The sequence below is a fragment of the Roseomonas indoligenes genome, from assembly GCF_017813365.1.
GTDB classification, from domain to species: Bacteria; Pseudomonadota; Alphaproteobacteria; order Acetobacterales; family Acetobacteraceae; genus Roseomonas; species Roseomonas indoligenes.
In genome coordinates this window covers 382,449-438,641 of record NZ_JAGIZA010000004.1, presented here as the reverse complement: position 1 = coordinate 438,641, position 56,193 = coordinate 382,449, and the positions used below count along the sequence as shown (strand labels likewise).

General features: G+C 70.0%; 52 protein-coding genes (2 of these 52 running past the window's edge). 32 read left to right on the top strand and 20 right to left on the bottom strand.

Annotation, left to right across the window (positions count from 1 at the left end; all coding sequences use genetic code 11):
* Positions 1–921: the 3' portion of an amidohydrolase gene (locus tag J5Y10_RS09535; RefSeq protein WP_209372951.1), read on the top strand. The gene continues 231 nt to the left of window position 1, outside the view; the window shows 921 of its 1,152 coding nt (coding positions 232–1,152); the start codon falls outside the window, past its left edge; the stop codon is at positions 919–921.
* A gap of 12 nt (positions 922–933) precedes the next feature.
* Positions 934–3,561: a bifunctional acetate--CoA ligase family protein/GNAT family N-acetyltransferase gene (locus J5Y10_RS09530; protein ID WP_209372949.1), complete on the top strand. Its 2,628-nt coding sequence runs from the start codon at positions 934–936 to the stop codon at positions 3,559–3,561.
* 33 nt (positions 3,562–3,594) lie between these two features.
* On the opposite strand, the gene J5Y10_RS09525 is transcribed toward J5Y10_RS09530, so the two are convergent.
* From J5Y10_RS09525 to J5Y10_RS09515, 3 genes are all read right to left on the bottom strand, one after another.
* Positions 3,595–4,473, bottom strand: a complete 879-nt coding sequence (locus tag J5Y10_RS09525; RefSeq protein ID WP_209373036.1) for a helix-turn-helix domain-containing protein — start codon at positions 4,471–4,473, stop codon at positions 3,595–3,597.
* 137 nt (positions 4,474–4,610) lie between these two features.
* Complete coding sequence (locus tag J5Y10_RS09520; RefSeq protein ID WP_432761253.1) at positions 4,611–5,621, bottom strand: 2-hydroxy-3-oxopropionate reductase; 1,011 nt, start codon at positions 5,619–5,621, stop codon at positions 4,611–4,613.
* Positions 5,518–5,745: a hypothetical protein gene (locus tag J5Y10_RS09515; protein WP_209372945.1), complete on the bottom strand. Its 228-nt coding sequence runs from the start codon at positions 5,743–5,745 to the stop codon at positions 5,518–5,520. The genes J5Y10_RS09520 and J5Y10_RS09515 overlap by 104 nt, the downstream gene beginning before the upstream one ends.
* Positions 5,746–5,933: 188 nt before the next feature.
* On the opposite strand from J5Y10_RS09515, the gene J5Y10_RS09510 reads away from it, so the two are divergent.
* The 5 genes from J5Y10_RS09510 to J5Y10_RS09490 all read left to right on the top strand — a co-directional run bounded on the left by J5Y10_RS09510 (position 5,934) and on the right by J5Y10_RS09490 (position 11,023).
* Positions 5,934–7,004, top strand: a complete 1,071-nt coding sequence (locus tag J5Y10_RS09510) for an AI-2E family transporter (protein WP_209372944.1) — start codon at positions 5,934–5,936, stop codon at positions 7,002–7,004.
* A gap of 125 nt (positions 7,005–7,129) precedes the next feature.
* Positions 7,130–8,104 (top strand): ABC transporter permease, encoded by a 975-nt coding sequence (locus tag J5Y10_RS09505; protein WP_209372942.1) that lies wholly within the window; start codon positions 7,130–7,132, stop codon positions 8,102–8,104.
* 3 nt (positions 8,105–8,107) lie between these two features.
* Positions 8,108–9,019 carry an ABC transporter permease gene (locus J5Y10_RS09500; RefSeq protein WP_209372940.1) on the top strand — a complete coding sequence of 304 codons (912 nt, stop codon included), beginning with the start codon at positions 8,108–8,110 and terminating at the stop codon, positions 9,017–9,019.
* Positions 9,016–10,008 carry an ABC transporter ATP-binding protein gene (locus J5Y10_RS09495; protein WP_209372938.1) on the top strand — a complete coding sequence of 331 codons (993 nt, stop codon included), beginning with the start codon at positions 9,016–9,018 and terminating at the stop codon, positions 10,006–10,008. Before J5Y10_RS09500 ends, J5Y10_RS09495 begins: the two co-directional genes overlap by 4 nt.
* Complete coding sequence (locus tag J5Y10_RS09490; protein ID WP_209372936.1) at positions 10,001–11,023, top strand: ABC transporter ATP-binding protein; 1,023 nt, start codon at positions 10,001–10,003, stop codon at positions 11,021–11,023. The genes J5Y10_RS09495 and J5Y10_RS09490 overlap by 8 nt, the downstream gene beginning before the upstream one ends.
* A gap of 24 nt (positions 11,024–11,047) precedes the next feature.
* Here the strand turns inward: J5Y10_RS09490 and J5Y10_RS09485 are convergent, their stop codons facing one another.
* From J5Y10_RS09485 to ggt, 3 genes are all read right to left on the bottom strand, one after another.
* Positions 11,048–12,088 (bottom strand): hypothetical protein, encoded by a 1,041-nt coding sequence (locus J5Y10_RS09485; protein WP_209372934.1) that lies wholly within the window; start codon positions 12,086–12,088, stop codon positions 11,048–11,050.
* Positions 12,089–12,166: 78 nt separating this feature from the next.
* Positions 12,167–12,643 (bottom strand): CreA family protein, encoded by a 477-nt coding sequence (locus J5Y10_RS09480; RefSeq protein WP_209372932.1) that lies wholly within the window; start codon positions 12,641–12,643, stop codon positions 12,167–12,169.
* 53 nt (positions 12,644–12,696) lie between these two features.
* A complete protein-coding gene (gene ggt / locus J5Y10_RS09475; protein ID WP_209372931.1) occupies positions 12,697–14,379 on the bottom strand; it encodes a gamma-glutamyltransferase in 1,683 nt (560 codons plus the stop codon).
* A gap of 36 nt (positions 14,380–14,415) precedes the next feature.
* On the opposite strand from ggt, the gene J5Y10_RS09470 reads away from it, so the two are divergent.
* A complete protein-coding gene (locus J5Y10_RS09470; RefSeq protein ID WP_209372930.1) occupies positions 14,416–14,793 on the top strand; it encodes a YraN family protein in 378 nt (125 codons plus the stop codon).
* Positions 14,794–14,809: 16 nt separating this feature from the next.
* Here the strand turns inward: J5Y10_RS09470 and mepA are convergent, their stop codons facing one another.
* The 5 genes from mepA to J5Y10_RS09445 all read right to left on the bottom strand — a co-directional run bounded on the left by mepA (position 14,810) and on the right by J5Y10_RS09445 (position 20,158).
* Positions 14,810–15,640, bottom strand: coding sequence for a penicillin-insensitive murein endopeptidase (gene mepA / locus J5Y10_RS09465; protein ID WP_209372929.1), 831 nt, complete (start codon positions 15,638–15,640; stop codon positions 14,810–14,812).
* A gap of 45 nt (positions 15,641–15,685) precedes the next feature.
* Positions 15,686–15,964, bottom strand: a complete 279-nt coding sequence (locus tag J5Y10_RS09460) for a hypothetical protein (RefSeq protein ID WP_209372928.1) — start codon at positions 15,962–15,964, stop codon at positions 15,686–15,688.
* Positions 15,965–15,971: 7 nt separating this feature from the next.
* Entirely contained in the window at positions 15,972–17,342 is a 1,371-nt protein-coding gene (locus J5Y10_RS09455; RefSeq protein WP_209372927.1) for an HlyD family type I secretion periplasmic adaptor subunit, read from the bottom strand.
* Positions 17,339–19,135, bottom strand: a complete 1,797-nt coding sequence (locus J5Y10_RS09450) for a type I secretion system permease/ATPase (RefSeq protein WP_209372925.1) — start codon at positions 19,133–19,135, stop codon at positions 17,339–17,341. The genes J5Y10_RS09455 and J5Y10_RS09450 overlap by 4 nt, the downstream gene beginning before the upstream one ends.
* A gap of 576 nt (positions 19,136–19,711) precedes the next feature.
* On the bottom strand, positions 19,712–20,158 hold the full coding sequence (locus J5Y10_RS09445) for a GtrA family protein (RefSeq protein ID WP_209372923.1): 447 nt from the start codon (positions 20,156–20,158) through the stop codon (positions 19,712–19,714).
* Positions 20,159–20,306: 148 nt separating this feature from the next.
* On the opposite strand from J5Y10_RS09445, the gene J5Y10_RS09440 reads away from it, so the two are divergent.
* The 13 genes from J5Y10_RS09440 to J5Y10_RS09380 all read left to right on the top strand — a co-directional run bounded on the left by J5Y10_RS09440 (position 20,307) and on the right by J5Y10_RS09380 (position 35,104).
* Entirely contained in the window at positions 20,307–21,941 is a 1,635-nt protein-coding gene (locus J5Y10_RS09440; protein ID WP_209372921.1) for an ABC transporter substrate-binding protein, read from the top strand.
* A 66-nt stretch (positions 21,942–22,007) separates the two neighbouring features.
* Positions 22,008–23,594, top strand: coding sequence for an ABC transporter substrate-binding protein (locus J5Y10_RS09435; protein WP_209372919.1), 1,587 nt, complete (start codon positions 22,008–22,010; stop codon positions 23,592–23,594).
* Positions 23,595–23,752: 158 nt separating this feature from the next.
* Complete coding sequence (locus tag J5Y10_RS09430; RefSeq protein WP_209372917.1) at positions 23,753–25,354, top strand: ABC transporter substrate-binding protein; 1,602 nt, start codon at positions 23,753–23,755, stop codon at positions 25,352–25,354.
* A gap of 9 nt (positions 25,355–25,363) precedes the next feature.
* A complete protein-coding gene (locus tag J5Y10_RS09425; protein WP_209372915.1) occupies positions 25,364–26,305 on the top strand; it encodes an ABC transporter permease in 942 nt (313 codons plus the stop codon).
* 8 nt (positions 26,306–26,313) lie between these two features.
* The gene (locus J5Y10_RS09420; protein ID WP_209372913.1) at positions 26,314–27,213 is read left to right on the top strand and encodes an ABC transporter permease; all 900 of its coding nucleotides are present in this window, start codon (positions 26,314–26,316) and stop codon (positions 27,211–27,213) included.
* A 2-nt stretch (positions 27,214–27,215) separates the two neighbouring features.
* Positions 27,216–28,214: an ABC transporter ATP-binding protein gene (locus J5Y10_RS09415; protein ID WP_209372911.1), complete on the top strand. Its 999-nt coding sequence runs from the start codon at positions 27,216–27,218 to the stop codon at positions 28,212–28,214.
* On the top strand, positions 28,211–29,290 hold the full coding sequence (locus J5Y10_RS09410; protein WP_209372910.1) for an ABC transporter ATP-binding protein: 1,080 nt from the start codon (positions 28,211–28,213) through the stop codon (positions 29,288–29,290). The genes J5Y10_RS09415 and J5Y10_RS09410 overlap by 4 nt, the downstream gene beginning before the upstream one ends.
* Positions 29,291–29,383: 93 nt before the next feature.
* Positions 29,384–29,887 carry a (2Fe-2S)-binding protein gene (locus tag J5Y10_RS09405; protein WP_209372909.1) on the top strand — a complete coding sequence of 168 codons (504 nt, stop codon included), beginning with the start codon at positions 29,384–29,386 and terminating at the stop codon, positions 29,885–29,887.
* A 6-nt stretch (positions 29,888–29,893) separates the two neighbouring features.
* Positions 29,894–30,688 carry an FAD binding domain-containing protein gene (locus tag J5Y10_RS09400; protein WP_209372908.1) on the top strand — a complete coding sequence of 265 codons (795 nt, stop codon included), beginning with the start codon at positions 29,894–29,896 and terminating at the stop codon, positions 30,686–30,688.
* 40 nt (positions 30,689–30,728) lie between these two features.
* The gene (locus J5Y10_RS09395; protein WP_342452884.1) at positions 30,729–31,973 is read left to right on the top strand and encodes an NAD(P)/FAD-dependent oxidoreductase; all 1,245 of its coding nucleotides are present in this window, start codon (positions 30,729–30,731) and stop codon (positions 31,971–31,973) included.
* Between the two features lie 82 nt (positions 31,974–32,055).
* On the top strand, positions 32,056–32,841 hold the full coding sequence (locus J5Y10_RS09390; protein ID WP_342452883.1) for a cold-shock protein: 786 nt from the start codon (positions 32,056–32,058) through the stop codon (positions 32,839–32,841).
* Positions 32,842–33,017: 176 nt separating this feature from the next.
* Positions 33,018–33,854 (top strand): flagellin, encoded by an 837-nt coding sequence (locus tag J5Y10_RS09385; RefSeq protein WP_245214461.1) that lies wholly within the window; start codon positions 33,018–33,020, stop codon positions 33,852–33,854.
* Between the two features lie 62 nt (positions 33,855–33,916).
* Positions 33,917–35,104 (top strand): acetyl-CoA acetyltransferase, encoded by a 1,188-nt coding sequence (locus tag J5Y10_RS09380; RefSeq protein WP_209372906.1) that lies wholly within the window; start codon positions 33,917–33,919, stop codon positions 35,102–35,104.
* 5 nt (positions 35,105–35,109) lie between these two features.
* Here J5Y10_RS09380 and J5Y10_RS09375 read toward each other — a convergent pair whose 3' ends face one another.
* Positions 35,110–35,364, bottom strand: coding sequence for a DUF2171 domain-containing protein (locus tag J5Y10_RS09375; protein WP_209372904.1), 255 nt, complete (start codon positions 35,362–35,364; stop codon positions 35,110–35,112).
* A 62-nt stretch (positions 35,365–35,426) separates the two neighbouring features.
* Between J5Y10_RS09375 and J5Y10_RS09370 the strand changes: the two genes are divergently transcribed.
* A complete protein-coding gene (locus J5Y10_RS09370) occupies positions 35,427–36,560 on the top strand; it encodes an acetoin utilization protein AcuC (protein ID WP_209372902.1) in 1,134 nt (377 codons plus the stop codon).
* Between the two features lie 64 nt (positions 36,561–36,624).
* Here the strand turns inward: J5Y10_RS09370 and J5Y10_RS09365 are convergent, their stop codons facing one another.
* On the bottom strand, positions 36,625–37,770 hold the full coding sequence (locus J5Y10_RS09365; RefSeq protein ID WP_209372900.1) for a bifunctional 2-C-methyl-D-erythritol 4-phosphate cytidylyltransferase/2-C-methyl-D-erythritol 2,4-cyclodiphosphate synthase: 1,146 nt from the start codon (positions 37,768–37,770) through the stop codon (positions 36,625–36,627).
* Between the two features lie 138 nt (positions 37,771–37,908).
* Here J5Y10_RS09365 and dusB point away from each other — a divergent pair, with 138 nt between their 5' ends.
* The 10 genes from dusB to J5Y10_RS09315 all read left to right on the top strand — a co-directional run bounded on the left by dusB (position 37,909) and on the right by J5Y10_RS09315 (position 49,593).
* The gene (gene dusB / locus J5Y10_RS09360) at positions 37,909–39,024 is read left to right on the top strand and encodes a tRNA dihydrouridine synthase DusB (protein WP_209372898.1); all 1,116 of its coding nucleotides are present in this window, start codon (positions 37,909–37,911) and stop codon (positions 39,022–39,024) included.
* Between the two features lie 11 nt (positions 39,025–39,035).
* A complete protein-coding gene (locus J5Y10_RS09355) occupies positions 39,036–40,175 on the top strand; it encodes a two-component system sensor histidine kinase NtrB (RefSeq protein WP_209372896.1) in 1,140 nt (379 codons plus the stop codon).
* A 25-nt stretch (positions 40,176–40,200) separates the two neighbouring features.
* A complete protein-coding gene (gene ntrC, locus J5Y10_RS09350) occupies positions 40,201–41,646 on the top strand; it encodes a nitrogen regulation protein NR(I) (RefSeq protein WP_209372894.1) in 1,446 nt (481 codons plus the stop codon).
* A 79-nt stretch (positions 41,647–41,725) separates the two neighbouring features.
* The gene (locus J5Y10_RS09345; RefSeq protein WP_209373032.1) at positions 41,726–43,933 is read left to right on the top strand and encodes a sensor histidine kinase NtrY-like; all 2,208 of its coding nucleotides are present in this window, start codon (positions 41,726–41,728) and stop codon (positions 43,931–43,933) included.
* The gene (gene ntrX / locus J5Y10_RS09340) at positions 43,923–45,320 is read left to right on the top strand and encodes a nitrogen assimilation response regulator NtrX (protein WP_209372892.1); all 1,398 of its coding nucleotides are present in this window, start codon (positions 43,923–43,925) and stop codon (positions 45,318–45,320) included. Before J5Y10_RS09345 ends, ntrX begins: the two co-directional genes overlap by 11 nt.
* 68 nt (positions 45,321–45,388) lie before the next feature.
* Complete coding sequence (locus J5Y10_RS09335) at positions 45,389–46,264, top strand: D-amino-acid transaminase (RefSeq protein ID WP_209372890.1); 876 nt, start codon at positions 45,389–45,391, stop codon at positions 46,262–46,264.
* Positions 46,261–46,923, top strand: coding sequence for an HAD family hydrolase (locus tag J5Y10_RS09330; protein ID WP_209372889.1), 663 nt, complete (start codon positions 46,261–46,263; stop codon positions 46,921–46,923). Before J5Y10_RS09335 ends, J5Y10_RS09330 begins: the two co-directional genes overlap by 4 nt.
* 147 nt (positions 46,924–47,070) lie before the next feature.
* Positions 47,071–47,421 carry an RNA chaperone Hfq gene (gene hfq, locus J5Y10_RS09325; protein ID WP_209372888.1) on the top strand — a complete coding sequence of 117 codons (351 nt, stop codon included), beginning with the start codon at positions 47,071–47,073 and terminating at the stop codon, positions 47,419–47,421.
* Positions 47,402–48,760: a GTPase HflX gene (gene hflX / locus J5Y10_RS09320; protein ID WP_209373031.1), complete on the top strand. Its 1,359-nt coding sequence runs from the start codon at positions 47,402–47,404 to the stop codon at positions 48,758–48,760. Before hfq ends, hflX begins: the two co-directional genes overlap by 20 nt.
* Positions 48,757–49,593, top strand: a complete 837-nt coding sequence (locus J5Y10_RS09315; RefSeq protein WP_209372887.1) for an inositol monophosphatase family protein — start codon at positions 48,757–48,759, stop codon at positions 49,591–49,593. Before hflX ends, J5Y10_RS09315 begins: the two co-directional genes overlap by 4 nt.
* Here J5Y10_RS09315 and mazG read toward each other — a convergent pair.
* The 7 genes in view from mazG to J5Y10_RS09280 are tightly spaced (at most 54 nt apart) and all read right to left on the bottom strand, a layout consistent with a single transcriptional unit that may run on beyond the window.
* Positions 49,590–50,381, bottom strand: coding sequence for a nucleoside triphosphate pyrophosphohydrolase (mazG, locus tag J5Y10_RS09310; RefSeq protein WP_342452881.1), 792 nt, complete (start codon positions 50,379–50,381; stop codon positions 49,590–49,592). The two genes, J5Y10_RS09315 and mazG, sit on opposite strands and share 4 nt — an antisense overlap.
* 54 nt (positions 50,382–50,435) lie before the next feature.
* Positions 50,436–51,221, bottom strand: coding sequence for an MBL fold metallo-hydrolase (locus tag J5Y10_RS09305; protein WP_209372886.1), 786 nt, complete (start codon positions 51,219–51,221; stop codon positions 50,436–50,438).
* 13 nt (positions 51,222–51,234) lie between these two features.
* Entirely contained in the window at positions 51,235–52,008 is a 774-nt protein-coding gene (locus J5Y10_RS09300) for a TatD family hydrolase (protein WP_209372885.1), read from the bottom strand.
* Complete coding sequence (gene metG / locus J5Y10_RS09295) at positions 52,009–53,562, bottom strand: methionine--tRNA ligase (RefSeq protein WP_209372884.1); 1,554 nt, start codon at positions 53,560–53,562, stop codon at positions 52,009–52,011.
* A 45-nt stretch (positions 53,563–53,607) separates the two neighbouring features.
* Positions 53,608–54,624 (bottom strand): DNA polymerase III subunit delta', encoded by a 1,017-nt coding sequence (locus tag J5Y10_RS09290; RefSeq protein ID WP_209372883.1) that lies wholly within the window; start codon positions 54,622–54,624, stop codon positions 53,608–53,610.
* Positions 54,621–55,265, bottom strand: coding sequence for a dTMP kinase (tmk, locus tag J5Y10_RS09285; protein ID WP_342452880.1), 645 nt, complete (start codon positions 55,263–55,265; stop codon positions 54,621–54,623). Before tmk ends, J5Y10_RS09290 begins: the two co-directional genes overlap by 4 nt.
* On the bottom strand, positions 55,255–56,193 hold the 3' portion of the coding sequence (locus J5Y10_RS09280; protein WP_209372882.1) for a D-alanyl-D-alanine carboxypeptidase family protein. Its footprint extends 270 nt past the window's final position; the window shows 939 of its 1,209 coding nt (coding positions 271–1,209); its start codon lies off the right edge, out of view — the gene reads right to left on this strand; the stop codon is at positions 55,255–55,257. Before J5Y10_RS09280 ends, tmk begins: the two co-directional genes overlap by 11 nt.

Sequence of the window (56,193 nt, the reverse complement as noted above, 5' to 3'; positions counted from 1 at the left end):
ATCCAGGAGGCGAGCACGAGCCTGGCCTACCGCAGCACCAAGCCCGGCGTGATGCATGCCTGCGGGCATGACGGGCACACCACCGCGCTCCTCGGCGCCGCGGCGCTGCTGCTGGGCGACGAGAGCTGGTCCGGCACCGTCCGCCTCGTCTTCCAGCCCGCGGAGGAGGGCGGCGGCGGCGCCCGCGCCATGATCGAGGACGGGCTGTTCAGCCGGTTCCCGATGGATCGCATCTTCGGCTGGCACAACTGGCCCGGCCTTCCCGTGGGCACGATCGCCGTGCATGAGGGGCCGGTGATGGCGGCCGGCCGCCGCTTCCTCATCGACATCGAGGGGCACGCCGGCCACGCCGCGCTTCCGCACCTGACCCACGATCCCATCGTGGCCGCCGGTCACGCCGTGGTCGCCTGTCAGTCCATCGTCTCCCGCAACCTCGACCCGCTCGACTCGGCCGTGGTGTCGCTGACCACCATCCAGGGCGGCGAGGCCTGGAACCAGATCGCGGCGAAGGTCACCATCCGCGGTTCCATGCGGTTCCTGCGTCCGGAGACAGGTCGGATGATCGAGGAGGGCCTGCACCGGATCGCCCGCGGCCTGACCGAGACCTTCCAGGTCAAGGCGACAGCCGAGGTTCTCTCAGGGGTGAACGCCACCATCAATCATCGGGCCGAGCGCGACCTAGCGGCCGAGGCGGCTTCCGCCGTCACCTCCGTCCGCCGCGACCTGCCGGCCGCCATGACGGGCGAGGATTTCTCCGAATTCCTGGGCGAGGTGCCCGGCGCCTTCGTCTGGATTGGCAATGGCCCGACCGATGGCGGGCGGGAGCTGCACCACCCGAACTACGACTTCGACGACCGCGTGCTGCCCGTGGCCAGCGGCTTCCTCGCCGAGGCCGCGAAGCGTGCCCTGATGGCCGGATAGGCCGCCCCCGCGGTGGCGCTGCCGGTCACCTTCTCCGGCCGGAGCCTGGCGCCGGGCTTTCAGGACACGCATCTCTTCGCACCGCGCCGGGTGGCGCTGCTGGCGGACCCGGCGATCCCCGCCTCCGCCGTGCTGGCACGGAACCTCGCGGCCGGCGGCTTCCGGGGCGCGCTGCACGCGGTGGGCGCCGCCTGGCCGGGATTGGAACACGCGCCGGACCTCGCCGCGCTCCCCGAGGCGCCACACCTCGCCGTCCTCTCCCTCGCGCCCGAGGCAATCGGCCCGGCCATGGACGCGCTGGCGGCCCGGGGCTGCTTCGCCGCCGTGGTGCCGGGCCCCGCCCCGGGGCTGGCCGCGCACTGCGCCCGCACGGGGGTGCGCGCCATGGGAGAGCACTCGTTCGGGATCTGCGTCCCGCCGCTGGGGCTGAACGCCTCCCTCTCCCATATGGCCCCGCGGCCCGGGCGTCTGGCTCTGCTTTGCCAGTCCCCCGCCCTGGCGCGGGCCGTGATCGACTGGGCGGAGGGCGAGGCGGTGGGCTTCTCCCTCATCGCGGGGATCGGCACCAACGCCGATTACGGCTTCGCCGGCGGACTGGACTGGCTGGCGCGGGACGCCGCCACGGGGGCGGTGCTGCTAGACCTGCGCCGCATCAAGAACCGCCGGATGTTCATCTCCGCCGCTCGCGCGACGGCTCGCACCCGCCCGGTGGTAGCGCAGCGCCCCGGCCATGCCGGGCGCGACGTGGCGGATGCCGTGATGGGTGCCGCCCTGCGCCGCGCCGGGGTGCTGCGGGTGCAGGGGCTGGAGGACCTTCTCTCCGCCGCCGAGACGCTGGGGCGGGTGAAGCCGTCCCTACGCCCCGGCGCGGAGGGCGCGCGGGGCGACCGCATCGCCGTGGTGTCCAACGGGCTCGGCCCCGGGCAGATGGCCGCGGATGCGGTGCTGCGCGGCGGTGGGCGGCTCGCGGTCATCCCGGCCGAGGCCCGAACCCTGCTGGACCTGGCTCTGCCGGAAAATTGGTCCGGCGATAACCCGCTGGCCCTTCCAGCCGGGCAGGGGCACCGGCTGGCCGAGGCAGCTTCCCTGCTTTCGGCACTCTCCGAGGTGGACTCCGTGGTGGCCATTCACGCCCCCGCGCCGGACGAGGACCCGAACATCGCCGCCGCGGCGCTGGCCGCCGCCGCGGCTGCCACCGGGAAGGGCGGCCGCGCCGCGCCGGTGCTGGCGGCCTGGCTCGGGCAGGCGAGCGCCGGCGCCCAGCGACGGGCCTTGGCGGAGCGCGGCGTCGCAGTCTTCACGACGCCAGAGGCCGCCGTTCAGGGCGCCCTCCATCTCGCCCAGCATCGAAGGAACCGGGCCGCCGCCGCCGAACTGCCGCCCGCCGAGGTGCTGGAGGTAACGCCCGACCGCGCCCGTGTCGCCGCGATCTTCGCCCTTGCGCGCACAGAAGATCGGTTGCGGCTGGACGAGGCCGAATCGCTCGCCGTCTTCGCCGCCTATGGGCTCCCAGCCATCCCGCACCGCGCCGTGCCCACGTTGGAGGCGGCCGTGGAGGCGGCGACCCAACTCGGCTGGCCCGTGGTGCTGAAGGTGCTGAGCGATTCGCTACCCGCGAAGACGGAGGTCGGCGGCGTCGCACTCGACTTGCGCGACGCCGGCGCCCTGCGCGCCGCAGCGGCCGCGATGAAGTCCGCGCTGGCCGCCTTCCACCCCGGCCTGCGCCCGCGCGGATGGATGGTGCAGCGGCAGGCGGCGCCGGGGAGGGAGCTGCGCCTGCGGCTGGGCGACGACCCGATGTTCGGACCCTGGATCGGCTTCGGTCGCGGCGGCACCGCCGCCTCCATTGAGGCTGACGAGTCGCACGACCTTCCGCCAGTGAACCGCGCCCTGGCCCTGGCGATGATCGGCCGCACCCGGGTCTCCCGCCTGCTCGACGGGTGGCGAGACCACCCGCCCGTCTCTCGCGAAGGGCTGGCGGAGGCGCTGGTCGGACTGTCCCAGCTGGTGGTGGATTTCCCGGAGGTGGCGGGGGCGGTCATCAACCCTCTCCGCGCCTGGCCCGACGGGATGGCGGTGCTGGATGCAGGCATCACCCTGCACCCGCCGGGGGAGGCCGGCTTCCTGGCGATCCCGCCCTATCCCGCATCCCTGGCACAGCCGTTCACAGCGAAGGACGGGCGGAGTGTCCTGGTCAGGCCTATCCGGCCGGAGGACGCGGAGGCGGTAGGCGCCTTCGTGCGCCGCGTGCCTGCCGAGGATGTGCGCTACCGTTTCTTCAACCCGTTGCGGGAGCTACCCCCGGCGCAGCTCGTTCGCCTGACGCAGATCGATTACGACCGGGAGATGGCCTTCGCCGCGGTCGCCGGCGACTCCATCGCCGGCACGGCCCGGCTGGTTCTGGACGGGCAGGGGGGCGGTGAATTCGCGCTGCTCATCGACGCGGCCTGGAAGCGCGGCGGCCTGGCCAGGCATATGATGGGGCGGCTGGTGGATTGGGCACGCGCGCGTGGGCTGCGCCGCATCCACGGCCAGGTGCTGGCGGAGAATGCTGGGATGCTGCGCTTCGTGCAGGCCATCGGCTTCGCGACTCGGCGGACCGATGACCACGAGATCCTGGAGGCTTGGCTGGAACTCTGAGCCTTGCGGCCCAGCGCACCAGCCCCCCCGCGATCAGTGCATCCGGGTCTCCGCGAGGAGAAGCCGGACGCGTCCCGCGGCCTCAGCGCCCTTCCGCGCCTCGCGCCAGGCATTCTCCGCCACCCGCTGGTGGATCGTCACCGCCTCGTCCGCCGCCGTGATGGTGCCCACGCCGAGCGCGGCCATGGGCGGGCTGTCCGGCAGGAAGGGGTTGGCGCAGAGATGCGCCCTCTCCCGCGCGCGCAGGACGATGAAGCTGCCGGTCGGCTCGGATTCGGTCAGCAGGCCGATCTGCAGCCCCATCGGCACGCTCTCCATCAGGGCGGCGATGTTCTCCACCTCCGCCCGGGCAGCCATCCGTGCCCGGTGCCGACCGGCCTCGGAAAGGCGGAGCGCCGGCGCGACCCCGTCCATCAGGAAGCCTCGAAGCGCGCGTTCCGTCACCATGGCGATGATGGATGGGCGGCGCGTCTGGTAGAGCCGCTTGCGGGCCGAGAGCAGGCCGAGGGCCTGCTCCGCGGCGGCGTGGAAGGCCACCCGCTCCGCGCTCTCATCCGCGGCCTCCGCCATCGCCTCGGCGAGGGCAGCGTCATAGCCCTCACTCGTGACGAGAGTGCAGAGGGCGCCTCCGAGCTGGAGGATCTGCTCCGCATCCTCCTCCACTTGGCGGAGTCGCTCCTGTAGCGCGAGGGGCCGGGAGAAGTACTCGACCCCGATCCCGAGCAGAGAGAGGGGCGAGATCTTGAGCAACTCGGCCAGCCGCCGGATCGTGTCCAGCTTGATGACCTCGCCCTTCTCGTACCGGTAGAGGGCGGCGCGCGAGACGCCGAGTCGCGCCGCAATCTCCTCGGCGCGAAGGCCTGATTCCAGCCGATAGGCGCGCAACTGCTGCCCGATGTCGGCGAAGCGCATGGCTCGTCCCTCGATCACGGTAGCGCTTCCCTCCTGGCTCGGTCCGGTAGAGCGTATCTCATCCGGTTGGACTCATCGTTCAAAATGCGCTCCGGCCGGAGATGGTGCAATATTGATCGCCCGGCCGGTGCAACTTCTCATCCCAGCGCGTGTGACGCCATGATTTCAAGCGCTTTAACCAGAGCGGAATGGTCCTGTTGCCCGCCGCCCGCCGCCGAGACCGTGGAGAAGAGCTGCTGGGCCGAAGCAGTGTGCGGCAGCGCGACTCCGAGTTCCCGCGCCGACTGCAACGCGAGGTTGAGGTCTTTCTGGTGCAATGCAATGCGGAAGCCCGGGTCGAAGGTGCGCTTGATCATTCGCTCCGCATGGACCTCAAGGATGCGGGACGAGGCGAATCCGCCCATCAGCGCCTCCCGAACCCTGGCCGGATCGGCGCCGGCCTTGCAGGCGAAGACCAGGGCCTCGGCCACCGCCTCGATGTTGAGGGCCACAATGATCTGGTTGGCCACCTTCGTGACCTGCCCGGCGCCGTTCTTCTCGCCCACCAGGGTGATGTTCTTGCCCATGGCCTGGAACAGCGGCAGCGCCCGGTCGAAAGCCGCCTGCGGGCCGCCGACCATGATCGTCAGGGCCGCATTGCGGGCGCCGACCTCGCCGCCGGAAACCGGGGCGTCCAGGTAGTCGCAGCCGCGCTCATTCACCCGGGCCGCGAAGTCCACCGTCGCCGTCGGGCTGATGGAGGACATGTCGATCACCAGTGTGCCCGGCTTCAGCGCCGCGGCCACCCCACCCTCGCCGAAGAGCACCGCCTCCACGTCGGGCGTGTCCGGCACGATCAAGATCACCACCTCTGCAGCCGCCGCCACCTCGGCGGGGCAGGGGAGGACGGTCGCGGCCCCGCGGATCTCGTCGGTGAGGCTCGCCCGCTCCGGCACGAGGAGTTCGTGCCCCGCCTTCGCCAGGTTCAGCGCCATGGGACGGCCCATGATGCCCAGGCCGATGAAACCGATCTTCATGCGCATGACTTCCTTTTCTCTGGTCGGTTCAGGCGCGGTACGGGGCGAACCAGCCCAGCCCTTCCGCGGTGGTTTCGACGGGCCGGTACTTGCAGCCGATCCAGTCGCCGTAGCCCATCGTGTCGATCCAATCGAACACGTAGGCCAGGTCCACCTCGCCCGTGCCGGGCTGGTGCCAGTCGCTCGCGGGGGCGAAGCGGCCGGGGAACGGCGCTTCGGTGCACAGGAGCGGGATGTTGGCGGCAAAGTGGGGCATGGCGGCGGTCCCTGGCGGCGCCTCTCCTTGCCGGAGGCCCATTCGCACCCACCCTACATCGATTCGGCATCCCCCTGAACCCGCCGCGGCCACCTTCAGGGCGTGGACTGCCGGCATCCGTACCCCGCGGGCGTTGGACCGGTGGGCGCAGGCAGGCGAAGATACACGGCGCACCCGCGGGAGACCCCATGACCGACGACAAGCAGTTCCTTATCCGCCTGATCGGCGTCGTCGCCCTGGCGGCGCTGCTGGCGGGCTGCTTCTTCGTCCTGCGGCCTTTCCTGTCCTCCCTGCTCTGGGCGGCGATCCTCGCCTTCACCACCTGGCCGCTCTACCGGCTGCTCACGGACCGCGTCGGGCTCGGCTCCTCCTGGGCGGCGGCGGTGATGGTCGTCGTGATGATGCTGGTGATCGGCCTGCCGCTCGCCATCGCCGCGCCGACGAACCGCGCCGAGATCGACGGCCTGCGCCACGCCGTGGAGAACTTCACCACGGATGGTCTGCCGGCGCTGGTGGACTGGATCGGCCGCCTGCCGCTGGTGGGAGCGTTCCTGAAGGAGCGGCTGGACGCCGTGGACCTCGGCGTGGGCAACCTGCTGAACGTGTTGCGCCCTTATCTCGGCAATGTCGCGCAGACCGCCTTCGGCCTGGTCCTCTCCATCGTCTCCGGGGTGGCGGAGCTTCTGATCGCCATCCTCCTCTCCTTCTTCTTTTTCCGCGACGGCCCGCGGATGGCCCAGGCGCTGGACCGGATGTCGGAGCGCGTGGCCGGCGGCCGGGGGCGGCGGCTGGTGGCGCTGACCGGGGCGGTAACGCAGGGCGTGATCTACGGGCTGCTCGGCACGGCGGTGGTGCAGGGGGCGATGACGGCCTTCGGCCTCTGGCTCTCCGGCGTGCCGCAGCCGGCGCTGCTGGGCGTGCTGGCCGGGCTGATCTCCATCCTGCCGATCGGCGCGCCGGTGGTCTGGATCCCCGCCACCATCTGGCTGCTGGCCAGCGGCAGCACGGGCTGGGGCATCTTCATGGGCCTCTACGGCGCCTTCGGGATCTCCTCCGTGGACAACTTTATCCGGCCCTGGCTGATCTCCCGCGGGGCGGACCTGCCACTGCTGCTCACCATGCTCGGGGCGCTCGGCGGGGCGGTGGCCTTCGGCCTGCTCGGGCTATTCCTCGGGCCGGTGCTGCTGGCCATTGTCTTCACCATCATCAAGGACTGGACGCAGGAAGGCGGCGGCCGCAGCGGACCGATGGTGATGTGAGGCAGGCAGACCAGCTGGTGCAGGGTTTGCTAGTCTCCACCGGCGAAGTTCCGGAGTGGGGATGATGGACAAAGCTACGCCGCGCCGGGTGGACGACCCGGCGCCTCTCCGCTAGGCGGAACGGCGTGCCCGCCTTCATCCTGTCACGCATCCTCCAGGCGATCCCGGTCATGCTGGCCGTGGCCCTCATCGCCTTCGCCCTCTTCGCCTTCGTGGGCGATCCCATCGCGACCATGCTCGGCCAGGAATTCACCCCGGCGCAGCGGGACGCGCTGGTCGCCGCGCTCGGGCTCGACCAGCCCGTGCCCGTCCAGTTCCTGCGCTTCGTCGGCCGGGCGCTGCACGGGGAGTTCGGCCTGTCCTACCGCCTCTCCCGCCCCGTTTCGGACCTGATCCTGGAGCGGGCGCCGGCGACGCTGGAACTGGCCCTTTGCGCCTCCGTCCTGGCGCTGGCGATCGGGATGCCGATGGGGGTCTATACCGGCCTCTACCCGCGCTCCCCGCTCAGCCGCTTCTTCCTGACCTTCAGCCTCGTCGGGGTTTCCTTGCCGACCTTCCTGATCGGCAGCCTGCTCATCCTCGTCTTCGCGGTCTGGCTGGGCTGGCTTCCCAGCTTCGGGCGGGGCGACACGGTCCAGCTGGGCTGGTGGAGCACGGGCTTCCTGACGGCCTCCGGCTGGAAGGCACTGGTCCTACCCTCCATCACCCTTGGCCTGTTCCAGCTGACCCTCATCATGCGGCTCGTGCGGTCCGAGATGATGGAGGTGCTGCGCTCGGATTACGTGAAGTTCGCCAGGGCCCGCGGCATCCGGGACCGGGCCATCAATTTCGGCCACGCGCTGCGGAACACGCTGGTTCCCGTGATCACCATCGTCGGCCTCCAGCTCGGCTCCATCATTGCCTTCTCCATCGTGACGGAGACGGTGTTCCAGTGGCCGGGCATGGGCCTCCTCTTCATCCAGTCCGTCTCCTCGGCCGACATCCCCGTCATGGCGGCCTACCTTCTCCTCATCTCGGCGGTCTTCGTGACGATCAACCTCGTGGTGGACCTTCTCTACTACGCCGTGGACCCGCGGCTTCGCGCCGGTCGGGGGCACTGAGCCATGGGCGCCGTGTCCCGCTTCCTCGAAAGCGACCTCTTCTGGTCCTTCCGCCGCACGCCTACCGCCGTCCTCTCGGCAATCGTGGCCTTCGTCATCGTGGTCGGCGCGGTCTTCGCCCCCTGGCTGGCCCCCTACAATCCCTTCGACCTTGCCAGCCTCGACCTGATGGACGCCTTCAATCCACCGGCCTTCATGCCGGAGGGGACGGCGGCGCACCTCATCGGCACGGATGACCAGGGACGCGACGTGCTCTCCGCGATCATGTATGGGGCCCGCGTCTCGCTCCTCGTCGGCGTCTCGGCCACGGCCTTCGCCCTGATCCTCGGCGTGCTGGTCGGGCTGCTGGCGGGCTATGCGGGCGGCGCCGTGGATGCCGTGCTGATGCGGATCGCCGACGTGCAGCTCACCTTCCCCAATATCCTCATCGCCCTCCTCGTGGATGGCGTGGCCCGTGCCGTCCTGCCGCGGGAGGTGCATGACGAGATCGCCATCTACGTCGTTATCGTCGCCATCGGCATCTCGGACTGGCCGCGCTTCGCCCGGACCGTGCGCGGCTCCGCCCTCGTGGAGCGGAACAAGGAATACGTGCTGGCGGCCCGCGTCATCGGTATCTCGCCCGCGCGGATCATGCTGACCCACGTGCTGCCCAACGTGCTGGGACCGCTGCTGGTGCTCGCCACGCTGAACCTCGGTCTCGCCATCGTGTCGGAGGCGACGCTCTCCTTCCTCGGCGTCGGCGTACCGCCCACCCAGCCCTCGCTCGGCACCCTGATCCGCATCGGCAACGACTTCCTCTTCAGCGGCGAATGGTGGATCACGGTCTTCCCCGGCGTGGCGCTGGTGGCCATGGTCCTTTCCGTGAACCTGCTGGGCGATTGGCTGCGCGACGCGCTGAACCCGAGGCTGCGATGACCGAGCCCCTCCTTCAGGTCCGGGACCTCGTCGTCGAGTTCCCCACCCGGCGCGGCACGTTGCGCGCGCTGGACAAGGTCTCCCTCGACATCGCCCCCGGCGAGGTGCTGGGCGTGGTTGGGGAGTCGGGTGCCGGCAAGTCCATGACGGGCGCCGCCATCATCGGCCTGCTGGAGCCCCCTGGCCGGATCGCCGGCGGCTCCATCAGCCTGCGCGGCCAGCGGATCGACAACCTGCCCGCGCGGGAGATGCGGAAGATCCGGGGCAAGCGGATCGGTGCCATCTTCCAGGACCCGCTGACCACGCTGAACCCGCTCTACACCGTCGGCCGCCAGCTGGCGGAGACGATGCAGACCCACCTTGCCATCGATGCCGCCGAGGCCCGCCGTCGGGCCGTCGGCTGGCTGGAGGCGGTGGGCATCCCCGCCGCGGCGGAGCGCGTGGACGCCTATCCCCACCAGTTCTCGGGAGGCATGCGCCAGCGCGTGGTGATCGCCCTGGCCCTCTGCGCGGAGCCGGAGATGGTGGTCGCGGACGAGCCTACCACGGCGCTGGACGTCTCAATCCAGGCCCAGGTCATCGCCCTGCTGAAGCGCCTGACGCGGGAGAAGGGCACCTCCGTCATGCTCATCACCCACGACATGGGCGTGATCGCGGAGACGGCGGACCGCGTGGCCGTGATGTATGCCGGCCGCGTCGCGGAGATCGGCCCGGTGCGCTCCGTGGTGAAGGCCGCAGCCCATCCCTATTCCGCAGGCCTCATGGCCTCCATCCCACCGCTCTCCCACAAGGTGGACGTGCTGGCGCAGATCGACGGGGCCATGCCGCGCCTGAACGCCATTCCCCAGGGCTGCGCCTACAACCCGCGCTGCCCGCACGTCTTCGACCGCTGCAGGGTGGAGCGCCCGGAACTGATCCCCGCGACCGAGACGCGGGCCGCCTGCTGGCTCTTCGACAGCACCGCGCCCCGGGAACGTGCCCATGTCTGAGACGCCGATCTTCGAGGCGCGCGACCTCAGCCGGCACTTTGATGTCTCCAAGCCCGCCCTCCAGCGCCTGATCGCGCGGGAGGGCCGGCGCACGCTGAAGGCGGTGGACGGCGTGTCCTTCGCCGTTCCGCGCGGCACCACCATGTCCCTGGTGGGGGAGAGCGGCTGCGGCAAGTCCACCGTCGCACGCCTCGCGGTCGGTCTCTACGAGCCGAGCGACGGCCAGGCCCTCTTTGAAGGGCAGGACCTCGCGGCGGCGCGGAAGTCCGTCGGCCAGCGCCGGCGCATGCAGATGATCTTCCAGGACCCCTATGCCAGCCTGAACCCGCGCTGGCGGGTGGCGGACATCGTCGGGGAGCCGATCCGCGCCTTCGGCATCGCCAATGGCGGCGCCGCGCTGAAGGAAAAGGTCGGTGCCCTGCTACGCCAGGTCGGCCTCTCGCCCGCTGACGGGAACCGCTTCCCGCACGAGTTCTCCGGTGGCCAGCGGCAGCGCATCTCCATCGCGCGCGCCCTGTCCTCCAATCCTGAATTCCTCGTCTGCGACGAGCCCACCTCGGCGCTCGACGTCTCCGTCCAGGCCCAGATCCTGAACCTGATGAAGCGGCTGCAGCGCGAGCTGGGGCTGACCTACCTGTTCATCTCCCACAACCTCGCGGTGGTCCGGCAGGTCAGCGACCGCGTGGGCGTGATGTATCTCGGCCGGATCGTGGAGGACGCGCCAGCCGAGACTCTCTTCACCGCCCCGCGACACCCCTATACGCGCGCCCTGATGGAAGCGATCCCGGACCTGGACATGGCCGGGCGGGAGCGCCAGCCCGTGGGCGGCGAGGTTCCCAGCCCGATCAGCCCGCCCTCCGGCTGCACCTTCAACCCGCGCTGCCCTCTGGCGAACGACCGCTGCCGGGCGGAGCGCCCGGCGCTGATCGCCGCACGCGGCACGCCGGAGACCCGTGTGGCCTGCCACGCCGTGGAAGAGGGCAGGGACGGCTTTGGGGATAGGGCGACCGCGTAGCGGCGCTTCCCGGCCGTCGCGGTTTCAGGCCGAGGCGCGAGCTGCCCGTTCCCGGCGTCGCACCTCTTTGTAGGCTTCCACGACGGCGCGCAGTGACGCGACAAGCCCGTCGCGTTCGGAGGGCGCGTTCCGCAGGACCTCCGGATCGGGCGGCGCCACGCCAAGGGCCCGTGCCAGGGCGGGGAGCAGCAGGGCGGAGGCCGCCGGCTCGGCCGGGTTGCCGCGGCGCTTGGTCCGGAAGCCCGCCACCAGCCGTTCGAGCGAGGGCAGCACCGCTTCCGGCCCTCCCGCCGCCGCGGCCGCCTCATCCTCGTCCGGCACAGGCACCCCGAGCGCCAGTGCCAGGGCGGGCAGCAGGACAGCGAAGGGCTCCGCCTGCCCCCCGCTGGCCTGGAGGGAGCGCCCGACATGCACGGCAAGTCGGCGCACGCGGTGATCGAAGTCCTGTTCATGGGCGCGCAGGATCTGGTGCAGGAAGCTCGCCGTCGGCGAGTTGATCAGCTCCGGATCCTCCTCGAACAGGCCCTCGGTCAGCTCAGGGTGGTCTCGCAGCAGCGCCTGCAGCAGCGTCTGATCGCAGGGGAGCTGCCCCCAGTCCCCCGCGGCCCGCAGCTGGTCCGGCGTGATCGCGTCCAGCCGCTCCCGCCAGAGCCGCGCAATCCTCGGCATGTCGGGATGGGCGAGGTTGGCGAAGAACACGCCGTCATTCACATCCCATGCCTCCGGGCTCCCCCCGGTGACAAGGATCATGGACCGGTTGGAATGCCCGGCTAGGTAGCTGCCGATGTCAAAGCCGGGGTCGTGAACGAAGGCGTCCGCGTCCAGGTGCAGGAACCAGCCGCGGTAGCCCAGGTCGATCAGGTCGTTGAGGAAGAAGATCCGATTGTAGCAGGCATGCCAGGGATGAAAGCCCCGCAGCACTGCCTGCACGGCGGCGTAGCGGATGCCGTGGCGCTGGCAGAAGTCGCGGTTGGGGCGTGCGACGATGCGCAGCATGTCGAAGTACCGCTCGGGATCGGCCGATTGGATCATCACCATCGGCTCTTCCGGCAATTGCCTGAACATCGCGGGCCTCCTGCTCCGGCAGGATGCCCTCTCCGACGTCAGCTTTCCACAGCCCGGCGCGCCGGGAGCGTTGCGCCGTCAGCGCGTCATAGGCACGACCGCCACGGCGCTGAAAGGCGAGCCCTCCACCAGCTTCGTGGACCAGGCGAGATAGACCACGGCGTTCCGCCCCTCGTCGATGAAGCGGTGAACACGGGTCTCCTTGAAGAAGAAGCTGGTGGAGCTCTCATGCACCACCTCGCCCCGCTCCCCGCGCGCCGCACCCGGCTGGACCTCAACTGGGCCCGTGGCGGCGCAGGAGATCGCGAAGCGCGCCGGGTCCTCTGCCACCCCGACCATGCCTGAGATGCCGCCCGTTCGGGCCTGGCTGATGTAGCAGGACACGTTCCGCACATCCGGGTCCTCGAAGCGCTCCACCACGATGCGGTGGCTGCGCGTCAGGCCGAGATTCGTCAGTGCGGTGTTCACGTAGCCGACCTGGGCGGTGTCGTCGGCCGCCGAGGCGGGGCCGGCGAGGGCGGTCGCGGCGAGCAGGGCGAGGGCGGTGCGGCGCATGGGTTTCTTTCCTGTCCTGCCCGCATAGCGCGCCGGCCAGGGCCGGGTTCCCCTCAGTCGCCGATCGCAACGCCTTCCCGGCGCGGATCCGCCCCGCCCTGCAGTCCCTCTGGCGTCACCCGGATGGCCTGCAGCCCCGAGACCATCGCGCGCGTCTCCACCCGGTGCCCGCGCGCCTGCAGGTTGGGCGCCACGTCAGCCGCCGGGGTGCCCGCCTCCAGCTCCACCGCCCCGCCGAGCGTGCCGACATGCGGCAGGGACACGGCCTCCTGCGCCGGAAGACCCCAGTCCAGCATCCCCACCAACGCCTGTGCAACGTAGCCGATGATGCGCGACCCGCCGGGCGAGCCGACGACGGCGAAGAGCTTCCCGTCCTGGTCGAAAACGAGACTGGGCGACATGGAGGAGCGCGGGCGCTTGCCGCCCTGTACCCGGTTGGCGACCGGCCGCCCCTCCAAGTCCGGGCGGAAGGAGAAGTCGGTCAGCTCGTTGTTCAGCACGAAGCCGCCCACCATCAGCCGTGCCCCGAAGGCGTCCTCCACCGTGGTGGTCATGGAAACCGCGTTGCCGGCGGCGTCCACAATGGAGACGTGGCTGGTGCCGTTCTCCAGCGCCTCAGGCATGGGGGCGTGGCGGGTCGTCTCTCGCCAGCGCGGATTGCCAGCGCGCGGCTCCGCAATGGCGCGGCTGGGCGTGACGAGCTGGGCGCGAAGGGTGAGGTAGGCCGGGTCCAGCAGGCCGCGCACCGGCGCCGGTACGAAATCCGTGTCGGCCAGGTACTGCGCCCTGTCCGCAAAGGCGAGCCGCCCGGCCTCCGCCAGCAGATGCGCTGCCTCGGTGCCGCGCGGGTCAAGCCGCGGCACGTCGAAATGCTCCAGCACGCCGAGGATCTGCCCGATGGTCACCCCACCCGAGGAGGGCGGCGGGAAGCCGCAGACCCTATAGGCACGATAGGTCAGGCAGACCGGCTCCCGCTGCTTCGCCGCGTAGGCGGCCAGGTCGTCCACGGTCATCAGCCCACCCTCGCCATGGCCGCGAACAGCGGTGGCGATGGAGGCGGCGATCGGCCCGCGCAGCATCGCCGCTGCACCCTGGCGCGCGATCTGGCGGAAGGTATCCGCCAGTTCGGGGTTCCTGAGCTTTTCTCCCGCCACAAGCGGGCGATTGCCGCCGTGCAGGAAGTAGTCGCGGGCGGAGGGGTTCCGGGCCAGGCGCGGTGCATCCTCGGCCACCGCCTCCGCAAGCCGAGCGGAGACGGGGAAGCCCTCGTCTGCCAGTTCGATGGCCCGCTGCCATAGGGAATCCCAGGGCAGCTTCCCGTGCCGCCGGTGCGCCATCTCCAGCATTGCCACCGTGCCGGGCACGCCGACGCTGCGGCCGGAGAGCACGGCGTCGTAAAAGGGCAGGGGTGTCCCGTCCGGACGGAGGAAGAGGTCCGGCTGCGCGCCGGCGGGTGCCGTCTCCCGTCCGTCGAAGGCCGTCACCGCACCCGCCGCCGCGTCCCAGTTCATCAACAGCGCCCCGCCGCCGATGCCGCTCGACTGCGGCTCCACCAGCGTGAGCACGGCCTGCACTGCCACGGCCGCATCCACCGCGCTGCCGCCGCGCCGGAGCACCTCCAGCCCCGCCTCTGCCGCAAGCGGGTGCGCGGCGGCCACCATCTGCCGCTTCGGGGCGGTCTGGGCCAGAGCCGGCATGGCGAGGGCGACGAGGAGGACGGCGATCAGGGGGCGCATGGCCGACTCCGGTGCGGGGCGCGCTATCCTGACCGGATGGACCCGCAAGCCAAGGAGGAAGCCCGCCGCGCCGCCGAGCGCAGGGGCCTAGATGCCGAATCCCGCGCTGCCACGGCACTCACCGATCGAGGCTGGACGGTGCTGGCCCGCCGCGTCCGGACGCCCGCCGGCGAGCTCGACCTGATCGCGGAGCGCGAGGGCCTGCTCGCCTTCGTCGAGGTGAAGGCGCGGCCAAGCCTGGCGGAAGCCGCCGCCGCCATCTCGCGCCGTCAGCGGGCCCGGATCGTCGCGGCCGCCGAGGCTTGGTTGGCCACCAACCCCGGCCACGGCGCGGCAGGGATGCGCTTCGATGTGGTGCTTGTCGCGCCCGAGGGTCTGCGGCGCGTGAGGGACGCCTTCCGCCCCGGCGATTGAACCTGGGGCAGCCGGCTCAGGGCGCGTTCAGCACGGCGGCACAGGCCGCGGGCATGCGGGGCGGTGGTCCGGGCGGCCCGACCCGGACGGGGTGGCGGGCCTCCGGCGTCAGCCACCAGTCCAGGCCCGCATCGCAGCCGTCGCCGGGCGGGACGGGCGCCTGGTCCCGGCACTCCGGGCTGCCGGGCTGGCAGCGCAGGCGAATGTGCATGTGGCTGTCATGGCCACGCCAGGGGCGCACCAGCCGGAGCCAGGGCTCGCCGGCATGGGCGGCGCAAAGACTGCGCTTGATCCCGTGGTTCACGAAGATCCGGTCCACGCCGGGCAGCTCCGCCGCCATGCGGATCAGCCGCGCATGCGCCTCGGTGAAGAGCTGCGGGTCCGCCATCGACTGGTCGGGGAGCACGAGGGAGCGTTCCGGGATGTTCTCCCGCGCGCGTGCCGGGACCAGTGGCTTCGGCGAGAGGTCCAGCCAGATGTCGGCGTCCAGCCCGATCTGGTGGCTGGCATGCCCGAAGGGCAGCGGGCCGCCGCGGGGCTGGCCCATGTCCCCGATCCAGAGATCGGGCAGCCCTGCCGCCCGTGCCCGCCCGGCGAGCTGGCGCAGGGCAGCGAGCAGCGCGGGATGGCCCCAGTTCCGGTTGCGGGAGAGCCGCACCACCTGCCAGCCCGGACCTTCCGGCGGCAGCGCCTCCGCGCCCGCGATGCAGCCGAGCGAAGTACCGCCGATGCTATGGGCCGGACGGGGCGTGGGCCCGTCCACCGCCGCCCAGCGCGAGGCGGGTTGCGCGCCGGCCGGGCCGGCCAGGAGAACGAGAAGGCAGAGGAGAAGCGGGCGCGGCGGCATGGCCCATCCTGCGACGGCAGGGCGCAAACGGCCAGCCCTCCGCCCTCACCCCTGGAAGCGGAAGGTCTCCGGCTCGGCCTCCACGGCCGGTGCCGCCGGAAGCTGCGGAGCGGCCGTCGCCTCGCGGCTCTTGGCCTCCACTTCCCGCAGCAGCCGGGTCATTGCGCCGACCACGGCCGGAAGCTGCGTCAACGGCACCACCAGGATGCCGGTCTGGAGCGGCTGCCCCTTGCCGTCCTGCACGGCCAGGGTCAGGCGAGCCACGCCGTGGCGCACCGTCGCCTCAGTCACGCCATCGGCAAACAGGGTGGGGAGGTCGGGCATAACGGTCCTACTGCTCGCGGAAGGCGCGGTGGAAGCTGTCGAGAAGAGGCTGGATCATGTAGCGCAGGAAGGACCTCTCCCCGATCTGGATCTGCGCCTCCACCGGCATGCCGGCGCGCAGCTCCACATTCTCAAGCCGCGCCAGCTGGTCCTGGTCGATGGAGACCCGGGCGCGGTAGTACTCCTGGCCCGTCCGCTCCTCGGTCGTCACGTCGCCGGCCACCATCGTGACGCTGCCGTTGAGGAAGGGCACCAGCCTCTGCTTGAAGGCGGGCAAGCGGACCTCGGTCAGCAGGCCCGGGTGGACCACGTCGATGTCGGTGGGGGCGACCCGCACCTCGGCGATCAGCCGATCCCGCGCGGGAACCAGATCCATCACCGGCTCGCCCGGGCGCACCACCGCGCCGGGATTGAAGAAGCGGGCGTTCAGCACCGTGCCGTCCTCAGGCGCCAGGATCTCGCGGCGGGAGGACACGTCCTGGGCCGCGCGCAGCTTCTCGTCGGCCTCGTTCAGCTTGCCGCGGACGTCCCGCGCCTCGGTCGTGGTCTCCTGCATACGCTGGGTCATCGCCTGGCGGATCTGGGCCTGGGCCTCCGAAACCTGGGCGCGGGCCCGCTCCACCTGCGCGGCGAGGTCCGCGATCGTGCCGTCGGCAGAGGCGATCTGGCGCTGCAGCCCGAGCAGGCGGGGGAAGCGCTCCAGGCCCTGGCGCACCAGCACCTGCACGTCGTTCTCCTCACGTTGCAGCAGCTCGCGCTGCCGGCGCTGGCTCGAGATCTGGGCCTCGGCGGAGACGATGGCGGACTGGAACTGCAGTATCCGCTGCTCGAGCACCTGCAACTGGCTGCGTAGGCTCGCCTGCCGCGAGGCAAAGAGGATCCGCTGGCCCGCCATCGCCTCCCGCGCCCGGGGCTCGTTGGCGGCGAGAAGCTCGGTCGGGAAGGCCACGTCGCTCGCGCCGGCGATCTCGGCGGCCACGCGGCTGTCCTGCGCCAGCAAGGCCCAGCGCTGCGCCTGGAGGGAGTCCTGCCCCGCCATGGCCTGCACGTCGTCCAGCCGAAGCAGGGGCTGCCCCGCCTTCACCGTCTCGCCGTCATGGACGAGGATTTCGCGCACGATCCCGCCCTCCAGGTGGGCGATGGTGCGGCGGTTACCCTCGGCCTTGATGATCCCCGGGGCGATAGCCGCCTCGCTGAGCGGCACGAGGACGGAGAAGGCCGCGAAAGCGCCGACGAAGGTCGCCAGGGCGGCGAAGCCGAGCAGCAGCGGCCCCGTGGTGCGCGGCCGCGGCATGTCCAGCACGATGGAGGGGCGGGACACGGTCGCAGCAGGCATCGGTGCCGGCAGGTGAGAAGGGGAGGTGGTCGCGATGCTCATGCGGCAACTCCGGGCTGGCGGGGGTTCGGGCCGTCGGGCGGGCCGGCGACCTGCGTGCCGGCCGGGGCAGGGCCGCCCGCGGAAAGGCGCTCCGGCGCCGCCGGCTTGCCCGGGGCGACTGCACGGGCGGAAAGACGGTTCAGCACCTCGGCACGCGGGCCGAAGAGCTCGGCGGCGCCGTCCCGCATTACCAGCACCTTGTCCACGCCGCGGATCAGCGAGGGGCGATGGCTGACGAGCACCACGGTGGCGCCGATCGCCTTCAGCCCCGCCAGTCCCTCCAGCAACCGGGCTTCGGCATCGCCGTCCAGGCTCGAATCGGGCTCGTCCAGGATGACCAGCCGCGGGTCGCCGTAGAGTGCTCGGGCCAGGCCCACCATCTGCCGCTGCCCGCCGGAGAGCGCGCCCTCCACAACTTCGGTCTCGTAGCCCTGCGGCAGGCGCAGGATGGCCTCGTGGCAGCCCGCCAGCCCGGCAGCTCGGTAGACGGCGTTGGGCTCCGCATCCGGCAAGAGGCGGGAGATGTTGCGGAACACCGTGCCCTCGAACAGTTCCACGTCCTGCGGCAGGTAGCCGATATGGCGGCCGAGGTCCTCGCGCGGCCAGGCCGAGAGGTCCGCGCCGTCCAGCCGCGCCGCGCCGCTCACGGGCGCCAGCGTGCCTACCAGCAGCCGCAGCAGGGTCGTTTTGCCGGACCCGGAGGGACCGATGATGCCGAGGCTCTCGCCCGGCTCCAGGGCAAAGGTAACGCCCTTGATCACCGCCGTATTCGCGCCGGGCGGCGCCCAGGTCAGGCGCTCGGCCGTCAGCTGGCCGCGGGGGGCGGGCAGCGGCTCCGCCTCCGGCCGCAGGCGCGGCATGGCAAGGAAGGAGCGGAGGCGGCGGTAGGACTGGCGCGCCTGCACCAGCCCCTTCCAACCGCCGATCAGCTGCTCAACCGGCGCCAGCGCCCGGCCCATGATGATGGACCCCGCGATGGCCGCGCCGGAGGTCATCTGCTGGTGCAGGGTGAGGTAGGCACCGACGCCGAGCACGGCAATCTGCACGGCAAGGCGCACAAATTTGGTGAAGCCGGAGAGAAAGGCAGAGCGGTCCGTCGCCTTCTGCTGCAGCGGCAGCGCCTCCGAGAGCCCGCCCTGCCAGAGCCGCAGAAGGGCCGGGAGCATGCCCATGGCGTCCGCCGCTTCCGCATTGCGGGCGATGGCATCGGCCCGCTTCTGGGATGCCATGGCGGAAAGGTTAGCCTTCCGCAGCGGGCCGGCGGTGGACAGCTCCGTCGCCAGGGCGAGGCCGAAGAGGACCACCGCGCCACCCGTCGCGATGATGCAGAGGATCGGATTCAGCAGATAAATGACGAAAAGGTACACGGGCACCCAGGGCACGTCGTAGACGGCCAGCGCCCCCGGCCCGGAGAGCCAGGCGCGGCAGGTGCCGAGATCGCGCAGGACCTCCATCCGGTAGGGCCGGTTGCGGAGCGTGGCCTCCAGGGCGCGCGCGAAGCCCTCCGGCGCCGTGCGCGCCTCCAGCCAGAGCGCTAGGCGCTGCATGGTCATGGACCGCACGCCCTCGAGCAGGGCCATGAGGCCGATCGCGGCCACTGCGACCACCGTGAGCCAGAGCAACGTGTCCAGGCTGCGGGTGGCAAGCACCCGGTCGAAGACCTGCATCATATAAAGCGAGACGGTGAGCTGCAGCAGGTTCACGACGAGGCTGAACACCCCGACCGCACCAAACTGGGACCGGCAGGCGGCGAGGGCTCGGGTCAGCGCATCGGGCCTCGGTGGTGGCAGCATGCAGTTCTCCTCCCGGCGGCATCTCAGGGCCGCAGCGGCCCGGGCCCCGGAATCCGCGCGTGGGTTAGCACGTGAGCCGTGCCGTTAAATCACAAATCCGTTTCAACTATTTGGTGTAAAAGTTTCAACTCTGCGCGTTTGAGATGAATGAAGTGTAACTGGTGGCATCTCCTGGCCATGGCCCAGGTCCGACCTCGGGGTGACGGCACCCAGGGCCAGGCTGCAAGCGAGCGCCGGAACGCATACCACCGTCGGCTTCTGCAAGGCTACGAAGGTTGGAAGGCGGGGGCTGAGGCAAACCTCCTAGGACCTGGCCTCCAGCGGGACGAGAGGGGAGACCGAGGCGCCGGCTACACCAGAATGAATGGCGCGCGCCAGTCGCCGTCGCTTCGGTGCCGAGCTCCGGCCTGGATAAGCTCTCCGCTACCCACAGTTTCGGCCTCGCCCATCGCAGTACGCAGCATGAGGAGGGGCGGCCTCGGGGTCAGCAAGGATCGGGCGTACCACGCGAAGTCGTCCGCCGCCGCTTGGTTATGGCGTGGAACACTGCTGGCACCATGCCCAGCCCGGGCCAGGTCACGCCTTGAAGACGAAGCGCCGTGAGAGGAGGAAGTTCCCCCCCATGCCCGCGAGGGAGCCCGCCGCCACGGCCAGCACGGGATGGGCGGCCGCCACCGGCAGATTAGCCACCATCAAGGCGTAGGTGCCGTAGTTCACCGCGAACCCCACGAGATTCACGGCCAGGAACAGCGCCCATTGCCGCCCGAGCGCGCCACGCCCGGTCGGCCGCCCGGCCTCTCGGAAGGTCCAGGATCGGTTCAGGGCCCAGTTCCCCGTGGCCGCCACCACGTAGGAGAGCGCCCGGCCGGCATAGAGATCGGCGCCGGAGGCCAGCGCCGCGTAGAGAACGCCCGTGTCCACCAGGAAGCCGATCGTCCCCACAACGCCGAAGCGGAGGAACTGGGCAGCCAGGGCACGTCGCGCCGGCGGCAGGAACCGGTCCCAGGGAAGGGCAGGGGGCATCGGCGCCCCTTAGCGGCTGCCCGGCCCCGCGTGAAGGCCGCCACGCCTCGCGGGGCTTGCGCGCCGGGCCCGCCTGCGCTTGCCTTCGCCCGATCTTTCCGCCCCCAACCCCTCCGCCCCGACCCCTCCGTCAAGGACAGACCGCCGAATGCCCACGGATCGTCGTCGCTTCCTCGCCGGCGGTGCCGGCTTCGCCCTTTCGGGCGCCGGCACCGCAGCCTCTGGCCTTATGATCGGCGGCCTGGCCCGACCGGCCCTGGCCCAGCCTGCCGGCAGCCGCGTGCTGAAGTTCATCCCTCAGTCGGACGTAGCGGTGACCGACCCGATCATCACCACCGCCTATGTCAGCCGCCACCACGGCTACATGCTGTGGGACACGCTCTACGGCTTCGACGAGGACTTCAACCCGCAGCCCCAGATGGCGGCCGGCCACAAGGTTGAGGAGGACGGCAAGCGCGTCACCATCACCCTGCGCCCGGGCATGAAGTGGCACGACGGTGGCGCGGTGACGGCGAAGGACTGCGTCGCCTCCGTCCGCCGCTGGGCCGCCCGCGACGCGCTGGGCCAGGTGCTGATGGCCCGCACGGACGCGCTGGAGGCGCCGGACGACCTGAATATCGTCTTCCGCCTGAAACAACCCTTCCCCATGCTGTTCTCCGCCCTCGGCAAGCCGAGCACCCCGGTCTGCTTCATGATGCCGGAGCGTATCGCGCAGACCGACCCCGCGACCCCCATCAAGGAACTGATCGGTAGCGGCCCTTTCCGCTGGAAGGCGGATGAGCGCGTGCCCGGGTCCCGTGTGGTGTACGAGCGCTTCGCGGATTACGTGCCGCGCGCCGACGGCACCGTGAGCTGGACCGCCGGCCCGAAGCGCGTGAACCTGGACCGGGTGGAGTGGCACGTCATCCCCGACGCTTCCACCGCAGCCAATGCGCTGACGAATGGCGAGATGGACTGGTGGGAGCAGCCCACTGCCGATTTGCAGCCCACGCTCCGCCGCAACCGCAACGTGGTCATGGAGATCCCCGACCCGACCGGTCTCTGCGCCGTGGCCCGCTTCAACTTTCTCCACCCGCCCTTCAACAACCCGGCCATCCGCCGCGCCCTTCTCGGCGGCGTGGTGCAGGGCGACTTCATGACGGCGGTCATCGGCACGGACCGTTCGCTGTGGAAGGACGGGAATGGGTACTTCCCGCCGGGCACCGCCCTCGCGAACGATGCGGGGATGGAAGCGCTGACCAGCCCGCGCGACTACGAGAAGGTCAAGCGCGACCTCGCGGCGGCAGGGTACAAGGGCGAGAAGGTCGTGTTGCTCGCCGCCTCGGACTTCGTCTCGCTGAACGCGCTGGCGCAGGTCGGCCACGACATGCTGACGAAGTGCGGGATGAACGTGGAGTTCGTCTCCACCGACTGGGGCAGCGTGGTGCAGCGCCGGGCGAGCAAGGAGGCCCCGGACAAGGGCGGCTGGAGCATGTTCTTCACCTTCTGGGCCGGGCTGGACATGATCAACCCCGGCGTCAGCCAGTCCCTCCGCGGCAATGGCCAGTCCGCCTGGTTCGGCTGGCCGACCATGCCGAAGCTTGAGGAACTGCGGGCCGCCTGGTTCGACGCACCGGATCTGGATGGCCAGAAGAAGGTCGCCGAGGAGATCCAGAAGGTCGCCTTCGACGAGGTGCCCTATCTGCCGCTCGGGCAATATTTCCAGGCCACCGCCTATCGTCGCACCATTTCCGCGGTGCCGAAGGGCTTCCCGATGTTCTGGAACCTGCAGAAGACGACCTGAACCGCTGGGCTTGCCCCGGCGGCCCTCATCCTGCTCACATGCCCGTCAGCACAGGGAGCAGGATGGATGATCGGACGCCGCCACCTTCTGGGGGCCGCGGGTGCGGCGGGCCTCGCGCCCGCCATGCCGGCCCTGGCGCAGCCCGCCGGGACGCGCGTGCTGAAGATGGTCCCCCAGGCCAACCTCACCAGCCTGGACCCGATCTGGACCACGGCGAACATCACCCGCAACCACGGGTACATGGTCTACGACAATCTCTACGGCATGGATGCGGCTTTCCGGCCGCAGCCTCAGCTCGCGGAAGGCCATGTCGTAGAGGACGGTGGCAAGCGGGTGGTCATCACCCTGCGTCAGGGCCCAAAGTTCCACGACGGGGAACCGGTGCGGGCGGCCGACTGCGTGGCGAGCCTGAACCGCTGGATGAAACGCTCCCCCGTAGCGCAGAAGCTGGCGGAATTCGTGGACGAGCTCTCCGCACTCGATGACCGGCGGATCCAGTTCCGGCTGAACCGTCCCTTTCCCTTCCTTTTCTCCGCGCTCGCCCAGGTCAGCAACAGCCCGGCCTTCATCATGCCGGAGCGCGTGGCGCGCACGGATCCGTTCCAGCAGATCCGTGAGACGATCGGCAGCGGCCCCTTCCGCTTCAAGCGGGACGAGTTCAACTCCGGCAGCCTCGTCGTCTACGAACGCAACCCGGATTACAGCCCCACTGCGGTCGGCACACCAAGCCTGACAGCCGGCCCGAAGACGGTGCACTTCGACCGGGTGGAGTGGCAGATCATCACCGACGCCTCCACCGCCGCGGCCGCGTTACAGGCGGGCGAGATCGACTGGTTCGAGCAGCCGCCGCCGGAGATCCAGCAGCTCATCCGCCGCAACCGCGCCCTCTCGGTGGAGCCGGTGGATCCGCTGCCGCTCATCGGCATCATGCGCTTCAACCACCTCTTCGAGCCCTTCCGGGACAAGAGGATGCGGCAGGCCCTCCTGCCGGCGGTGGACCAGGGCGATTTCATGCAGGCCATCGTCGGCACGGATCCCGGGCTGTGGGAACGCTCTGGCGTCTTCACCCCCGGCACGCCGTTGGCGAGCGACGTGGGGATGGAGCCGCTCTACGGCCCGCGCAGCCTGGACCGCGCCAAGGCGCTGATGAAGGAGGCGGGCTATACAAACCAGCCCATGCGCTTGGTTGGTCCGACCGACATCCTTGCCCCTTCGGCTATGACGCAGGTGGGCGCCGATCTGCTGCGCCGCCTGGGCTTCAATGCGGACATCGTGCTGACGGACTGGGGCACCACCGTGCAGCGCCGCACGAGCAAGGAGCCGCTGGACAAGGGCGGGTGGAGCATGACTTTCACCTCCTTCTCGTCCTTCGACTTCGTCGATCCCTCCGCCCACTTCCCGCTGCGCGGGAACGGGGCGAATGCGTGGCCGGGCTGGCCAGACATCCCCGAGCTGGAGCGCCTGCGGAACGACTGGTTCGTCGCGCCCTCGCCGGAGGAGGGAAAACGCATCGCCGAGCAGATGCAGCGCGTGGCGATGGAGGAAGTGCCGTACGTTCCCGTCGGCGCCTACAAGTCGCTGACCGGCATCCGGCGGGACCTTCGGGACCGCGTGCCCGGCTTCGCGATCTTCTGGAACCTCAAGCGCGGCTGAGCGCGGCATCGGAGCCGTGCTGGCATGGGTCGTGCTAGGGTAGGAGGCAGATCTCTCGCCAAAGGGGTGGGAAATGTGGCGCGGCCCGGGCTTTTACGGCAGGCTGCGCTGACAGGGATGCATGGCATGGCGAAGGCCGGCCGCTTGGGGGCTTTGATATGGATCGTCGTTCGTTCCTGAAGGCCGGCAGCGGCATCGCTGCGGTGGGGCTGCCCGCAGGGCTCTCCACCCCGGCGCTGTCGCAGGGCGCCGCCGCGCGCACGCTGCGCTTTGTGCCGCAGGCCAACTTGGCGAACTTCGACCCGATCTGGGGGACGCAATACGTTGTCCGCAACGCCGCCGCGATGGTGTGGGACACCCTTTACGGCCTGGACGACAAGCTTCAGCCGCAGCGCCAGATGGTGGAGAGCGAGGAGGTTTCCTCGGACAAGCTGACCTGGACCTTCAAGCTGCGCTCCGGCCTGAAGTTCCACGACGGCACCCCCGTCCTCTCGAAGGACGTGGTCGCCAGCCTTGCCCGCTGGTCCGCCCGCGACCCGATGGGCCAGATGATCAAGGCCCTGCAGAATGAGCTGGTCGCGATCGACGACAGCACCTTCCGCTGGTCGCTCAAGGCACCTTATCCCAAGATGCTCTACGCGCTGGGCAAGGTGAACAGCCCCTGCTCCTTCATCATGCCGGAGCGAATCGCGAAGACGGATCCCTTCCAGCAGATCACGGAGTATGTCGGCTCCGGCCCCTACCGCTTCGTCCGCAACGAATGGGTTCCCGGTGCGAAGGCGGTGTTCGAGAAGTTCGCGGACTACCAGCCGCGCAGTGAGCCGACCTCCTGGACCGCGGGCGGCAAGCGCGTGATGGTGGACCGCGTCGAATGGGTGGTGATGCCCGACGCCGCGACCGCCGCCGCCGCCCTGCAGAACGGCGAGGTGGACTGGTGGGAGTACCCCATCAGCGACCTGATGCCGCTGCTCAAGCGCAACCGGAACATCGCCAGTGACATCGGCGATCCCTTCGGCAACATCGGCACGCTGCGGATGAACCACCTGCTGCCGCCCTTCAACGACGTGCGCGCCCGCCGCGCCGCGCTGATGGCGGTTGACCAATCCGACGTGATGCGCGCCGTGGCCGGCGAGGACGAGGCGCTCTGGAAGCGCCTGCCGAGCTTCTTCACCCCGGGCACGCCGATCTACTCGGAGGAGGGCGGCGACATCATGAAGGGGCCGCGCAACTACGACGCGGTGAAGAAGCTGCTGGCGGAGACCGGCTACAAGGGCGAACCGGTGGTGATGCTGGTGGCGCAGGACCAGCCCATCACGAAGGCGCAGGGCGACGTGACGAGCGAGCAGCTCCGCAAGGCCGGCTTCAACATCGATTATGTCGCGACCGACTGGGGCACGGTGGGCAGCCGCCGCGCGGTGAAGAGCCCGGCCAACCAAGGCGGGTGGAACATCTTCTTCTCCTGGCACGCGGGCGTGGACTGCATCAACCCGGCCGCCTACACCGCCATCCGTACCAACGGCGACGGCGCGTGGTTCGGTTGGCCGAAGAGCGATCTGGTGGAGGCCAAGCGCGATGCTTGGTTCGCCGCCGGCACGGTGGAGCAGGAGAAGGCGGCCATGGCCGAGCTGAACAAGGCCGCCTTCGACGATGTGGTCTTCTGCCCCACCGGCTTCTTCTCCTCCTACACTGCGTGGCGCCGCAATGTCTCCGGCGTGGTGAAGGGGCCGTTGCCCTTCTTCTGGGGCGTGAGCAAGAGCTAAGGGATTCCGATGTTCGCTTATGCGCTCCGCCGGATTGTTGCCACCATCCCGGTGATGGCGATCGTGGCGCTGTTCGTCTTCAGCCTTCTCTACATCTCGCCGGGGGATCCGGCGGCGGTGATCGCCGGCGACCAGGCGACGCCGGCCGACGTGGAGCGCATCCGCCAGAGCCTCGGCCTTGACCGCCCCTACCTCGTGCGTTTCGGCGACTGGGCCTGGCACATCATCCAGGGTGACCTCGGCGTCTCGATCTTCACCAACCTGCCGGTCAGCACGATGATCGCGCAGCGGATCGAGCCCACCCTCTCGCTGATGGTCATCACCCTCATCCTGGCGGTCGGCATCGCCGTGCCGATGGGCGTGGTGGCGGCCTGGAAGCAGGGCACCTGGATCGATCGCGCCGTAATGGGCTTCGCCGTGCTCGGCTTCTCCGTGCCCGTCTTCGTCGTGGGCTACCTGCTGGCCTATGTCTTCGCGCTGGAGCTGGATTGGCTGCCCGTGCAGGGCTACACGCCCTTCGCCCGCGGCGTCTGGCCCTGGTTCCAGAACCTCATCCTGCCGGCCATCGCGCTCGGCGGCGTCTACATCGCCCTCATCGCCCGCATCACCCGCGCGACAATGCTGGAGGTGCTGCAGCAGGACTACATTCGCACGGCGCGCGCCAAGGGCGTGGGCCAGAACGGCATCCTGTTCCTGCACGCGCTCAAGAACGCGGCCGTGCCGATCGTCACGGTGATCGGCATCGGCGTGGCCCTGCTGATCGGCGGCGCGGTGGTGACGGAGAGCGTCTTCGCCATCCCCGGCCTCGGCCGCCTGACGGTGGACGCCATTCTCCGTCGCGACTACCCGGTGATCCAGGGCGTGATCCTGCTGTTCTCCTTCACCTACGTCGTGGTGAACCTGCTGATCGACCTCCTCTACACCCTCTTCGACCCGAGGATCCGGTATTGAGCACCACCATGCTTCAACCGGCAGACGTCGCGGTTGCGGCGCCGCTGCCCGACATCATGCCGCCCGTGAAGGCGCGGCGCGGCTTCCTGGGGTTCCTGCGCCGGAACCCCACGGTGGCAGTGGGCGGCGGGCTGCTGCTGCTGATCATCGCCATGGCCGTCCTCGCGCCGCTGCTCTGGACGGTTGACCCGACCGCGCTCGCCCCCGCCCGCCGCACGCGGGAACCCTCGGCCATGTACTGGTTCGGCACGGACATGCTGGGCCGAGACGTCTATTCCCGCGTGGTCTACGGGGCCCGCGTCTCCCTCATCGTCGGCTTCGCGGTGGCCTTCTTCTCCTCCGTCATCGGCCTCGCGATCGGCCTCTTCTCCGGCTTCATCCGCTGGGCAGACGCCATCATCATGCGGATCATGGACGGGTTGATGTCCATCCCCGCCATCCTGCTGGCCATCGCGCTCATGGCTCTCACCCGCGGCAGCGTCGGCAACGTGATCCTCGCCATCACCGTCGCCGAGGTCCCGCGCGTGTCGCGCCTCGTGCGCGGTGTGGTGCTCTCCCTGCGCGAGCAGCCCTATGTGGACGCCGCCGTCGCCTCCGGCACCGGCACCTTCCGCATCGTCCTCCGCCACATCCTGCCCAACACCCTGGCCCCGATCATCGTGCAGGCCACCTACATCTGCGCCTCGGCGATGATCGCCGAGAGCATCCTCTCCTTCATCGGCGCGGGCACGCCGCCGATCATCCCCTCCTGGGGGAACATCATGGCGGAGGGGCGCGCGCTCTGGCAGGTGAAGCCCTACATCGTCTTCTTCCCCGCCATCTTCCTCTCCCTCACCGTGCTCGCCGTGAACCTCCTGGGCGACGGGCTGCGCGACTGGCTCGATCCGCGCATGGCGAAGAAGGTCTAAGAATGCCCGAGGCTCCGCTTCTCGAGGTCGACAACCTCCAGACCCACTTCCGCACGCCGGACGGCATCAACCGCGCCGTCGACGGCCTCTCCTTTCACGTCAACGCCGGCGAGACGGTGGCGATCGTGGGGGAGTCGGGCTGCGGCAAGTCCGTCACATCCATGTCCATCCTGCGCCTCCTGCCCGAACCCCCGGGCAAGATCGCCGGCGCGATCCGCTTTCAGGGCCGCGATCTGCTGAAGCTGTCGGACAAGGAGATGCGCGGCATCCGCGGCAACGACATCTCCATGATCTTCCAGGAGCCGATGACCTCGCTGAACCCGGTCCTCACGGTCGGGCGCCAGATCGGCGAGACGCTCCGCCTGCACCAGGGGCTCAGCAAGGCCCAGGCCGAGGCGAAGGCGGTGGAGATGCTGAAGCTCGTCGGCATTCCCGCCCCGGAGCGGCGCGTAAAGGAGTACCCTCACCAGCTCTCGGGCGGCATGCGCCAGCGCGTGATGATCGCCATGGCGCTCGCCTGCAACCCGAAGCTCCTGATCGCGGACGAGCCGACCACGGCGCTCGACGTGACCATCCAGGCGCAGATCCTGGACCTTATGCGGGACCTGAAGCATCGCGTGGGCGCCGCCATCGTCCTCATCACCCACGACCTCGGCGTGGTGGCGGAGGTCGCCGAGCGCGTGATCGTCATGTATGCCGGGCGCAAGGTGGAGGAGGCGCCGGTGCGCGAACTCTTCGCCAATCCCAAGCACCCCTATACCCAGGGCCTGCTCGGCGCCGTGCCCAAGCTCGGCTCCTCCCTCACGGGCGAGGAGACGCGGCTGGCCGAGATCCCCGGCCTGGTGCCCAGCCTGAAGCAGCGCATCGACTACTGCGTCTTCGCCGGCCGCTGCCCCAAGGCGACGGACCTTTGCCGCAAGGTCGACCCGGCGCTGGAAGCCAAGGCACCGAACCACACCGCCGCCTGCCACTATGCCGAGAAGGAGCTGATGGCCGCATGAGCGCCACGCTCTCCACCACCCCCACCACCGACAGCGCCGTCTCCCACGGCTCCACCCCCGGGCGGCCGCTGCTGCAGGTGGACGACCTCAAGAAGCACTTCCCGCTCCGCGGTGGGCTGCTCGGCGGCGTCACCGGCCACGTTTACGCAGTGGACGGCGTCTCCTTCGAGATCGCCAAGGGCGAGACCCTCTCGCTGGTCGGCGAATCCGGCTGCGGCAAGTCCACCGTTGGCAAGGCCGTGCTCCGCCTCTTCGACATCACCTCCGGCCAGGTGGTGCTGGACGGGACGCGGATCGACACCCTTCCGAACTCCTCGCTCAAGCCCATGCGGCGCCGCGTGCAGGTCGTCTTCCAGGACCCCTTCTCCTCGCTGAACCCGCGCATGCGCGTGCGGGACATCCTGGCCGAGCCCATCCGCAACTTCGGGCTCGCCAAGGACCGCGCCGACCTCGACCGCCGCCTGAACGAGGTGATGGACACCGTCCGCCTGCCGCGCGACGCCATCACCCGCTGGCCGCACGAGTTCTCCGGCGGCCAGCGCCAGCGCATCGGCATCGCGCGCGCCCTGGCCGCCGAGCCCGACCTGATCATCTGCGACGAGGCCGTCTCGGCGCTCGACGTCTCGGTGAAGGCGCAGATCGTCAACCTGCTGCAGGACCTGCAGCGGAAGCTCGGCCTCGCGCTGCTCTTCATCAGCCACGATCTCGCCATCGTGGAGCACATGACCCACCGCGTGGCCGTCATGTATCTCGGCAAGATCGTGGAGGTGGCGCCGCGCCGCTCCCTCTTCGCCGCGCCCCGCCACCCCTATACCCAGGCCCTTCTCTCGGCCGTGCCCGTGCCCCAGCCCGGCGCCGCCCGGAAGCGCATCGTCCTGCAGGGCGACGTGCCCAGCCCGATCAACCCGCCCTCAGGCTGCCGCTTCCACACCCGCTGCCCCTATGTCTTCGACCGCTGCCGGGTGGAGGAGCCCCTTCTTAAATTGGCCCTGCCGGCCCACACGGCCGCTTGCCACCTGAACGACCTCCCCCCGGAGCAGAACCCCCTGATCCGGGACGGCACGCCCCTGCACTGAGGCCTTCGCCTTGACGCATCGGGGATGCCGCGCGACGTTCTGCAGGGTGATCGGCCGCTCGACGGCCCGGTCGGAATTCGCGGGGATTCGAAGATGCCGAGTGTCAGCCTGACGGTGAACGGCGCCCCCCACACCGTGGATGTGGAGGGGCGCACGCTCCTGGTGGAGCTGCTGCGCGAGAAGCTGCGCCTGACGGGCACGCATGTCGGCTGCGACACTAGCCAGTGCGGTGCCTGCGTGGTGCATGTAGATGGCGAGAGCGTGAAGTCCTGCACCATCCTGGCCGTGCAGGCCGATGGCAGTTCCGTGACAACGATCGAGGGGCTGGCGGCGCCGGACGGCACCCTGCACCCGATGCAGGAGGCCTTCCGCGAGTACCACGCCCTGCAGTGCGGCTTCTGCACCCCGGGCATGGTGATGTCCGCCATCGACCTGGTGAAGAAGCACCCGGACGGGCTAAGTGAGCACGAAATCCGCGAGGGGCTGGAGGGCAATCTCTGCCGCTGCACGGGCTACCATAACATCGTCCGCGCCATTGCCGCCGCGCAGGAGGTGATGCACGGCCGCAGCGCCGCCCTTGCCCCGGCCGAGGTCTGATCCGCCATGTACGACTTCGCCTATCACAAGCCATCCACCCTGGCTGAGGCCGTCGGCATCCTCGCAGACCCTGAGGCACGCCCCATCTCCGGCGGCCAGACCATCCTGCCCGCGCTGAAGCACCGGCTGGACCGCCCCGCCGCCCTGGTGGACCTCTCCGGCATCGCGGAGCTTCGCGGAATCCGGCGGGAGGGTGACCGGCTCGTGATCGGCGCCATGTCCCGCCACCGCGAGATCCAGACCAGCCCCGTGGTGGGCTCCGCCATCCCCGCCCTGGCCCGGATGGCCGGGATGCTCGGTGACACGCAGGTGCGGAACCGCGGCACGATGGGCGGATCGCTGGCCAACAACGACCCGGCCGCGGACTATCCTTCTGCCGCCCTTGGCCTGGGCGCCACCTTGGTTACCAGCGGCGGCCGGCAGATCGGAGCGGACGAGTTTTTCCAGGGCATGTTCTCCACCGCGCTGGAACCGGGCGAACTGCTCGTCTCGATCGAGTTCCCGATTCCCGAGAAGGCCGGTTACGCGAAGATGCGGAACCCGGCCTCCCGTTACGTAATGACCGGCGTCTTCGTCTCGCGCGGCCCGATGGGCGTGCGCGTGGCCGTGAACGGCGCCGGCCCCGGCGTCTTCCGCCAGCCGGAGATGGAAGCGGCCCTCGCCGCCAACTGGTCTCCTGAGACCGTGGCCGGCATCCGCCAGGACCCGGACGGCTTGAACGGCGACATCCACGGCAGCGCCGAGTACCGCGCCCATCTCGTAACCGTCATGGCCCGGCGCGCCGTGCTGGATGCCGGCTGAATCCACCCCCGGCGGGGGAGGGGAGGGCAGGCATCTTGTGGTGATCGGTGCCGGGATCGTCGGGGCCTGCACGGCCCTGCACGCCCTGGACCGGGGCTTCCGCGTGACGCTCCTGGACCCCGGCGAGCCGGGCGGGGAACAGGCGGCATCCTACGGCAATGGCTGCTGGCTCTCCGTCATGTCCGTCCTGCCCCCGGCCGGGCCGGGGCTCTGGAAAAAGGTGCCGGGCTTCCTCAAGGACCCGCTCGGCCCCCTGGCCATCCGTTGGCGCTACTTCCCGCGCGTCCTTCCCTGGCTGCTGGCCTATCTTCGCTCCGGCTGGACCGAGGCACGGGTGTTGAGGACCGCGCACGCCCTGCACACCTTATTATCGGATGCTCCCGCCCTTCACAGGGCCTTGGCGGAGCGCGCCGGGGTGGGCGGCCTGATCCGGCGCGACGGGCTGATGTATGTTTATCCCTCCCGGGCGGAGTACGAGGCCGAGGCCATGGGCTTCCGCATTCGCCGGCAGCTCGGCCTTTCCTGGCAGGAGATCGGCCCGGAGGAGATGCGCCAGCTCCAACCCGACCTCTCCGCGCGCTACGGCTTCGGTGCCCTGTTCGAGGCGGCCGGCCACTGCACCGACCCCGGCGCCTATGTCGCGGCCCTGGTACGCCAGGCCGTGGCGGAGGGCGCCTCCCTTCGTCGCACGGGCGCTACCGGCTTCCGGATCGAGGAGGGTCGGCTCAAGGCGGTGCGGACGGGGGACGGCGAAATTGCAGCCGACCGCGCCGTGATCTGCGCCGGCGCCCGTTCCCGCCCTCTTTCCGCTGCCGCCGGCTCCCGCGTGCCGCTGGAGAGCGAGCGCGGCTACCACGCCGTGGTGCTGGGGGCAGGGGTGGGGCCGCGGATCCCTGTCATGCCATCCGACGGAAAGATGGGCATCACCATGACCCGTGCCGGCCTTCGCGCCTCGGGCCAGGTGGAGATTGCCGGGTTAGAGGCCGCGCCGAACTGGAAGCGCGCGGAGATCCTGCGCGACCATTTGTTGCGCGCCTTCCCCGGCCTGTCCGAAGACCTGCCACCGGATCGCGTGCGCTTCTGGATGGGCCACCGTCCCTCCATGCCGGACGGCCTTCCCTGTCTTGGGCCGTCTGCCGCCACGCAGGACATCGTGCTGGCCTTCGGGCACGGCCATGTCGGGCTGGTGGCCGGCGCCCGGAGCGGGGAGATTGCGGCGGCCCTGGCCGCCGGGGAAGCGCTGCCGATCGCGTTGGAACCTTACGATCCCCAACGATTCGGCTAGCATTCCGCGCTATCGCGTGCCAGCATGACGATACCGGTCCTGCATCCCGTCGGGCCGATCTGTTTGCGGATAGTGAGATACAGTGTTCCCCGAGAATGAATCCCAGGGTGGCACCGGGCCTGTTGAGGCTGAGGTGAAGTGGTACAACGGCCGCAAGGGTTTCGGCTTCGTGCTCGGGCCCGACGGACAGGACGTGTTCTTCCACGCATCGGCAATGGCCGAGGCCGGCATCCAGTCGGCTGATACGGGCGACAAGCTCGTTTGCGAGATTGGCACGGACCGTCAGGGGCGTCGCCTGGTGACCCGCATTGTCGAGCTGAAGCCCGGTCCGGGCGGCGGCGCTGGCGGTGGCGGTGGCGGTGGTGGCTTCGGGGATCGTCCGCCGCGTCGTGATTTCGGCGGCGGTGGTGGTGGCTTCGGCGATCGTCCGCCGCGGCGTGACTTCGGCGGCGGCGGTGGCGGCTTCGGCGATCGTCCGCCGCGGCGTGACTTCGGCGGTGGCGGCGGCGGCTTCGGTGCCCCGCGCCGCGAGTTCGGTGGCGGCGGTGGCGGCGGCTTCGGCGGCGGCGGTGGTGGCTTCGGTGCCCCGCGCCGCGAGTTCGGCGGCGGTGGCGACCGCCCGCCGCGTCGCGACTTCGGCCGCGACGAGGGTGGCCCGACCTACGCCGTGAACGGCACGGTGAAGTGGTTCGACCAGGTGCGCGGCTTCGGCTTCGTGACCCCGGACGACGGCGGCCAGGACGTGTTCCTGCACTCCTCTGTCCTGCAGCGCGCGGGCGTGCAGGATGTGCAGCAGGGCCAGAAGGTCGCTCTGGACGTGCGGGACGGCCAGCGTGGCCGCCAGGCCGTGCAGTACAAGGGCGACTGATCTCGGCAGCCCTGCCGATATCTGGAAGGCCCCGGCCCTGCGCCGGGGCCTTCTGATTCCTGGTCCTGACGCGCCGAACCCGCAACGACTCCTCCCGCCGTTAGCCCTTCCTTCACGCCTCGGAGTCACTCTCCCCTCGAGGGCGGACGACCCGCCAACGCGAAGGGAAGACCCCGATGGCGATGAACTCGGTCAATACGAACCTCGGTGCGCAGGTCGCGCTGCAGTCGATGAACCGCACCAACGACGCGCTGAACGCAACGCAGAAGCGGATCTCGACCGGCTACCGCGTCTCCGACGCAAAGGACGACGGCGCGGCCTTTGCCGTGGCCCAGACCGTGCGGGCAGACATCGCCGGCCTCACCTCCGCCAATGAGCAAATGGGCAGCGTCCAGGGCATCCTGGACACGACCCTGGCGGGGCTGAACAAGGTCTCCGAGTCCATGACCGAGCTTCGTGGCGTGCTGGTCAAGCTTGCCGATGGCACGCTCTCGGACAGCCAGCGCTCCCAGTATCAGGCCCAGTACGATTCCATCCGCACCCAGGTGCAGAACTTCATCACGGACGCCACCTATAACGGCCGCACCCTGCTCACCACCTCCACAGGTGCCGGGGGCGGCGACATCGCCACGACCCGCAACGAGCGGGCAACGCTCTACACGCTGACGGCGGTTGAGGGCGCGAGCAGCCTTGTGGTCGCCTCGGCGCCGACGGACGCGGCCGGCGCCGCATCTGCCCTGGCCTCTAGCGGCAACTTCACGACGACGATGACGGCCGTGAACACAGCGCTGAACACTTTCGGCAATGCCTCGAACTATCTCGAGAACCAGATGAGCTACAACAAGGAGAAGCTCGACTCCTTGAACACCGGCCTCGGCTCCCTCATCGACGCCGACCTCGCGAAGGAGAGTGCCGCACTCCAGGCCCTGCAGATCAAGCAGCAGCTCGGTACCCAGGCCCTGGGCATCGCCAATCAGTCGCCCCAGGGCCTGCTCAGCCTCTTCAAAGGCTGACGGCGATGGAACCGGCCGTGCCGAGTGCCTATCCTCTCCCCTGAAAAGGGAGGACGGGCAGCATGGCCGGAACGGACGAGAATGGGGCCTGCATCGTCGGCTGGGCGCACACGCCCTTCGGCCGGCTGGAGGACGCGCCGGACGCGGAAGCGCTGATCGGCCGCGTGGCCCGGGCCGCCATCGAGGACGCCGGCATCGCCCCCGGCGACGTGGATGCGGTCTATCTCGGCCACTTCAACGGCGGCTTTCAGAAGCAGGACTTCCCCTCGTCGCTGGTGCTGCAGTCCCTGCCGGAATTGCGTTTCAAGCCAGCTACCCGGCTGGAGAATGCCTGCGCTACCGGTTCCGCCGCGATCCACGGCGCGAAAGACTTCCTCGCCGCCGGCCGCGGGCGTTTCACCCTGGTCATCGGGGTCGAGAAGATGACGGCCATCCCCGGAGCCCAGGTGGGGGACGTGCTCCTGGGCTGCGCCTACCGGAAGGAAGAAGGCGAGATCCCCGCGGGCTTCGCGGGTGTCTTCGCCCGGATCGCGGAGGCCTATTTCCAGCGGCACGGCGATCAGTCCGATGCCCTGGCAGCAATCGCGGCCAAGAACCACCGGAACGGCGTGGACAACCCTTACGCCCAGATGCGGAAAGACCTCGGCTACGAATTTTGCCGGACGGAGAGCGAGCGCAACCCCATCGTTGCCGGCCCGCTTAAGCGCACGGATTGCAGCCTCGTGTCCGATGGCGCGGCGGCGCTGGTCCTGACCGATGCGGAGACGGCAGCCACGCTGGGCAAGGCCATCCAGTTCCGCGCGGCGGTGCAGGTGAACGACCTGATGCCCATCTCCGCCCGCGACGTCATCCGGTTCGAGGGCGCACGGGAGGCTTGGCGCCGCGCCTACGAGGTGGCCGGGATCGGTGTATCCGACCTCTCCTTCGCCGAGGTGCATGACTGCTTCACGATCGCCGAACTGATCGACTACGAAGCCATGGGCCTGGTGCCGGAAGGGCAGGGGGCCCGCGCCGTGCTGGAGGGGATGGTGGCCAAGAACGGCCGGCTGCCGGTGAACGCCTCGGGTGGCCTCAAGTCCAAGGGCCACCCGATCGGCGCCACAGGCGTCTCCATGCACGTCCTCTCCGCCATGCAGCTGGCGGGGGAGGCCGGGGGGATGCAGGTCCCCGGCGCGACCATCGGCGGCGTCTTCAACATGGGCGGTGCCGCCGTGGCGAACTACGTCTCGATCCTGGAGAGGCTGCGCTGAAGGGCTCAGCCCTCCGTGTGCTCGCGCTGCTCCCCGCCGCGGAACAGCGCCTCGATTTCCTCCAAGGACAACTGGGACGTAACCTTGTCGTCGTCGATGGAGGAGATGTCGGCCAGCGGGATATAGTGGTGCTGCCCGTCGGCGCTGCCGCTGCGGGTCAGCTTGATCCGGCCAGCATCCAGGTCGTCCACCGTGCCCACCGGGCGGCCGCGGCAGTCCACCACCGGCATGTGCGCCCGGATCAGCGTCGTATCGACCATCGAAACCTCTCCTCCGTTCCCGTGCCGGCGGATAACGGCGATGCGCGGCCGGGGATGCGCGGGTGAGCGGCGGCCGGAAGCCGCTCCTGATCGGATCGGAGGTCTATCGCGGCTCCTCCTATGGCCCGAAGCACCCGCTGGCGATCCAGCGCGTCCCCGCCACGCTGGACTTGATCCGCGCACTCGGTTGGTTGGACCCGCGCCGCTACCTGGACAGCCCGCGCGCCACGCCGGCCCAACTCGCCCGTTTTCATACGCCGGGCTATGTCGCGGCGCTTAAGAAGGCTGAGGCGGAGCGGTCCGTCCCGCCGGAGGTGCGGGAGCGCCATCATCTCGGCGCTCACGGCAACCCGATCTACCCGGAGGTACTCCGCCGGCCCGCCACCGGCGCCGGGGGCGCCATCCTGGCGGCCCGCCTGACCCTGAACGGCGGCATCGTCCATGTCCCCGGCGCCGGCACGCACCACGCCATGCCGGATCGCGCCTCAGGCTTCTGCTACATCAACGACCCGGTGCTTGGCCTGCTGGAGTGGCTGGACCTGGGCCTGACCCGTATCGTCTATGTCGACATCGACGCGCATCACGGCGATGGGGTGCAACTGGCCTTCCACGAAGATCCTCGGGTTTTCACGCTCTCCGTGCACGAGGCTGGCCGCTGGCCCTTCACCGGCCGGCTAGAAGACAGGGCGGGCGGCCATGCCCGCAACATCCCCGTCCCCCAGGGCTTCAACGACACGGAGATGGCGCATGTCCTCAATGCCGCCATCCTGCCGATCATCCGGCACCTGCGCCCCCAGGCCGTGATGCTCCAATGTGGTGCCGACGCGCTGGAGGAGGACCCGCTCGCCCGCCTTTCCCTCTCCAACAACAGCCACCTGGCCGTGGTCCGCGCCGTAATGGCGGAGACGCCGCGCCTGATCGTCACCGGCGGTGGCGGGTACAATCCCTGGACCGTCGCCCGTTGTTGGGCCGCCGTCTGGGGCACCCTGAACGGGTATCCCATGCCGGATCGCCTGCCCCTGGCGGCAGAGGGGGTGCTACGCGCCCTGGAATGGGATCGCGCCGCCGGCCGCAATCCGCCGGAGCACTGGTCCACAACCCTGGTCGACTCTCCGCGCCCCGGTCCCCTTCGGGAGGAGGTGGCGCGCGCCTGCCAGGTGGTGCTGGAGGGCCTGCCCAAGCCCGCGACGGCCTGAGGATCCGACCCCAACCGCCGAAGGCCGGGCCGGCGACCACACCGAGCAGAAGGTGAGGAGTAACTTAGGCCGGCACGAGGATGCTGACGGCCGCCTGCGCCGCGATCCCCTCCTCACGCCCTGGGAAGCCGAGCCGCTCGGTCGTCGTCGCCTTCACGGACACCCGCTCCGCCGGCACGCCCATCAGCTCCGCAACCCGGGCGATCATCGCCGGCGCGTGCGGCGTGATCTTCGGCCGCTCGCAGATCAGCGTGATGTCGGCATTCGCGAGCACGCCGCCTCGTGCCGCGATACGGCTGGCGGCGTGGATCAGGAACTGGGTGCTGTCCGCGTCCTTCCACTGCATCTGGCTTGGCGGGAAGTGCCGCCCGATGTCGCCCTCCGCCAGCGCACCGTAGATGGCGTCGCAGAGCGCGTGCAGGCCCACATCCGCGTCGGAATGCCCGTCCAGCCCCAGGGAATGCGGCACCTCCACGCCGCAGAGGAAGAGCTTGCGACCCTCCACCAACCGGTGGACGTCGAATCCGGTGCCCACGCGCGGCAGGAAGCGCGGCAGCATCGCCGCCTCCATCCGTTCCAGGTCGCCGGGATAGGTGATCTTCACGTTGTCCTCCGATCCGGGAACGAGGCGCACGGCGTGGCCGGCCGCCTCCAGCAGCGATGCGTCGTCCGTGGCGCCCGCCGGCGCCGCTCGGTGCAGGGCGAGCAGCAGGGGAAAGCGAAAGCCCTGCGGCGTCTGGGCCCGGTGCAATCCTTCCCGCGGCACGGTGCGCGAAATCGCGCCACCCTCCGCCAGCTTCAGCGTATCCGCCACGGGCTGGGCGGGGATGGCGCCCTCGGCCTCGGCCAGCGCCTCCACCACTGCGGCGACCGTGCCCGCCGGGACCACGGGGCGGGCGGCGTCGTGGACCAACACCAGCTCTGGCCCTTCGGCGGCCAGCGCCTCCAGCCCGGCCCGGACGCTTTCCTGCCGCGTGGCGCCGCCGGCCACGGCGGGCCGCGCCGGTAGCCCCGCAAGGATCGAGTCCACCCGCCCGCGTTCCGCTTCCGCGCAGACGGGCTGGATCACATCCACCACCCCGTCGCGCAGCAGCACCTCCGCAGCGCGGCGCAGCACCGGCCGGCCCAGCAGAGGAAGGAACTGCTTCGAATCCGCCGCGCCCAGGCGCTCACCCCGCCCGGCTGCCATCAGCAACGCCGCCACCCGCATGCCGCGATTCCCCTTACTCGGGGGCGGAACCTAGTGCGGCCGGGCGCGGGGGGAAATTGCTGGCGGTGCATTTTCCGCATCGCAGCAGGGCCACCATGCGATGGTGCTTGACCGCGCGCCTGCCCGGTTGATAGGCAGATGCCCATGTCGACAACATCACGCATCGGAGAGGCTGCTCATCCCAGTGGCAGCCCGCAGCTGCGCCCGATCGTCCTGGACAGTGTCCGGATCGAGCGCCCGGTGATCCTCGCCCCCATGTCGGGCGTGACCGACCTGCCTTTCCGCCAGCTCTCCCGCCGCCATGGCACGCCCATGGTGGTCAGCGAGATGATCGCCAGCCAGGCGATGGTGCGGGAGAACCGGCAGACCCTGAAGATGGCGGAGACGGACGGCTTCGGCGGCCCCGCCAGCGTTCAACTGGCCGGCTGCGAGCCGGAGGTGATGGCCGAAGCCGCACGCCTTGCGGTGGACCACGGCGCCGCCCTGGTGGACATCAACTTCGGCTGCCCCGTGAAGAAAGTCGCGATCGGCCAGCAGGCCGGCAGCGCCCTGATGCGGGACGAGATCAAGGCCGCCCGCATCCTGGAAGCGACGGTGAAGGCCGTCCGCGTTCCCGTCACGCTAAAGATGCGGATGGGCTGGGATCACAGCAGCCTGAATGCCCCGAACCTCGCCCGGATCGCGCAGGAATGCGGGATCAAGATGGTCACGGTGCACGGCCGCACCCGCCAGATGCTCTATACAGGCACGGCGGACTGGGCCTTCGTGGCGAAGGTGAAGGCCGCCGTTTCTATCCCCGTGATCGTCAACGGCGACATCCTCGGCCCGCAGGACGCGGAGGAGGCGTTGCGCCAGTCCGGCGCGGACGGCGTGATGATCGGCCGTGGCGCATATGGGCGCCCCTGGCTGGCCGGCATGGTCGCGGAATACCTGGCCACCGGCATCATGCCGGAGCCTCCGTCCCTGGAGGCCCAGCACGCCATGCTGATGGAGCACTACGCCGCCATGCTCCACCACCACGGCACGGATCCCGGCTTGCGCCTCGCCCGCAAACACATCGCCTGGTACTCGCGCGGCCTACCCGGGAGCGCCGAGTTCCGGGTCCACATCAACGCCGCGGACACCGTGGAGGCCGCGCTCGCCACCATCGAAGCCTTCTACCGCCCGCTGATCGAGGCCGGGGTGGAGGGCGTACGGGACATGTTTCGGGATGCCGGCCGGGAGGCCGGTCAAGACGCCGCGCTGGCGGCCTGAGGAAGTCCGGCATGCCCGACAGCCTGAACTCCGTCGCCGCGCTCGACCTGCCGGGCACGGCCCAGCTCCTATCGGCCCTGCCCGTGCCGGTGGTGCTGCTGGACGAGAGGGAGCGCTTTCGCTTCGCGAATCCCGCGGCGGAGCTCTTCCTCGGCCTCTCATCGGCCAGTCTTGCCCAGATGCACCTGACGGACCTGCTGCCCGAGGATTCACGCCTTCCCGCCCTGGTCCGCCAGGTCCGCGCCGCCGACTCCCCTATTTCCGACCACGACCTCGTCCTTCATTCCCCCCGGATCCATCGTGAGGGCGTGGCGGCCCATGGCGCACCCCTACCGGAAATGCCGGGCGCGGTGGTTCTGACCCTGCAGGACAGCTCCACCGCGCAGAAGCTGGACCGCCAGATGAACTTCCGCGGCGCCGCCCGGGGCGCCAGCGCGATGGCCGCCATGCTGGCGCATGAGGTGAAAAACCCCCTCTCCGGCATCCGCGGCGCCGCCCAGTTGCTGGAGCAGGCGGCGTCGGACGGCGACCGGGAGCTCTGCATCCTCATCCAGGACGAGGTGGACCGGATCCGCGATCTGGTGGAGCGCATGGACATGTTCTCCGAGAGCCCGCTGGAGCGGGATGCGGTGAACATCCACGAGGTGCTGGACCATGTCCGCCGGATCGCTGGCACGGGCTTCGCCGCCCACCTTCGCATCCAGCAGGAGTACGATCCCTCCCTGCCGGCCGTCTGGGGCAACCGCGACCAGCTCGTGCAGATCCTGCTGAACCTCGTGAAGAACGCCGCCGAGGCGGTGGATTCGCGCGACGGCGAGATCGTCCTGACCACCGCCTATCGGCACGGCGTGCGCCTCGCCATCCCCGGCTCGCGGGAGCGCGTGCACCTGCCGCTGGAGGTAACGGTGCGCGACAACGGCCCTGGCATCGACGAGGAGGTGCGCGCCAGCCTCTTCGACCCCTTCATCACCACCAAGCGCGGCGGGCAGGGGCTCGGCCTTGCCCTCGTCGCGAAGCTGGTAGCCGACCATGGCGGGCTGATCGAGTGCGAGAGCCGCCCCGGCCGCACGGTCTTCCGCCTCTCCCTCGCCAAGCCGCCCGCCAGTGCCCCGCAGCCCCAGGGCCGCCCGCGGGCACGGCAGCCGGCCTGATGCCTCTCTCTTCCACAGAAGAAGAATGACCGAACGCACCATCCTCATCGCGGATGACGACCGCGCCATCCGCACCGTCCTCGCCCAGGCCCTCGGCCGCGCCGGGTACAACGTGCGCGCCACCTCCTCCGCCGCCACGCTGTGGCGCTGGGTGGAGGACGGGGAGGGCGACCTCGTCATCACCGATGTGGTGATGCCGGACGAGAACGGGCTGGACCTCGTGCCCCGCATCCGCCGCGTGCGCCCGGAGCTGCGCGTGGTGGTGATGAGCGCGCAGTCCACCTTCGCGACCGCGCTGAAGGCCGCCCAGCGCGGCGCCTTCGACTACCTGCCCAAGCCCTTCGACTTGAAGGACCTGATCTCGCTGGTCCAGCGCGCCCTGGCCGCCCCGGCTGCTGTGCCGGAGCAGGAGGAAGAGGGGACGGAGGAGGAGCGGCTACCGCTCGTCGGCCGATCGGCCGCGATGCAGGAGATCTACCGCACCGTCGCCCGGCTCACGACGACCGACCTGACGGTGATGATCACGGGCGAGTCCGGCACCGGAAAGGAACTCGTCGCCCGCGCCCTGCATGACTACTCCCGCCGCCGCTCCGGCAGCTTCGTCGCCGTGAACATGGCGGCCATCCCGCGCGATCTGATCGAGGCGGAGCTGTTCGGGCACGAGCGCGGCGCCTTCACCGGCGCCATGGCCCGCGGCGTCGGCCGTTTCGAGCAGGCCGCAGGCGGCACCCTGTTCCTCGACGAGATCGGCGACATGCCGCCGGAGGCCCAAACCCGCCTGCTGCGCGTTCTGCAGGAAGGCGAGTTCACCACCGTCGGCGGCCGCGCGCCGATCAAGGCCAATGTGCGGATCGTGGCTGCCACCCACCGCGACCTGCGGCAGGCCATCCGCGCCGGCGTGTTCCGAGAGGACCTGTTCTACCGTCTGAACGTCGTCCCGATCCGCCTGCCGCCCCTGCGGGAACGAGCCGAGGACATCCCATTACTGGCCCGCCACTTCCTCGACCGCGCGAAAGCGGCAGGGCTGCCGGCGAAGTCGCTGGACAACGATGCAGTGGAGCGCCTGAAGGTCCATCCCTGGCCCGGCAACGCGCGCGAGCTGGAAAACCTGATGCGCCGCCTCGCCGCCCTCTACCCGCAGGAGGTGATCGGTGAGGACGCGGTGGCGGCCGAGCTGTCCGAGGCCGAGCCGGCCCCGGGAACTCCCACCGCCGCTGCCGCGCCCGAGACGCTTGAGCAGGCCGTGGAGCGCCACCTCGCCACCTTCATGAGCGCCCACCGCGACGGCCTGCCGGTGCGCGACCTGTATGAGCGCGTCCTGGCCGAGGTGGAGCGGCCGCTGCTGCGCCTTGCCCTGGCCAATACCCGCGGCAACCAAATCAAGGCCGCGGCGATGCTCGGGCTTAACCGCAACACCCTGCGCAAGAAGATCCGGGAGCTGGAGCTGCCGGTGGTGCGCGGCCTCTCCTGAGGCCCGGCCGGTGACACGGGACCCGCGCCGACCGAAGGGCGTCGCCCGTCGCCTGGCGGACCGCCTGCTCGGCCGGGTGATGACGCTCGCCCTCGCCCTGGGCGCGCTCGCCGTCGGCATCGCCTCCTTCGCCGTGCTGGCCGGAGGCAGCCCCTTCGGCGAGGTCACGCCGAGCCAGACCGCCGGCCTCGTGCTCGTCAATGCCGCCTTCGTGCTGCTGCTGGCGGCCAGCCTCGCCGGCCGCCTGGTGCGCGTCTGGGCGGAGCGGCGGCGGGGTGGTGCCGGCTCGCGCCTGCATGTCCGGCTCGTGCTCCTGCTCGGTGGCGTCGCCGTGGTGCCGGCCCTGCTTGTAGCGGTCTTCGCGACCGTCTTCTTCCAGCTCGGCATCCAGGCCTGGTTTTCCGACAAGGTGCGCGACACGCTGGAGGCCAGCCTCGTCGCGTCCCGCGCCTATCTGGACGAGAACAGGAACACCATCCGCGCCGACGCCCTGGCCATGGCCGCGGACCTGAACCGCGCCGCCCCCTTGCTGCCGGACAACACGGTGGCCTTCAGCCGGGTCTTGGCCACTCATACCGCGCTGCGCGGCCTCACCGACGCCTCGGTTTTTGAGCCGGTGCTGGGCCGCGTCATCGCCAATGCCGGGCTCGGCAATGCCCTGGTCGTTGATACACCCCCGGCCTGGGCGATGGAGATCGCCCGCCAGGGCGACGTCGCCGTTCTCCAGCAGGAGGGGGAGGAAGGGCGCGTGCGCGGCCTCGTTGCCCTCGATATCGAGCCGGGACTGATGCTCATCATCGGCCGCCCGCTCGATCCCTCGATCATCGAGCACATGCAGCGCACCGAGCTGGCCTTCCAGGAATATGACCAGCTGGACCGCAACCGCTCCGGCCTGCAGATCACCTTCGTGATGATCTTCGCCATCGCCACACTGCTCGTGCTGCTGGCGGCGGTGCTGATCGGCCTTGTCATGGCGAACCAGATCGCCCGGCCCATCTCCCGCCTCATCAACGCGGCGGAGCGGGTGAGGGGAGGCGACCTCTCCGTCCGGGTTGAGGAGGGGCGGCCGGACGACGAGGTCGGCTCCCTCTCCCGTGCCTTCAACCGCATGACGAACCAGCTCGCCGCCCAGCGGAGCGAGCTGCTGGAGGCCTATCGGCAGCTGGACGACCGGCGGCGCTTCACGGAGAGCGTGCTTGCCGGCGTTTCGGCAGGCGTGATCGGCCTTGATGCCGCGGGCCGCATCAACCTGCCGAACCGGCCGGCGAGCGAGCTGCTCGGACAGGACCTGGAGGCCGCGATCGGCCAGCCGCTTTCGGAGGTTGCGCCCGAGTTCCGGGGCATCCTCGCCGGTGCCGCCGCCATGCCGGAGAAGCCGCGGACGGAGGAGATCCCGATCATGGGCCCCTCCGGCCGCCGCACGCTGCTGGCCCGGATCGGCGCGGAGTTCGACGCCGGCGGGCTCTCCGGCTACGTGCTGACCTTCGACGACATCACCGCCCTTCTCTCCGCCCAGCGCATGGCGGCCTGGGCGGACGTGGCGCGGCGCATCGCCCACGAGATTAAGAACCCGCTAACCCCCATCCAGCTCTCGGCGGAGCGGCTGAAGCGGCGCTACCTCAAGCAGATTACCGACGACCCCGATACCTTCCGCGCCTGCACGGACACCATCGTGCGGCAGGTCGGCGACATCGGCCGCATGGTGGACGAGTTCTCGGCCTTCGCCCGCATGCCCCAGCCGGTGATCCGCCCGGAGAACCCTGCCCAGCTGGTGCGGGAGGCGCTGGTCCTGCAGCGCGACGCCCACCCGTCCATCACCTATGAGTTCCGTGCGCCGGAGGAGGCGATCTCCGTCCGCTGCGACCGCCGGCTGATGAACCAGGCGCTCACCAACCTCCTCCAGAACGCCGCCGACGCCGTCGCCATGCGTCCGGAGGGTGAGGCGGGCGGGCGGGTGACGGTGGAGATGGTGGCCACCCGCGGCTGGCTTCACGTCTCCGTGGAGGACAACGGCATCGGCCTGCCCGGGGACGGGGAGCGGGACCGCCTCACGGAACCGTATGTGACCCACAAGGCCAAGGGCACCGGCCTTGGGCTTGCCATCGTGAAGAAGATCATGGAGGACCATGGCGGTGGGCTGGCGCTCGCGGATGGGACAGATGGGGGAGCCCGGGCCACCCTGACCCTGCCCCTGGACGAGGCGCCTCCCAAGGAAACCGCGGAGCGGGACGGATTGCCTCAGGGTATGCAGGAACAGGGAACGGAGATGCTGCGCCATGGCGCATGACATCCTGATCGTGGACGACGAGCCGGACATCCGCGCCCTGATCGACGGCGTGCTGGCCGACGAGGGCTATGAGGTGCGTCAGGCGGCGAACAGCGATCAGGCGCTGACGGCCTTCCGGCAGAAGCGCCCGAGCATGGTCATCCTCGATATCTGGCTGCAGAACTCCCGGCTGGACGGGCTGGGCATCCTGGAGGCGCTGCACCGGGAGGAGCCGCGCGTGCCGGTGGTGATGATCTCCGGCCACGGCACCATTGAGACGGCGGTGCAGGCCATCCAGCAGGGCGCCTACGACTTCATCGAGAAGCCCTTCAAGTCGGACCGGCTGCTGCTCATCGTTGCCCGCGCGCTGGAGGCGGCGCGCCTGAAGCGCGAGAACAGCGAGCTGAAGCTCCGCAGCGGCTCCGAGACTGAGCTGGTCGGCACCTCCTCTCTCGTCGTGGGCATCCGCGGCGCGATCGAGAAGGTGGCGCCCACCGGCTCGCGCGTGCTCATCACCGGCCCGGCCGGCTCCGGCAAGGAGGTCGCGGCGCGGATGATCCACGCCCGCTCCCGCCGCGCCGACGAGCCTTTCGTGGCGCTGAACTGCGCGACCCTGAACCCCGCCCGCTTCGAGGAGGAGCTGTTCGGGGTGGAGGGCGGACCGGACCCCGTGACCCAGCCCCGCCGCCAGGGCGTGCTGGAGCGCGCCCATGGCGGGACGCTGCTGCTGGACGAGGTGGCGGACATGCCGTTGGAGACCCAGGGCAAGATCGTCCGCGCGCTGCAGGAGCAGGGTTTCGAACGTATCGGCGGCGCGACCCGGGTGAAGGTGGACGTGCGCGTCACCGCCACGACCAACCGCGATCTCTCCGCGGAGATCGCGGCCGGCAAGTTCCGCGAGGACCTGTACTACCGCCTCGCCGTCGTTCCCATCCGCATGCCCTCGCTGCGGGAGCGGCGGGAGGACGTGCCGGCCCTGGCGCGCCATTTCATGGCCAAGTCCGCCGAGAACTCCGGCGTGCCCCCGCGGGAGATCAGCGAGGACGCGATGGCGGCGATGCAGGCCTATGATTGGCCGGGCAACGTCCGCCAGCTCCGCAACCTCGTGGACTGGCTGCTTATCATGGCCCCGGGCGGTCCCGCCGACCCGATCCGGCCGGAGATGCTGCCCCCGGAGGTCGGCTCCTCGGCCCCGGCCATGCTGAAGCTGGACCGCAGCAGCGAAATCATGACCTTGCCGCTGCGCGATGCGCGCGAGCTGTTCGAGCGGCAGTACCTTGAGGCCCAGCTCCTTCGCTTCGGCGGCAACATCAGCCGCACTGCGAACTTCGTCGGGATGGAGCGCTCGGCCCTGCACCGGAAACTGAAGTTCCTGGGCGTGCAGGCCGAGGACCGGGCGAACGCCTGAGGCCCCTGGCCAGGGTCCCATCCCCGGAGTAGGGACGGGCCCTCGTCATCCGCTCGGAAGGGGTTCCCGTGTCCCGCATCGCCTATGTCAACGGGCGCTACGTCGCGCAGCGCGACGCCTGCGTGAACATCGAGGACCGCGGCTACCAGTTCGGCGACGGCATCTACGAGGTGGTGCAGATCCACGCCGGCCGCTTCCTCGACGAGGACCTGCACCTCGCCCGCCTGGAACGGTCCTTGCGCGAGATCCGCATCGCCATGCCGATGCCGCTGGCCACGCTGAGGCTGGTGCTGCGCGAGGTGGTCCGCCGCAACCGCATCACCGGGGACGGCCTCGTCTACATGCAGGTCGGTCGGGGAGTCGCCCGCCGCGATCACGCCTTCCCGAAGGTCGCGCCTCCCGTCAGCCTCGTCGTCACCGCCCGCCGCGCCCCGGCCTATCCAGAAACGATCGAGGGCTGGAATATCGCCGCCATCACCCACCCCGACCATCGCTGGGCCCGCCGCGATATCAAGAGCGTGAACCTGCTGCCCAACGTCCTCGCGCGCCAGGCGGCTAAGGAGGCCGGGGCAGGGGAGGCGATCCTCTTCGACCCCGCGACGAGGGTGGTGACGGAGGGCGCAGCGACGAGCTTCTGGGCCGTGGACGAGGACGGCGTGGTCCGCATCCCACCCCTGAGCAACACGATCCTTCCGGGCTGCACACGCGCTGCGCTGCTGGCGGAAATGGCAGAGGCCGGTCTTCGCGCGGAGGAGCGTCCGGTCACGCTGGATGAGCTATTCCGGGCCCGCGAGGCCTTCATCACCTCCGCCGGCTCCTTCGTGAAGCCCGTCCTTGCCATCGACGGCAAGCCGGTCGGCGACGGCATCGCCGGTCCTGTCACCCGCCAGCTCTTCGACATCTTTGCCCGCCACGCGAAGGGCGCCCCGCGGAATGCCGCATGATCCGGCCCTCGGCGATCGTCTGGGACTGGGACAACACCCTGGCCGACGGGTGGCCCGCCATCCGCGCCGGCCTCAACGCCGCCTTCCGTGACGCCGGCCTGCCGGAATGGACGCTGGACGAGGTGAAGGAACGGGTCCGAAAGTCCCTCCGCGACAGCTTTCCCGCCATCTTCGGCGACCGCTGGGAACACTCGCGCGACATCTTCTACGCCGCCGTCCGCGCCACCCACCTTGAGGTGCTGCGCCCCATGCCCGGCGTCGAGGAGACGCTGCGCCGGGCCGCGCGGATCGCCCCCATGGCCGTCCTCTCCAACAAGGGCGGATCCCTTCTCCGGGCCGAAGCCGCCCATCTCGGCTGGTCCCCCCTGTTCCGGGCCCTCGTCGGCGCCGGCGACTGCGCGGCCGACAAGCCCGACCCGACCCCGATGCGTGTTGCCTGCGCGGCCTGCGGCACGACCCCGAATACGGCGGTCTGGTATGTCGGCGACAACGCCTTGGACATGGATGCCGCCCGGCGCGCCGGCTGCCTCCCCGTCCTGCTGGGCGACGCGGCCCATGACGGCGGCCCGGCCCATGCGAGCGCCGCGTTGCACTTCCTCACCGCCGCGCAGATGACGGATGCGTTATCCGCGCTGGACAAGGCGCACGCAGACGGGTGAGTCTGCCGGTCCCGACAAGGGCGAGGATGCGCGCCCGGTCGGGGCGGGACGGCTGAATGCCGGACCGCGAAAAAAAGCCGCGCCCATTCCGCCACGGCCGCCCGAAACGAGGAGGCCGGGCGACTTAAAGAAGAAGGACATCAGCCAATGGCTGCCGAGAAGTCCCAGAACGTGCAGGACGTGTTCCTGAATCATGTTCGCAAGAGCAAGACCCCCGTCACCGTCTTCCTGGTGAACGGCGTGAAACTGCAGGGCATCATCACCTGGTTCGACAACTTCTCCGTGCTGCTGCGCCGTGACGGGCATACCCAACTCGTCTACAAGCACGCGATCAGCACCGTGATGCCGGGTGCCCCGATCATGCTGTTCGACGCCGCCTCTGCCGGCGCCGGAGCCGGTCCCGCCGCCCCGTCGCCAACCCAGGGCGGCGCCCCCGTTCGAGAGACCACGATGACCCTTACGCCGCGCGAGCCGAGCCCTGTCGGAAGCCACGACTGACCGGGTCGCGGGGCCGACCCCCGCCGCCGTCATCCTCCCCTGGGAACGTCCCCCGAGCCTTGTGGAGCGGGGGATCACCGATGGACGCGGCGGTACCCGCGCCGCCGATGCGAGGCTAGGGGAGGCGGTCGGCCTCGCCGCCTCGATCGGCGTCGCCATCGTCCATACCGCGATCTTCCCGCTTCGCGCCCGCCGGCCCAGCACCCTGCTGGGCGAGGGCCAAGTGGAGGCCGCCCGCGCCGCGATGGCCGCGCAGGGCGTCCAGGTGGCCGTGGTGGACGCCGCCCTCACGCCCGTGCAGCAACGGAACCTCGAGCGCGCCTGGGGCTGCAAGGTCATCGACCGCACCGGCCTGATCCTGGAAATCTTCGGAGAGCGCGCCCGCACGAAGGAGGGCTCGCTGCAGGTCGAGCTCGCCCACCTATCTTACCAGCGCACCCGCCTCGTCCGCTCCTGGACCCACCTTGAGCGGCAACGCGGCGGCTTCGGCTTCCTCGGGGGCCCCGGTGAGTCGCAGATCGAGATCGACCGTCGGCTGATCGACGAGCGGATCGTGAAGCTGAAGAAGGAGCTGGAGCAGGTGCGCCGCACCCGTGGCCTGCACCGCAAGGCCCGCACGAAGGTGCCGTACCCCGTAATCGCTCTGGTCGGCTACACCAATGCCGGCAAGTCCACCCTGTTCAATGCCCTGACCGGCGCCGGGGTCTATGCCCAGGACCAGCTCTTCGCCACGCTGGACCCGACCATGCGGGCCATTCGCCTGCCGTCAGGCCGCACCGTCATCCTCTCCGACACGGTCGGGTTCATCTCCGAACTTCCCACGCAGCTTGTCGAGGCCTTCCGCGCCACGCTTGAGGAGGTGGCGGCAGCCGACATCATCCTCCATGTCCGCGACATGGCCCATCCCGACAGCGCCGCGCAGCGCGCCGACGTGCTGGAGGTGCTGAACGATCTCGCGACGGGTCCTGACGCCGCGCTGGATGAGACGTGGGAGGGACGCCTCATCGAGGTGCTGAACAAGACCGACCTCCTGGAGGAGCCGCTGCCGCCGATTCCCGGCACCGTTGCCGTCTCCGCGCTGACGGGGGATGGGCTGGAGACACTTCGCCTCCTCCTGGACGAGCGCCTGGCCGCGAGCATGGTGCTGGAGCAGATCACCCTGGCGCCGGAGGACGGCGCCGGCCTCGCTTGGCTCTACCAGCACGGCGAGGTCGTGGAGCGGGAGGACACGGAGGACGGCATCCACCTCTCCGTCCGCCTCTCCCCGGCCAACCGGGATCGGTTCGCCGGCATGGATCACGTGGGAAGCCAGGGAACCGGGGAGGGTGGCATCGCGTGACTCGCTTCGACGCTGCTGCCCTGGCGGAGGTGGACGCTGTCCTCCGCGCGGCCTCGCTTGCCGAGATCCTGCCCCGCTACCGGCACCTCGCTGCCGCCGACATCCGCACCAAGTCCGGCCCGCTGGACATGGTGACGGATGCGGATGAGGGCGCCGAGCGGATGATCACCGCCGCCCTGCAGGAACGGTTCCCCGGTTGCGTCGTAGTAGGAGAGGAGGCCTGCGCCGCCGATCCCGCCCTGTTAGCCCGCCTCGCCGACGCGCCGCTCGCCTTCGTCGTGGACCCGGTGGACGGCACTGCGAACTTCGCCGCGGGAATGGCGATCTTCGGCTGCATGGCCGCGGCCTTCGTGGAGGGCCGCGTGGTCGCGGCCTGGGTGCACGATCCAGTGGGCGCCGATACGCTGATGGCAGCGGAAGGCGAGGGGGCCTGGATCGCCGGAGAGGACGGCCGCCGCGGGCCCGCGCTCCACGTCGCGCCGCCCGTGCCTGTGAGTCACATGACGGGCTGCGTCTCCTACGGCTACCTTAGGGAACCCCAGAAAAGCCACGTCGCCGCCCGGCTGCCCCGACTCGCGAAGACTTGGCAGCTCGGCTGCGCCGCGCAGGAGTACCGCCTGCTGGCGACCGGCCACATTCACCTCTCGCTCTATAACCGGCTCATGCCCTGGGACCATGCGCCGGGGTGGCTGATCCACCGGGAATCCGGTGGCTTCGCCGCCCATTTCGACGGCACGCTCTATATCCCGGCCACCGACCGCGCCGGCGGCCTGATCTGCACCCCGGACCGCGCGAGCTGGGATGAAGCGAGGGCGGCGCTGCTCGGCGACTAAGCCCGCTCGGCCCGCGTCGCCGCCGCCCAGAGCGCTTCCATCTCCTCCAGCGAAGCATCCGCCGGCCCACGGCCCTCTGCCGCAAGCCCGGCCTCCACTGCGCCGAAACGTCGTTCGAACTTCGCGTTTGCGCCGCGCAGGCAGGTCTCCGGGTCCAGGTCCAACTTCCGCGCCAGGTTCGCCAGCACGAACAGCAGGTCGCCGAGTTCATCCGCCAGTCGTGCCGGATCAGCCCCGGGCAGTTCAGCCCGCAGCTCGCCGGCCTCTTCCTCCAGCTTGTCCAGCACGGCCCCAGCGTCCGGCCAGTCAAACCCGACCCGCGCCGCCCGGCGGGTCAGCTTCAGAGCGCGGGTGAGGGCAGGGAGGTTCACTGCCACTCCGGCCAGCGTTCCCGTCTCCGCCCGAGCAGCCCGCTCGGCCGCTTTCTGGACCTCCCAGGCCTCGATCTGGGTTTCCGCGTCCCGCGCGGCCTCCTCTCCGAAGACATGAGGATGGCGCCGTATCATTTTGTCCTTGATGGATTTTGCAACATCAGAAAAGCCAAAGTCGCCTTCCTCATTCGCCATCTGAGAGTGGTAGACGACCTGGAACAGGAGATCCCCCAACTCGTCCTTCAGCGCGGCCGGATCGCGCCGGCCGATGGCCTCCGCAACCTCGTAGCCTTCCTCCACCGTGTAAGGCGCGATCGACGCGAAATCCTGCACACGGTCCCATGGGCATCCATCGGGCGCCCGCAGCCGCACCATGATGGCGAGCAGACGATCCAGCTCCTCAGCGGCCGCGCTCACGAGACCCGATCCATCGGGTGCATAATGTAGATTATGTAAAATACAGGAGCCATGTCACGCCGCCTCCAGCACCATCCCGTCATACCCGGCCTCGATCCCGGCCGGCAGGTTCGCCTGCATCCACGCCCAGTCCAGATCCGGTCCCATATGGGTCAGGATCGTCCGCGATGCCCCGATCCGACGGGACCAGTCCACCGCCTTGTCCAGGTGCGCGTGCACGGGGTGCGGCGTGCGCTGGAAGCAGCCGACGATCCAGTCCCGAACCCCGGCCAAAGTCTCGAACCCCGGCTCCGGCATTTCCACCACATCGGTCGAGTAGCCAAACCCGCCGATCCGCAGCCCCAGCGTATCCATGACCCGGTGATCTTGCCGGAACAGCCGCACCGGGAAGCCAGCGATCTCAACCGTGTCACCGGCCCGCACCCGCACCGGATCCAGCGCCGGCCGGAAAAACCCGGGAGTCACCCCCCGGAAAGCGTAGTCGAACCGCCGCATAACCTCGACCAAGGTTTCCTCGGTGGCATAGAGCGGCAGGGCACGGCCCATAATCCGGTTCATGATCCGGAGCTCATCAAGTCCCAGCACGTGGTCCGCGTGCGGATGGGTCAGCAGTACCGCATCGACCCGGCTAATCCCGCAGGCAAGAAGCTGATCCCTAAGATCCGGCCCCGCATCAACGAGAAGAGTTTTACCATCAGGCCCCTGCACGACGATGCTGGAGCGCGTCCTCCGGTTCCGGATCTCGGCGGGATCGCAAGCCCCCCAGGCACCGCGGCCGTCGGACCCACCCAGAAGTGGCACCCCGCCCGAGCCGCCGCAGCCGAGGACTGTGACTTTCAACAAAAACAGCGCCCTACCGACAACGTTGAAACAACCGCTCGAAGTTGCCGGTGGTGATCTCCATCGTCTTGGCCACGTCCCAGCCCCGAACCTTCGCCAGAACGGCCGCCGTGTGGCCGACCCAGGCCGGCTCGTTGCGCTTCCCGCGCTTCGGCACCGGTGCGAGATATGGGCTGTCCGTCTCCACCAGTAGCCGGTCTTCCGGCAGGTCCGCCACGATGTCTCGAAGCTCCTGGCTTTTCGGGAAGGTCAGAATGCCGGAGAGCGAGACGTATCCCCCATCGGCCACCACCCTCTCGGCCAGGGCTCTGGTGGAGGAGAAACAATGGAGCAGCGCCGAAAATGCCCCACCCGCCTCACGCTCCTCCTGCAATATCGTTGCGATATCGTCATCAGCATCCCGGGCATGGATCGCCAGCGGCAAGCCCGTCCGCTGGCAGGCCCGGATATGCCGCCGAAAGCTCTCCCGCTGCACATCATGCGGCGAGCTGTCATAGAAATAGTCCAGCCCCGACTCCCCGATCCCGATAATCCGGGGATGGTCCGCCAGGGCGACAATCTCGTCCACCGTCGGGATCGGCGCTTCGCCCGCGCTCAGCGGGTGCACCCCCACCGTGCCCCAGACCTGCGGAAACCGCTCCGTCAGCGCCTTCACTGCCGAAGCCTGCTCCACCTTGGTCCCGATCGTCACCATCCGCCCAACCCCGGCCTCGAGGGCCCGAGTGACGACGCCGTCGATCTCCTCCTCGCCGTAATAGTCGAGGTGGCAGTGGCTATCGACCAGCATTCACGCCGTCTCTTCGATCTTGCGGAACAGCGGCACCGGTGCCGACAGTTCCGTCCCGTCGGCCAGCGGCGTCGCCAGGTCGGAGAGCGCCCGCGCCCCCTGCCCCACTCCCAGCTGGTCCAGCATCGCCGCCATCGTCTCGGGCATGAAGGGCTGCAGCACCGTCGCCAGGGTCCGCAGCGCCGTGTGCAGGCTCCGGAGCACTGCCGCCATCCGGTCCGCGTCCGTCTTCCGCAAGGCCCAGGGCTTCTGGCCGTCGATCCAGGAATTGCCCAGCCGCACCACGGTCCAGATCCGCTCGAGCGCCTCACCGAAGGCTTGGCGGGAAATTGCGTCGTCCACCAGCGCCGGCAGCGCCTCCACGGGCCCCAGCAGAGCCCGGTCCGCTTCGGTCGGCTCCGTCAACGCGGGCAGCCGCCCCTCGCAGTTCTTCGCGATCAGCGAGAGCACGCGGTTCGCCAGGTTCCCCAGGTCGTTCGCCAGCTCGCTGTTCAGCCGCCCGATCACGGCACGGCGGGAGAAGTCGCCGTCATTCCCGAATGGCACCTCGCGCAGCAGGTAATAGCGCAGCGGGTCCAGCCCGAACTCCTCGGCCAGCACCAGCGGGTCCAACCCGTTGCCGAGGGACTTGGACATCTTCTGCCCCTCGATCGTCAGCCACCCATTCGCGAAGACCCGTTGCGGCGGCTCCAGCCCAGCCGCCATAAGGAAAGCGGGCCAGTAAACGCAGTGGAAGCGCGTGATCTCCTTGCCGACGATGTGGACGTTCGCCGGCCAGAAATCCCAGTTCGGGGATGAGGTATCCGGGTACCCCGCGGCCGTGATGTAGTTCGTCAGCGCGTCGAGCCAGACATACATCACATGCGCCGGGTCACCGGGAACCGGAACACCCCATGTGAAGGAGGTGCGGGAAATGGAAAGGTCCTGCAGCCCCGCCTTGACGAAGGAGGTCACTTCCCGCCGCGTGCTCGCTGGCGCCATGAAGTCGGGATTTGCCTCGTAGAAGGCCAGCAACCGGTCCGTCCAATCGGAGAGTCGGAAGAAGTAGGAGGGCTCGCGCGTCCACTCCACGGGGGCGCCGGAGGCGATGGCCACCTTCTTCCCGTCGCGTTCCTCGATCTCGTCCTCACCGTAGAAGGCCTCGTCGCGGACGGCATACCAGCCCTCGTAATGGCCGAGGTAGATCTGCCCGGCATCCGCCAGCCGCTGCCACAGCGCCTGGCAGGCCGCCTTGTGCCGCCCCTCCGTCGTGCGGATGAAGTCGTCGAAGGAGATGCCGATCTTCTCGGCCATCCCGCGGAAGTCTGCGGCCAGGTTGTCCGTGAATTCCTGCGGGGACACGCCGGCGGCCGCGGCGGCCTGCGCCACCTTCTGCCCATGCTCGTCCGTGCCGGTCAGGAAGAAAACCTTGTGCCCCGCCAGCCGCTTCCACCGCGCCAGCACGTCGGCGGCGATGGAGGTATAGGCGTGGCCGATATGGGGCTGGCCGTTCAGGTAGTAGATCGGCGTCGTCAGGAAGAACCGCTTCCCGCTGTCAGCCCAAGCCTCGCTCATCGTCGGATCCCGCGCCTGATACCCGCCGGCGCGATCCGGCCCCCGCTAAACGGAGAGCCGCGAGAGACCGGTCAGCACCGCCTGCCTGCGGTCCAGGTTGAGCGTATCGGTCTCGTCGGCCAGCCGGCCGAGCATGTCCCACAGCCCCGCCCACTCGGCAAGGCCGCGCCCGGCCAACCAGGGCGCAGCGCTCTCCCCGCGTGCCGCCCGGCGCAGCGCGCCCGCGATCGCGTCCCGCAGCAGGGCGAAGAAGGTCAGGAAGGCGCTCCCGTCCCGTTTCGACGTCAGCCGGTCCGCAAGGGCGTGCAACTCCCTCGGCTCCGGCCGCGGTAGGCGGGCGAGGAATCCTTCCACCTCCCGCGCCATGGACAATCCTTCCCCCTCGGCGAGAAGCAGTGCCCGGCCCGGGCTTCCCGCCGCCAGCCGCGCCAGGGCACTCCGGTCATCGCCGGACATGTCAGGCAGCCAGCGGGAGAGCACGGAGTCCATCGCCGGGGCTTCCAGCGGGAACAGGTCCAGCCTCCGCACTCGGCTGCGGATGGTCGGCAGCAGACGGTCGGGCGCCGAGGCCGTCAGCACCAGCACGGCGCGCGGCGGTGGTTCCTCCAGCGTCTTGAGAAGCGCGTTCTGCGCCTGCTCGTTCATCGCCTCCATGTCCTCGATGACCACCACGCGCCACCCTCCCTCGGCGGGCGTCATGGCAAGGAAGCGCGTCAGCTCCCGCACCTCCTCCACGCGAATAAGGACCTTTTTCCCTTTCTCCCCCGTGTTCGGCGAAAGGGAGCGCAGGTCAGCATGCGCTCCTGCTGCCACACGAGCGAAAAGAGGGGCCGCGGCCGGTACGAAGAGTGGCGCCTCACCCGGGATCGGGGCCTCCGGCATGCCAGCCAGCATCCAACGGGCATAGCGCCAGGCCAGGGTCGCCTTCCCCACGCCCTGCGGCCCCGTCAGCATCCAGCCATGATGCATCCGCCCGGAGAGCGCCGATTCCCGAAGCGCGGCCGCGGCATGGTCGTGCCCGAACAGGTCCGGGTTCGACCGGGGCTCGGGCGGGGAGCTCATACAGGGGCCGCCAGCCGCTCGCGCGTGGCCCCTAGCGCGGCCGCTAGGACAGCATCGGCGGAAGCCGCGGCGTCCAGGACGGCGCAACGCCCGGGCTCCTCGGCCGCGATGGCGAGGAACCCCGCCCGGACCCGTGCGTGGAAGTCGGAGCCCTGCATCTCGTAGCGATTCGCATCACCCCGGCTCATTGCGCGGTCCATGCCGCGCTCCGGAGGCAGGTCCAGCACGAGCGTCAGCTCAGGTCGCAGCGCACCCAGCGCGAGCTCGCAGAGACGCTCCCACACCTCGTGCGAGAGCCCCTGCCCCGCGCCCTGATAGGCCAGCGTGCTGTCGGCGAAGCGGTCGCAGACCACCCATATTCCCGCCTCGAGCGCGGGCCGGATCGTTCGCGCCACGTGCTCCCTGCGTGCTGCGAAGTGCAGCATGGCCTCGGCCACCGGATCCCATGGCCCCTGCCCGAGGATCAGACCGCGCACAGCCTCCGCCCCCGGCGCACCGCCGGGCTCGCGGGTCCGCAGCACGGGGAGGCCGACCTCGGCCAGCGCGGCGGCGAGCGACCGGGACAGGGTGGTCTTCCCCGCCCCTTCCCCACCCTCCAACGTGATGAACCGGCCCGGCAGAGGCGGCGCCTCAGGCGCCACTGATCATCCGCCCGACCACTGCCGGGATGCGCGGGATCAGCCCCAGCTTCGCCACATCCGCGCCGGCCAGCAGCGGCACGGTCATCGGCGGCACGCCCGCGCCGGAGACCTCCAGCCGCCCCAACTCCTGCCCCTTCGCCACGGGCGCGGGCACGGGACTGTCGTAGCGGACCTTGACCTGCAGGTTGCGCCGCCACTGCCGCGGCAGGGTCAGCAGCACGTCGCGCCCACCGACCAGCGGCACCTTCAGCTGCTCGCCGAGATAGACCGGGGCCTCCTCGATCGTGTCGGAGGCGCGGAAGAGGGAGACGTTCTCAAACTCGCGGAACCCCCACTCCATCAGCCGCTCCGCCTCCTCGCGGCGCGACGCCATGCTGGGCAGGCCGTTGATCACTAGGATCAGCCGCCGCTCGCCGCGCTTCACCGTGCCTACCAGGCCGTAGCCGGCCTCCTCGGTATGCCCCGTCTTCATCCCGTCCGCCCCGGCAACGCGGCCGAGCAGCGGGTTGCGGTTCTCCTGGTTGATGTCGTTCCACTTGAAGGAGCGCTGGCTATAGATCGGAAAGTAATCGGGGAAGTCGTTGATGATGTGCGCGGCCAGCGAGGCCAGGTCGCGGCAGGTCATTTTGTGCTCCGGGTCAGGCCAGCCCGTCGCATTGCGGAAGTTGCTGCCACTCAGCCCCAGTCGCTTGGCGTAGTCGTTCATCAGCTCCGCGAACTGCGTCTCGCTGCCGGAAATCCCCTCGGCCAGCACAACGCAGGCGTCGTTGCCGGACTGGATGATGACCCCGTGCAGCAGGTCGTCCACCTTCACCGAGGTGTTCAGCTGCACGAACATCTTGCTGCCGCCCATGCGCCAGGCGCGCTCGGAGACCGGGAGTTCCTGGTCCATCTTCAAGCGGCCCTGCTTCAGCAGGTCAAAGACGAT

What these genes read in the sequence shown, in the direction of transcription:
- J5Y10_RS09525 (WP_209373036.1), bottom strand. Translation starts at nt 4,473, where the DNA reads ATGCGCTTCGCCGACATCGGGCAGCAGTTGCGCGCCTATCGGCTGGAA.
- J5Y10_RS09515 (WP_209372945.1), bottom strand. Translation starts at nt 5,745, where the DNA reads ATGCCCCACTTTGCCGCCAACATCCCGCTCCTGTGCACCGAAGCGCCG.
- J5Y10_RS09510 (WP_209372944.1), top strand. Translation starts at nt 5,934, where the DNA reads ATGACCGACGACAAGCAGTTCCTTATCCGCCTGATCGGCGTCGTCGCC.
- J5Y10_RS09500 (WP_209372940.1), top strand. Translation starts at nt 8,108, where the DNA reads ATGGGCGCCGTGTCCCGCTTCCTCGAAAGCGACCTCTTCTGGTCCTTC.
- J5Y10_RS09495 (WP_209372938.1), top strand. Translation starts at nt 9,016, where the DNA reads ATGACCGAGCCCCTCCTTCAGGTCCGGGACCTCGTCGTCGAGTTCCCC.
- J5Y10_RS09490 (WP_209372936.1), top strand. Translation starts at nt 10,001, where the DNA reads ATGTCTGAGACGCCGATCTTCGAGGCGCGCGACCTCAGCCGGCACTTT.
- J5Y10_RS09485 (WP_209372934.1), bottom strand. Translation starts at nt 12,088, where the DNA reads ATGTTCAGGCAATTGCCGGAAGAGCCGATGGTGATGATCCAATCGGCC.
- J5Y10_RS09480 (WP_209372932.1), bottom strand. Translation starts at nt 12,643, where the DNA reads ATGCGCCGCACCGCCCTCGCCCTGCTCGCCGCGACCGCCCTCGCCGGC.
- ggt (WP_209372931.1), bottom strand. Translation starts at nt 14,379, where the DNA reads ATGCGCCCCCTGATCGCCGTCCTCCTCGTCGCCCTCGCCATGCCGGCT.
- J5Y10_RS09470 (WP_209372930.1), top strand. Translation starts at nt 14,416, where the DNA reads ATGGACCCGCAAGCCAAGGAGGAAGCCCGCCGCGCCGCCGAGCGCAGG.
- mepA (WP_209372929.1), bottom strand. Translation starts at nt 15,640, where the DNA reads ATGCCGCCGCGCCCGCTTCTCCTCTGCCTTCTCGTTCTCCTGGCCGGC.
- J5Y10_RS09460 (WP_209372928.1), bottom strand. Translation starts at nt 15,964, where the DNA reads ATGCCCGACCTCCCCACCCTGTTTGCCGATGGCGTGACTGAGGCGACG.
- J5Y10_RS09455 (WP_209372927.1), bottom strand. Translation starts at nt 17,342, where the DNA reads ATGAGCATCGCGACCACCTCCCCTTCTCACCTGCCGGCACCGATGCCT.
- J5Y10_RS09450 (WP_209372925.1), bottom strand. Translation starts at nt 19,135, where the DNA reads ATGCTGCCACCACCGAGGCCCGATGCGCTGACCCGAGCCCTCGCCGCC.
- J5Y10_RS09445 (WP_209372923.1), bottom strand. Translation starts at nt 20,158, where the DNA reads ATGCCCCCTGCCCTTCCCTGGGACCGGTTCCTGCCGCCGGCGCGACGT.
- J5Y10_RS09440 (WP_209372921.1), top strand. Translation starts at nt 20,307, where the DNA reads ATGCCCACGGATCGTCGTCGCTTCCTCGCCGGCGGTGCCGGCTTCGCC.
- J5Y10_RS09435 (WP_209372919.1), top strand. Translation starts at nt 22,008, where the DNA reads ATGATCGGACGCCGCCACCTTCTGGGGGCCGCGGGTGCGGCGGGCCTC.
- J5Y10_RS09430 (WP_209372917.1), top strand. Translation starts at nt 23,753, where the DNA reads ATGGATCGTCGTTCGTTCCTGAAGGCCGGCAGCGGCATCGCTGCGGTG.
- J5Y10_RS09425 (WP_209372915.1), top strand. Translation starts at nt 25,364, where the DNA reads ATGTTCGCTTATGCGCTCCGCCGGATTGTTGCCACCATCCCGGTGATG.
- J5Y10_RS09420 (WP_209372913.1), top strand. Translation starts at nt 26,314, where the DNA reads ATGCTTCAACCGGCAGACGTCGCGGTTGCGGCGCCGCTGCCCGACATC.
- J5Y10_RS09415 (WP_209372911.1), top strand. Translation starts at nt 27,216, where the DNA reads ATGCCCGAGGCTCCGCTTCTCGAGGTCGACAACCTCCAGACCCACTTC.
- J5Y10_RS09410 (WP_209372910.1), top strand. Translation starts at nt 28,211, where the DNA reads ATGAGCGCCACGCTCTCCACCACCCCCACCACCGACAGCGCCGTCTCC.
- J5Y10_RS09405 (WP_209372909.1), top strand. Translation starts at nt 29,384, where the DNA reads ATGCCGAGTGTCAGCCTGACGGTGAACGGCGCCCCCCACACCGTGGAT.
- J5Y10_RS09400 (WP_209372908.1), top strand. Translation starts at nt 29,894, where the DNA reads ATGTACGACTTCGCCTATCACAAGCCATCCACCCTGGCTGAGGCCGTC.
- J5Y10_RS09385 (WP_245214461.1), top strand. Translation starts at nt 33,018, where the DNA reads ATGGCGATGAACTCGGTCAATACGAACCTCGGTGCGCAGGTCGCGCTG.
- J5Y10_RS09380 (WP_209372906.1), top strand. Translation starts at nt 33,917, where the DNA reads ATGGCCGGAACGGACGAGAATGGGGCCTGCATCGTCGGCTGGGCGCAC.
- J5Y10_RS09375 (WP_209372904.1), bottom strand. Translation starts at nt 35,364, where the DNA reads ATGGTCGATACGACGCTGATCCGGGCGCACATGCCGGTGGTGGACTGC.
- J5Y10_RS09365 (WP_209372900.1), bottom strand. Translation starts at nt 37,770, where the DNA reads ATGCGGGTGGCGGCGTTGCTGATGGCAGCCGGGCGGGGTGAGCGCCTG.
- dusB (WP_209372898.1), top strand. Translation starts at nt 37,909, where the DNA reads ATGCCCATGTCGACAACATCACGCATCGGAGAGGCTGCTCATCCCAGT.
- J5Y10_RS09355 (WP_209372896.1), top strand. Translation starts at nt 39,036, where the DNA reads ATGCCCGACAGCCTGAACTCCGTCGCCGCGCTCGACCTGCCGGGCACG.
- ntrC (WP_209372894.1), top strand. Translation starts at nt 40,201, where the DNA reads ATGACCGAACGCACCATCCTCATCGCGGATGACGACCGCGCCATCCGC.
- J5Y10_RS09345 (WP_209373032.1), top strand. Translation starts at nt 41,726, where the DNA reads ATGACGCTCGCCCTCGCCCTGGGCGCGCTCGCCGTCGGCATCGCCTCC.
- ntrX (WP_209372892.1), top strand. Translation starts at nt 43,923, where the DNA reads ATGGCGCATGACATCCTGATCGTGGACGACGAGCCGGACATCCGCGCC.
- J5Y10_RS09330 (WP_209372889.1), top strand. Translation starts at nt 46,261, where the DNA reads ATGATCCGGCCCTCGGCGATCGTCTGGGACTGGGACAACACCCTGGCC.
- hfq (WP_209372888.1), top strand. Translation starts at nt 47,071, where the DNA reads ATGGCTGCCGAGAAGTCCCAGAACGTGCAGGACGTGTTCCTGAATCAT.
- J5Y10_RS09300 (WP_209372885.1), bottom strand. Translation starts at nt 52,008, where the DNA reads ATGCTGGTCGATAGCCACTGCCACCTCGACTATTACGGCGAGGAGGAG.
- metG (WP_209372884.1), bottom strand. Translation starts at nt 53,562, where the DNA reads ATGAGCGAGGCTTGGGCTGACAGCGGGAAGCGGTTCTTCCTGACGACG.
- J5Y10_RS09290 (WP_209372883.1), bottom strand. Translation starts at nt 54,624, where the DNA reads ATGAGCTCCCCGCCCGAGCCCCGGTCGAACCCGGACCTGTTCGGGCAC.